General features: G+C 61.7%; 45 protein-coding genes and 10 pseudogenes. 24 read left to right on the top strand and 31 right to left on the bottom strand.

From position 1 onward, the window contains the following. Nucleotides 1-66: 66 nt before the first annotated feature. On the top strand, nt 67-519 hold the full coding sequence (locus tag X738_RS77620; RefSeq protein WP_023803583.1) for an Lrp/AsnC family transcriptional regulator: 453 nt from the start codon (nt 67-69) through the stop codon (nt 517-519). Between the two features lie 218 nt (nt 520-737). Here X738_RS77620 and X738_RS77615 read toward each other — a convergent pair whose 3' ends face one another. Both X738_RS77615 and X738_RS77610 read right to left on the bottom strand, forming a co-directional pair. Continuing rightward, nucleotides 738-1,940 carry a cytochrome-c peroxidase gene (locus tag X738_RS77615; protein WP_023803582.1) on the bottom strand — a complete coding sequence of 401 codons (1,203 nt, stop codon included), beginning with the start codon at nt 1,938-1,940 and terminating at the stop codon, nt 738-740. Between the two features lie 13 nt (nt 1,941-1,953). Next, nucleotides 1,954-2,403 carry a FixH family protein gene (locus tag X738_RS77610; protein WP_023803581.1) on the bottom strand — a complete coding sequence of 150 codons (450 nt, stop codon included), beginning with the start codon at nt 2,401-2,403 and terminating at the stop codon, nt 1,954-1,956. 210 nt (nt 2,404-2,613) lie between these two features. Here X738_RS77610 and X738_RS77605 point away from each other — a divergent pair. Beyond that, nucleotides 2,614-3,607, top strand: a pseudogene (locus X738_RS77605) (sugar kinase). A gap of 39 nt (nt 3,608-3,646) precedes the next feature. On the opposite strand, the gene X738_RS77600 reads toward X738_RS77605, so the two are convergent. Continuing rightward, nucleotides 3,647-4,681 (bottom strand): class I SAM-dependent methyltransferase, encoded by a 1,035-nt coding sequence (locus X738_RS77600; RefSeq protein WP_023803578.1) that lies wholly within the window; start codon nt 4,679-4,681, stop codon nt 3,647-3,649. Between the two features lie 286 nt (nt 4,682-4,967). Here X738_RS77600 and X738_RS77595 point away from each other — a divergent pair, with 286 nt between their 5' ends. Then, nucleotides 4,968-6,989 (top strand): putative bifunctional diguanylate cyclase/phosphodiesterase, encoded by a 2,022-nt coding sequence (locus tag X738_RS77595; protein ID WP_084833952.1) that lies wholly within the window; start codon nt 4,968-4,970, stop codon nt 6,987-6,989. A 136-nt stretch (nt 6,990-7,125) separates the two neighbouring features. Here the strand turns inward: X738_RS77595 and X738_RS87910 are convergent. Both X738_RS87910 and X738_RS77590 read right to left on the bottom strand, forming a co-directional pair. After that, nucleotides 7,126-7,288, bottom strand: a pseudogene (locus X738_RS87910) (DUF899 domain-containing protein); the annotation flags it as partial. A gap of 331 nt (nt 7,289-7,619) precedes the next feature. Beyond that, nucleotides 7,620-7,820: a cupin domain-containing protein gene (locus tag X738_RS77590; protein WP_023803576.1), complete on the bottom strand. Its 201-nt coding sequence runs from the start codon at nt 7,818-7,820 to the stop codon at nt 7,620-7,622. A 437-nt stretch (nt 7,821-8,257) separates the two neighbouring features. On the opposite strand from X738_RS77590, the gene X738_RS77580 reads away from it, so the two are divergent. From X738_RS77580 to X738_RS77555, 7 genes are all read left to right on the top strand, one after another. Continuing rightward, nucleotides 8,258-8,593, top strand: coding sequence for a hypothetical protein (locus tag X738_RS77580; RefSeq protein WP_023803574.1), 336 nt, complete (start codon nt 8,258-8,260; stop codon nt 8,591-8,593). Nucleotides 8,594-8,683: 90 nt separating this feature from the next. Further along, the gene (locus X738_RS77575; protein ID WP_023803573.1) at nt 8,684-10,165 is read left to right on the top strand and encodes a multicopper oxidase family protein; all 1,482 of its coding nucleotides are present in this window, start codon (nt 8,684-8,686) and stop codon (nt 10,163-10,165) included. A gap of 26 nt (nt 10,166-10,191) precedes the next feature. Beyond that, nucleotides 10,192-10,632 carry a DUF411 domain-containing protein gene (locus X738_RS77570; protein WP_023803572.1) on the top strand — a complete coding sequence of 147 codons (441 nt, stop codon included), beginning with the start codon at nt 10,192-10,194 and terminating at the stop codon, nt 10,630-10,632. A 35-nt stretch (nt 10,633-10,667) separates the two neighbouring features. Further along, entirely contained in the window at nt 10,668-10,802 is a 135-nt protein-coding gene (locus X738_RS88580) for a hypothetical protein (RefSeq protein ID WP_023803571.1), read from the top strand. Next, nucleotides 10,799-11,248, top strand: a complete 450-nt coding sequence (locus X738_RS77565; protein WP_023803570.1) for a c-type cytochrome — start codon at nt 10,799-10,801, stop codon at nt 11,246-11,248. The genes X738_RS88580 and X738_RS77565 overlap by 4 nt, the downstream gene beginning before the upstream one ends. Further along, entirely contained in the window at nt 11,245-11,790 is a 546-nt protein-coding gene (locus tag X738_RS77560; protein WP_023803569.1) for a TlpA family protein disulfide reductase, read from the top strand. Before X738_RS77565 ends, X738_RS77560 begins: the two co-directional genes overlap by 4 nt. Further along, a complete protein-coding gene (locus tag X738_RS77555) occupies nt 11,787-12,431 on the top strand; it encodes an SCO family protein (RefSeq protein ID WP_023803568.1) in 645 nt (214 codons plus the stop codon). Before X738_RS77560 ends, X738_RS77555 begins: the two co-directional genes overlap by 4 nt. Before the next feature lie 261 nt (nt 12,432-12,692). Here X738_RS77555 and X738_RS77550 read toward each other — a convergent pair whose 3' ends face one another. After that, nucleotides 12,693-13,481, bottom strand: coding sequence for a DUF899 domain-containing protein (locus X738_RS77550; protein ID WP_051407993.1), 789 nt, complete (start codon nt 13,479-13,481; stop codon nt 12,693-12,695). A gap of 440 nt (nt 13,482-13,921) precedes the next feature. On the opposite strand from X738_RS77550, the gene X738_RS77545 reads away from it, so the two are divergent. Genes X738_RS77545 through X738_RS77535 form a run of 3 tightly spaced genes read left to right on the top strand, consistent with a single transcriptional unit; the run spans nt 13,922 to nt 18,308 of the window. Continuing rightward, entirely contained in the window at nt 13,922-14,947 is a 1,026-nt protein-coding gene (locus tag X738_RS77545; protein ID WP_023803565.1) for an ABC transporter substrate-binding protein, read from the top strand. 2 nt (nt 14,948-14,949) lie between these two features. Continuing rightward, nucleotides 14,950-17,232: an ABC transporter permease gene (locus tag X738_RS77540; RefSeq protein ID WP_031256935.1), complete on the top strand. Its 2,283-nt coding sequence runs from the start codon at nt 14,950-14,952 to the stop codon at nt 17,230-17,232. Continuing rightward, the gene (locus X738_RS77535) at nt 17,232-18,308 is read left to right on the top strand and encodes an ABC transporter ATP-binding protein (RefSeq protein WP_023803563.1); all 1,077 of its coding nucleotides are present in this window, start codon (nt 17,232-17,234) and stop codon (nt 18,306-18,308) included. The genes X738_RS77540 and X738_RS77535 overlap by 1 nt, the downstream gene beginning before the upstream one ends. Here the strand turns inward: X738_RS77535 and X738_RS77530 are convergent. From X738_RS77530 to X738_RS77500, 8 genes and pseudogenes are all read right to left on the bottom strand, one after another. Next, nucleotides 18,298-19,068 carry an inositol monophosphatase family protein gene (locus tag X738_RS77530; protein WP_023803562.1) on the bottom strand — a complete coding sequence of 257 codons (771 nt, stop codon included), beginning with the start codon at nt 19,066-19,068 and terminating at the stop codon, nt 18,298-18,300. The two genes, X738_RS77535 and X738_RS77530, sit on opposite strands and share 11 nt — an antisense overlap. A gap of 109 nt (nt 19,069-19,177) precedes the next feature. Next, on the bottom strand, nt 19,178-19,750 hold the full coding sequence (locus tag X738_RS77525; RefSeq protein ID WP_023803561.1) for a histidine phosphatase family protein: 573 nt from the start codon (nt 19,748-19,750) through the stop codon (nt 19,178-19,180). Nucleotides 19,751-19,991: 241 nt separating this feature from the next. Next, nucleotides 19,992-20,150 (bottom strand): annotated as a pseudogene (locus X738_RS86460) (galactose-1-epimerase); the annotation flags it as partial. An 80-nt stretch (nt 20,151-20,230) separates the two neighbouring features. Then, a pseudogene (locus X738_RS77520) lies at nt 20,231-22,699 on the bottom strand (adenylate/guanylate cyclase domain-containing protein). Nucleotides 22,700-22,782: 83 nt separating this feature from the next. Then, nucleotides 22,783-23,883 (bottom strand): branched-chain amino acid ABC transporter substrate-binding protein, encoded by a 1,101-nt coding sequence (locus X738_RS77510; protein WP_031256933.1) that lies wholly within the window; start codon nt 23,881-23,883, stop codon nt 22,783-22,785. 190 nt (nt 23,884-24,073) lie between these two features. Continuing rightward, on the bottom strand, nt 24,074-25,105 hold the full coding sequence (locus tag X738_RS77505) for an aldose epimerase family protein (protein WP_023803556.1): 1,032 nt from the start codon (nt 25,103-25,105) through the stop codon (nt 24,074-24,076). An 83-nt stretch (nt 25,106-25,188) separates the two neighbouring features. Beyond that, nucleotides 25,189-25,774 (bottom strand): annotated as a pseudogene (locus X738_RS88905) (aldehyde dehydrogenase family protein); the annotation flags it as partial. Continuing rightward, nucleotides 25,773-27,023 (bottom strand): annotated as a pseudogene (locus X738_RS77500) (NAD-dependent succinate-semialdehyde dehydrogenase); the annotation flags it as partial. The pseudogenes X738_RS77500 and X738_RS88905, both read right to left, overlap by 2 nt. 330 nt (nt 27,024-27,353) lie before the next feature. Here X738_RS77500 and X738_RS88565 point away from each other — a divergent pair. After that, nucleotides 27,354-27,587, top strand: a complete 234-nt coding sequence (locus X738_RS88565; RefSeq protein WP_023803552.1) for a hypothetical protein — start codon at nt 27,354-27,356, stop codon at nt 27,585-27,587. Nucleotides 27,588-27,810: 223 nt separating this feature from the next. On the opposite strand, the gene X738_RS77490 is transcribed toward X738_RS88565, so the two are convergent. Further along, the gene (locus X738_RS77490; protein WP_023803550.1) at nt 27,811-29,190 is read right to left on the bottom strand and encodes an aminotransferase; all 1,380 of its coding nucleotides are present in this window, start codon (nt 29,188-29,190) and stop codon (nt 27,811-27,813) included. 99 nt (nt 29,191-29,289) lie between these two features. Between X738_RS77490 and X738_RS77485 the strand changes: the two genes are divergently transcribed. From X738_RS77485 to X738_RS77470, 4 genes are all read left to right on the top strand, one after another. Next, nucleotides 29,290-30,171, top strand: a complete 882-nt coding sequence (locus X738_RS77485; RefSeq protein ID WP_051407992.1) for a transketolase — start codon at nt 29,290-29,292, stop codon at nt 30,169-30,171. After that, nucleotides 30,168-31,145, top strand: coding sequence for a transketolase family protein (locus X738_RS77480; protein WP_023803548.1), 978 nt, complete (start codon nt 30,168-30,170; stop codon nt 31,143-31,145). Before X738_RS77485 ends, X738_RS77480 begins: the two co-directional genes overlap by 4 nt. Before the next feature lie 36 nt (nt 31,146-31,181). After that, nucleotides 31,182-32,495, top strand: a complete 1,314-nt coding sequence (locus X738_RS77475) for an aspartate aminotransferase family protein (RefSeq protein WP_023803547.1) — start codon at nt 31,182-31,184, stop codon at nt 32,493-32,495. 92 nt (nt 32,496-32,587) lie between these two features. Continuing rightward, the gene (locus tag X738_RS77470; protein ID WP_031256927.1) at nt 32,588-33,271 is read left to right on the top strand and encodes a GntR family transcriptional regulator; all 684 of its coding nucleotides are present in this window, start codon (nt 32,588-32,590) and stop codon (nt 33,269-33,271) included. A 42-nt stretch (nt 33,272-33,313) separates the two neighbouring features. Here the strand turns inward: X738_RS77470 and X738_RS77465 are convergent, their stop codons facing one another. The 6 genes from X738_RS77465 to torT form a co-directional block, all read right to left on the bottom strand. Further along, on the bottom strand, nt 33,314-35,107 hold the full coding sequence (locus X738_RS77465) for a hydantoinase B/oxoprolinase family protein (RefSeq protein ID WP_023803545.1): 1,794 nt from the start codon (nt 35,105-35,107) through the stop codon (nt 33,314-33,316). Between the two features lie 30 nt (nt 35,108-35,137). After that, the gene (locus tag X738_RS77460) at nt 35,138-37,198 is read right to left on the bottom strand and encodes a hydantoinase/oxoprolinase family protein (protein ID WP_023803544.1); all 2,061 of its coding nucleotides are present in this window, start codon (nt 37,196-37,198) and stop codon (nt 35,138-35,140) included. Nucleotides 37,199-37,214: 16 nt separating this feature from the next. Continuing rightward, the gene (locus X738_RS77455; RefSeq protein WP_023803543.1) at nt 37,215-38,204 is read right to left on the bottom strand and encodes an ABC transporter permease; all 990 of its coding nucleotides are present in this window, start codon (nt 38,202-38,204) and stop codon (nt 37,215-37,217) included. Continuing rightward, nucleotides 38,197-39,171 carry an ABC transporter permease gene (locus tag X738_RS77450; protein ID WP_023803542.1) on the bottom strand — a complete coding sequence of 325 codons (975 nt, stop codon included), beginning with the start codon at nt 39,169-39,171 and terminating at the stop codon, nt 38,197-38,199. Before X738_RS77450 ends, X738_RS77455 begins: the two co-directional genes overlap by 8 nt. Then, nucleotides 39,168-40,652: a sugar ABC transporter ATP-binding protein gene (locus X738_RS77445; protein WP_023803541.1), complete on the bottom strand. Its 1,485-nt coding sequence runs from the start codon at nt 40,650-40,652 to the stop codon at nt 39,168-39,170. Before X738_RS77445 ends, X738_RS77450 begins: the two co-directional genes overlap by 4 nt. 90 nt (nt 40,653-40,742) lie before the next feature. Next, on the bottom strand, nt 40,743-41,813 hold the full coding sequence (torT, locus tag X738_RS77440) for a TMAO reductase system periplasmic protein TorT (protein ID WP_023803540.1): 1,071 nt from the start codon (nt 41,811-41,813) through the stop codon (nt 40,743-40,745). Nucleotides 41,814-42,019: 206 nt separating this feature from the next. On the opposite strand from torT, the gene X738_RS86455 reads away from it, so the two are divergent. Continuing rightward, the gene (locus tag X738_RS86455; protein WP_023803539.1) at nt 42,020-42,310 is read left to right on the top strand and encodes a hypothetical protein; all 291 of its coding nucleotides are present in this window, start codon (nt 42,020-42,022) and stop codon (nt 42,308-42,310) included. 26 nt (nt 42,311-42,336) lie between these two features. On the opposite strand, the pseudogene X738_RS77430 reads toward X738_RS86455, so the two are convergent. After that, nucleotides 42,337-42,824: pseudogene (locus tag X738_RS77430) on the bottom strand (ISNCY family transposase); the annotation flags it as partial. Nucleotides 42,825-43,194: 370 nt separating this feature from the next. Here X738_RS77430 and X738_RS77425 point away from each other — a divergent pair. Further along, complete coding sequence (locus X738_RS77425; protein ID WP_031256924.1) at nt 43,195-43,947, top strand: SDR family NAD(P)-dependent oxidoreductase; 753 nt, start codon at nt 43,195-43,197, stop codon at nt 43,945-43,947. Between the two features lie 11 nt (nt 43,948-43,958). On the opposite strand, the gene X738_RS77420 is transcribed toward X738_RS77425, so the two are convergent. Continuing rightward, complete coding sequence (locus X738_RS77420; protein ID WP_023803536.1) at nt 43,959-44,636, bottom strand: GntR family transcriptional regulator; 678 nt, start codon at nt 44,634-44,636, stop codon at nt 43,959-43,961. 854 nt (nt 44,637-45,490) lie between these two features. Between X738_RS77420 and hemA the strand changes: the two genes are divergently transcribed. From hemA to X738_RS87895, 3 genes and pseudogenes are all read left to right on the top strand, one after another. Beyond that, nucleotides 45,491-46,702 carry a 5-aminolevulinate synthase gene (gene hemA, locus X738_RS77415; RefSeq protein WP_023803535.1) on the top strand — a complete coding sequence of 404 codons (1,212 nt, stop codon included), beginning with the start codon at nt 45,491-45,493 and terminating at the stop codon, nt 46,700-46,702. Nucleotides 46,703-47,360: 658 nt separating this feature from the next. After that, entirely contained in the window at nt 47,361-48,623 is a 1,263-nt protein-coding gene (locus X738_RS0144425; protein ID WP_031256921.1) for an ATP-grasp domain-containing protein, read from the top strand. Between the two features lie 108 nt (nt 48,624-48,731). Beyond that, a pseudogene (locus X738_RS87895) lies at nt 48,732-48,911 on the top strand (cytochrome P450); the annotation flags it as partial. A 24-nt stretch (nt 48,912-48,935) separates the two neighbouring features. Here X738_RS87895 and X738_RS87890 read toward each other — a convergent pair. The 8 genes and pseudogenes from X738_RS87890 to pdxR form a co-directional block, all read right to left on the bottom strand. Beyond that, nucleotides 48,936-49,535: pseudogene (locus X738_RS87890) on the bottom strand (substrate binding domain-containing protein). Beyond that, a pseudogene (locus tag X738_RS81410) lies at nt 49,499-49,870 on the bottom strand (PLP-dependent transferase). Before X738_RS81410 ends, X738_RS87890 begins: the two co-directional pseudogenes overlap by 37 nt. 183 nt (nt 49,871-50,053) lie before the next feature. Then, nucleotides 50,054-50,260: an EamA family transporter gene (locus tag X738_RS77400; RefSeq protein WP_023803528.1), complete on the bottom strand. Its 207-nt coding sequence runs from the start codon at nt 50,258-50,260 to the stop codon at nt 50,054-50,056. A 236-nt stretch (nt 50,261-50,496) separates the two neighbouring features. Further along, nucleotides 50,497-51,069 carry an ester cyclase gene (locus X738_RS0144415; RefSeq protein ID WP_245277857.1) on the bottom strand — a complete coding sequence of 191 codons (573 nt, stop codon included), beginning with the start codon at nt 51,067-51,069 and terminating at the stop codon, nt 50,497-50,499. 65 nt (nt 51,070-51,134) lie between these two features. Continuing rightward, the gene (locus X738_RS77395) at nt 51,135-53,531 is read right to left on the bottom strand and encodes a hypothetical protein (protein WP_023803526.1); all 2,397 of its coding nucleotides are present in this window, start codon (nt 53,529-53,531) and stop codon (nt 51,135-51,137) included. A gap of 50 nt (nt 53,532-53,581) precedes the next feature. Then, nucleotides 53,582-54,532 (bottom strand): PDR/VanB family oxidoreductase, encoded by a 951-nt coding sequence (locus X738_RS77390; protein ID WP_023803525.1) that lies wholly within the window; start codon nt 54,530-54,532, stop codon nt 53,582-53,584. 6 nt (nt 54,533-54,538) lie between these two features. Beyond that, on the bottom strand, nt 54,539-55,030 hold the full coding sequence (locus X738_RS77385) for an MOSC domain-containing protein (protein WP_031256917.1): 492 nt from the start codon (nt 55,028-55,030) through the stop codon (nt 54,539-54,541). Between the two features lie 158 nt (nt 55,031-55,188). Then, nucleotides 55,189-56,769 (bottom strand): MocR-like pyridoxine biosynthesis transcription factor PdxR, encoded by a 1,581-nt coding sequence (pdxR, locus tag X738_RS77380; protein WP_023803523.1) that lies wholly within the window; start codon nt 56,767-56,769, stop codon nt 55,189-55,191. 74 nt (nt 56,770-56,843) lie between these two features. On the opposite strand from pdxR, the gene X738_RS77375 reads away from it, so the two are divergent. Further along, a partial coding sequence (locus tag X738_RS77375) for a trans-sulfuration enzyme family protein (RefSeq protein ID WP_023803522.1) occupies nt 56,844-57,671 on the top strand: 828 nt, incomplete at its 3' end.

The raw sequence follows: 57,671 nt of genomic DNA, 5'->3' as shown, positions 1-57,671 counted from the left end.
AATCGACAGGAGAGGTCGATTGATCTATCATTTGGGCGGATTTCCTCCAATTTGACCAGATATTTGATGACAGAAGACCAATTGGACCGCATCGACAGGAACATCCTTTCGGCGCTGGGCAGCGACGGCCGGCTTTCGATGTCGGAACTCGCGGCAAAGGTCGGCCTGTCGAAGACGCCGGTGCAGGCGCGGGTCAAGCGGCTGGAAAAGGACGGCATCATCCGAGGCTACCAGGCGATCGTCGACCGTGAGCGGATGGGCGAAGGCCATGTCGCCTTCGTCCAGGTGAAACTGTCGGACACCCGCTCGGCCGCGCTCGACGCCTTCAACCGCGCCGTGCAAGCGGTGCCGGAGATCGAGCAATGCCACATGATGGCGTCGAGCTTCGACTATCTGCTGAAGGTCCGCACCACCGACATCGCCGCCTACCGCCGCGTGCTTGGCGAGCGCATCTCCGCTCTGCCCCACGTCGCCCAGACCTCGACCTTCGTGGCGATGGAGACGGTCAAGGACCGGTAGTAAAGCGCTGATGCATTGACGTCGGCGGGACAGCGCCCCCTCTGTCCTGCCGGACATCTCCCCACTTGGGGGAGATCGGCGGCTTCGGCGACAGTGCCCCTTTTCTTGAATGTTGAAAATTGGCGAAAGCCGAGGGGCAGCCAATCTCCCCACTCGTGGGGGAGATGTCCGGCAGGACAGAGGGGGGCGCGAAGGATCGCTACCGAGCAGCTGGTCCCTCACTCCGCCAGCGTCTTCAAGAACGCCACCAGTGCCGCGCGCTCGCGGTCCGAAAGCTGCAGCGGGTGGATCTCGGATACACCCTCGACACTAGCAGGCGCCTTCGAATAATGCGCCACAACCTCCTCGAGCGAGGAAAACTGCCCGGCATGCATGTAGGGCGCACGGGTGGCGGCGCCGCGCAGCGACGGCGTCTTGTAGGCGCGGACGAGTTCCGGCCCGGCCTTGACCATGAAGCGCAGCTCGCCGCAGGCGCTGGCGCCACCATCGCGAAACGCGCCGAAACAGTTGAACGGATCGGCCTCGACTTGGCGTACCGCGTCTATGCGGCCGCGATCCGGCGGCAGGTTCGGCACCGACGGCACGCCGGTGTTGTGAAAACCGCCGTCCGTAAAACGCGGCCCGTTATGGCAGGTCACGCAATTGGCCCTGCCGATGAACAGCTTTAGCCCGAGGATTTCTTCGGGCGACAAGGCATCGCCGCCTTGCGGCGCCTGTATACGGGTATCCAAAGCGGCGGCGAACCGGTCGAAGCGCGTCTGCGGTGGCGCGATCGATCGCTCGAAGGCGGCGATCGCCTTGCCGATATTGGCGAAGACGCGGTTGACGTCCTCGGCTTGCGCATCGGACATGGCATTCCAGGCAGCCTTCTCGGCATCGCCGCCGAGCGGACTGGCATTGGCCGGCACATTTGAAAGGTCTGGCAGCGGCCCGAAGATGCGCTCGTAGCGCTCGCCGAATCGCGCCTTGATATAATGCGCGTAGGCGGCGCGGTTGCCGGCCTGCTCCAGCGGATTTTCCAGCGGCGCCAGCGCCTGCGCCCAGAGACTGTCGCGCCGCCCGTCCCAGAAGAACCATGCGTCATGTACAACGCCGGCCAGCGGCATGGTGCGCCGGTTGGTGCGGCCGACACCGACCGCTCGCGGCAGATCGTCCTGGAACTGCCGGTCGATCTTGTGGCAGGTCGAGCAGGAAACCTTGCCGTCGCCGCTCATCCCGGGGTCGAAAAACAGCGTCGCGCCGAGCGCGGCGGCAGCCGGCACGTCGGCGAAGCGGTTGGTGGTGTCGGTTTTCAGCGGCGGCAGGGCTGACAGCGCCAGCGAGGCGATGGTCTTCTTTTCGGCATCGGAAAACTCAGGCTTGCCGCAGCCGGCAAGCACAGCCATCGCCAGCAGCGCGAAAAGTCGCGGAAAGCGGTTCATCTTGCTCCAGCGCTCAGAGCAACACATTGAAGACCACCGTGTCGGATCCGGCCGCCGCGGAAATGGCGAAATGCAGTTGCCACAATCCGCTCATTGTGAATTTCACCCCGCCGATGCGATAGCGGCCATCGCCCAGATAATCGGTCGCATGCGGGCTGGTTGGCAGACCGTGCCTGTGCTGCGGCATGCCGCCGGATATCGAGATCGCAGCGCCCTCCACCGGGGTGCCCGCATTTGTCTTCAGGGTCAGCAGCCAGGATTGCAGCTCGCCTTGACGGACAACGCCCCGCTCCGGCTCGAAACTGGCTACGAACAGGCCGTTCGCCGTCTCTTTCGAACGGGCAATCTCGGAGCCGGCGAGCCGAGGCGCTTGCGGCGCGGTCACATAGACGGCGGCGAGAATGCCGGCCAGCAAGGCAGCCAGACCAACACCTGCCAGAACGTTGCGCCATAACGATGCCAAACCGTTTCCTCTTCCGGATATAACGCCCGCTGGGTAGATTTGCGTCCCGCCGCTTAGTTGAGAAAACGCCGCTGGCGCAAAAATCCTCTGCCGCCAAGCATGGCGCTGCCGCTCGCAAAAAGCTACAGCACCGGGTCTTTGGTTTGTGCATGTCGTGATCCCAAAACCGCCGCGCAGGCTGTGGGCGACATGCACCAGGAGAGAGAGTACATGGCAGGAAACGGCGTCGCTTCGATCGGTGAATGCATGCTCGAGCTTTCAGGCCAAGCCGGGCCGAACTGGCGCATGGGCTTTGCCGGCGACACGTTCAATACGCTGTGGGCGCTGCATGCGCTGAGCGGTGACCGGCCAGCGACCTATGTGTCGGCGTTCGGCGACGACCCGTTCTCGCGCGACCAGAGCGATTTCTTCGCGCAAAACGGCATCGGCATCGGCGCCAGCCCGACTATACCAGGCGCCCGGCCTGGCCTCTATGCAATCACGCTGACCGGCGCCNATCGGCATCGGCGCCAGCCCGACTATACCAGGCGCCCGGCCTGGCCTCTATGCAATCACGCTGACCGGCGCCGAACGCTCCTTCACCTACTGGCGCGGCGACGCAGCCGCGAGACAGCTTGCATCCGACGCGGCCGCTTTGGCGAAAAATCTTGAAAATCAGGCGCTTGTTTACTTTTCCGGAATCACTTTGGCAATTCTGGACGACGCCGCGCGCAAGACACTTTTGGCGGCGGTGGCCAAGGCGCGCGCCGCCGGAACGGTTGTCGCCTTCGATCCCAATTATCGGCCGCGGCTGTGGCGCCGGCGCGAGGAAGCACAGACCGCGATCCTCGATGCGCTGGCAGTCTCTGACATCGCGCTGCCGACCTTTCCCGACGAGCAGATGCTGTTCGGCGACGCAGCGCCGCAGAAAACCGCGGAAAGGCTGCGAAAGCTGGTCGGCGAAGTCGTTGTCAAGAACGGCGAGGAGCCGGCGCTGATCGCCGCAGACGGCACCCTGCAACCGGTTCCGGCCGTGCATGTCGCCGCCCCCGTCGATACGACCGGCGCCGGCGATTCCTTCAATGGCGCCTATCTCGCCGCCCGGCTTGCCGGCGATGCCCCAACCGAGGCCGTGTTGCGCGCGCATCGCGTCGCCGCCGCCGTCGTCCAGGTGCGTGGCGCGCTGGCGCCATTCGAGACGTTAAGGGCAGCGTTCGGGGATTAGAACCGACAACCGCCGACAAGCTCGCAGCCCAGGCGCTCGCTATCCGCGCTTTTCGATGACGCCGTACAGGACGTTGCGGTTCTCGCCAAAGAACACCTGCGCCTCGACGGTGTTTCGATCGACGCTGGCATTGATGATGTTCCACATATCGGCCTCCGACCGCAGCAGCAACACCCAGTTCATGAACGTCTCCCAATACCCGGCGTCAGGGTTGCCTTCTGCGTAGTTCGCAAACAGGAAGGTCCCGTTCGGCTTCAACATCTGCAGGCAGGTTTTCGTGAGCTTCACGGCGACGTTGTGCGCAAGGTAGTCGTAAAGGCCGGAGGCGTAGATGAAGTCGAACTTGCCAAGCTTGTGGCCCCGCGTGAGCATGGTTCGCACCGAGCCGTCGATGGCCTCTACCGCAGTGCCCTGGAAGTCGCGCGTGATCAATCCAACGCTCTGAGGGTCCTGATCGAGTGCAACCCAGCGCTTGAGACGGCCCTCCTGTAATGCGGCCGAGCGATTGGCCTCCCTTAAATGGCCGGCCGCAATCGCCAGGACCTCGGTTTGCGGTCCATTCCTGGTCGCAATCTTATCGACATAGCGGGTCAGAAGATCACGCCGTTCCCGTGCCGCGATGGACGACGGCACATCCTTGGTATGCATGTAGAGCGCCTTGCCGATCTCCGAGGCGTTTGCCACGCTCTCCGCCACGTGCGGATCGCAATAGATGTAGTCGAGCAACTGCGCGTCGCCGGAATAACCTCTGGGCTTGTCATGGGACCACCGCGTGAGCGGATCCTCAAGAAAGTACTCCAGGACCGGGTGGTTCTGCACCACCGGTATCAATCCCTGCCAGACGTCGGGATGAACCTTGGAACGCGTCGCGCTGAGGTACGACGTCACACGACGAATGATCTCGGCGGGGTCCTTTCGTTGCTCGATTTGCTGGTGTGTGGTGTGGAGAATGAGCGCAAGCTCGACGCGAGCGGTTTCGAACGCTTCGCTATGAGGCTCGAGCTTTTTTTGAGGGAGACTGGCGGCGATCATCTCGGCAGTAATCAAACTTTTGCCATCGAGGATGGTTGCCACCGCAGAACTCCATAATCACATTTAACTAGATATCGTTACATATTGCGTAAAATTTTATCTTTGCCAAGACACATGTCAGGCATTTTAGCGGTGTCGTTAAATTCCCGCCAACCATGCTGGTTTTTTGGACGCCTTGCGGGTCGGATTCCAGATACGAGTTAACCCAAACCTATATGCGCGACTGCATATTGCTTGCGAGGCGCCGCAATTCGCTGTCGCGCCTGAGGAGTCGGCCGGCGTGGGGGTAGAAGCTAGAAATGAGTTCGGCATACAAAGCCCCGTTCAAATGGGGCTTAGGGTGACGAACGAATACGCGTCATCCGCATTGGCCGATATGGCCCATGCGGAACCGCTTGAGCGGCGCTACGAGCGACGGTCCGACGAACTCCGCAGCCTCTACTGGGAGGAAGGCCAGGCGAAGCGAAGGATGGACGCCAGGCCGGGGCTTTGGATCGCCGTCGCCATCTATCTCATGTTTTCGGCAACGGATCTGCTGCTGATTCCGGATGTGGCACTCTATACGATCACGGCGCGCTTCGCGGTCGGAGTGACTGCGCTGTTGACCCTGGAAGCACAACTTCGCCGGGGGGTCGGAACGGAATGGATTGACGTGACTTGCGCCGCAGCCATCATCTTTGGCTATGTTGGTTGGTTGTCCCCAGCGGTTATGGCCGCGGACAAGGAAAGCGTCTCTTATTATATGGTCTTCGGTACTATCTTCATGATGGGCGCCAATCTTTTCTTCACATTCAGGTTTAATCTATCCATCGTAACTTCTGCTATAATTTTGTGTGTACTATACACCGTGAACTATTTCGTACCTTCTACGCTAACATACAAAATAGTACTAGGAATTTTTTACATTTCGTGCTTCATATTCACGTCGTATGTAAACTGGAGGTTAAACGAGGAACGTTACAACGTCTTCCTGAACGCCTTGGAAGCTAAAATCCAGCACAAGGAGGCCACCGAGCGCGGACAGGCGCTCTTGAATCTGTCGAGAACCGATCCGCTTACCGGTCTGGAGAATCGGCGTGCGATCGACGAGAAGCTGCGCGACTACTGGAGCGACTGGCAAAGGCATGGCAGCGGTTTTGTGGCGATCCTCATCGACGTGGACTTCTTCAAAAGGTTCAACGACTACTACGGACATCAGGAAGGCGATCGCTGCCTGATACTTGTCGCCAATGCCCTTGCCGAAATGATCAAGCAGCACAATGGCTCAATCGGCCGCTACGGCGGGGAAGAATTCATTGTCCTGGCTCGCATGGAGAAAAGGGAACAGGTCGCAGGTCTTGCCGAAGCCATTCGAAGCACGGTGGAGAACCTCGCGCTTCCCCACCAGCAGCGCAGAGACGGCACCTCGGTGGTGACGGTGAGCGTCGGCGCTGCCTTCACCAGGGCGCAGACTGGCGCCAAGCTGGAGAAGATCGTCCACGAGGCCGATCGTGCGCTCTATCTGGCGAAAGCAGGCGGTCGCAATTGTACCTGGCTGTTCGATCCAAACGATCCCCAGAGCAGCGACGAGAGCGAGAACATTGCGGCTTTGCTGAAGATCGCGATCGGCCAGGATCTCGTTTCACTCGTCTACCAGCCGATCCAGAACGTGGCGTCTGGCCGGGTTGAAGCCGTCGAGGCTCTGATGCGCCTCAAAATGCTGGACGGTACATCGGTTCCGCCGAGCCTGTTCATTCCTGTTGCGGAACGAACCGGCGCGGTCCTGGAGCTCGGGCGCTGGGCCATAAGGACAGTGTGCACCGAGCTCTTGGCGGACGATCACGTCCGTGTCGTCAGCGTCAACGTCTCTCCAATTCAGCTCAAGACGCCCGGCTTCGCAGCTTCGGTTGCGACGATTTTGAGCGAGACCGGCGTCGCCGGCAGCAGGCTGGCCCTCGAAATCACCGAAGGGCTGGAGATGGAGATGCACTCCGACGTTCTGCGCTGCATCAGCGACCTGAAGCTGCTGGGGGTCAGGGTATGGCTTGACGACTTCGGGACGGGCTTCGCGGGCCTCTCATGGCTTCGTCTCATCGATTTCGATATGGTGAAGATCGACCGCTCGTTCCTGCATGACTGCGGCACCCCAAGGGGCAAGGCGATGCTGCAAGACATCATTGCCCTGGTGCGAAATCGCGGCCATAAAATCCTGGTCGAGGGGGTGGAAACCGACGAGCAACTGGCCCTTATCCGCGAATTCGACATCGATAAGATCCAGGGCTTTCACGTCGGCCGACCTGCTCCCGCCGCGAATTTCCGCACGAAACCGGCCACCTACAAACGCACATTGTCGATCGTCAAGTCGGCATGAATGGCGGCGAGCGGCTACCGCCAGCCGTCGTCGCCGCGCTTCCCTCAGCAATGGTCCAGCGGCAATGTCTCGGGCCCGGATATCCGGATAGCCGATCGACCGTCGCCGCCGTCTATCTCAGCGGATCAGGTCTGGCTCATTGCTTCGTGCTCGCCTCCCGGAACGCCGCCTCTCCGGCCTCCGACACCNGACACCTCGGCCCACTTCTTGTCGGCTGCCGGATCCGCGGCGTAGCTGTCGTGCCAGTTCCACCATTTGTAGGCCGGGGTCTGGGGATAGCCCTCGGGCGAGTCCTCCCAGGAGGCGATGGAGCCTGGCTTTCAGGCGGTCGTCGACTGCATGCTCGGGGCCGGCTTGACGCGGGGAGATCTGCTGTTCGCCGGCTGCGCCGCCGCCGCGAACTGGCCGAACAACTGGCGATCATCGCCATCGGTTCGCGCGGCGATACCAAGGAAATCAGAAAACAGATCAAGCAGCTGTCGAGGGACTAGGGTCAAAACTCAATCAGCCGGTGATCGACAATAACCGGGATGGAAGGCGGCCCGTCGTTGGACGTTCCCCACCACGACAGATACGCGCTCCGGCATCTCTTTAGGGCAGCCATAGCCGCACTTCCACCCATCGCTTACCTCATGCGGGCATCAAATCGATGACCCGCATGATCGCGACCGCAGTGCTCGTGTTCTGGGTGCCTTCTGTAGTAGCGCCTTTAGCGCAGGCCCAAACATCGCCCTTCTTGACTGTGAACTTTTCTTTGTTGTGAACGACCGAAAGTTCTCCCTCAGTCATGTGGCAGAGCATGTCGTTCGTCATCATGTTGTCCGGCGGCATTAAGCGGTTCCGAGTAGCCTAAGACGCGAAGTCCGCTAGTTATGATTCTAGAGTGGCCGGCCGGCGCGGATCATGGAGCGTGCAATTGCGAGCTGCGCCTCGACCTCGGCGTTTCCTTTTGCGGGAGCCGCGCCGCCTTCACTGAGTTGGAAGCGGCTGTGGAAGGGCCTCCAGCATGCCGGCGAGGCGCCCAACGAGATGAAGAAGCGGCCGACGATGCAGTGGGTTAAGCCGGGTTCACTAGCGCCGCGGTCCAGAAGCCAGCGCAATGGCACCAAAGGCGGTTATAATCTCACGCCAGACCATTTCCGGAACCTATTCAGACATTCCAAGCAGCCTGCAACAAATCGCCTCCCGTCGGCATCCGTTTGCGGCGGTCATGGTTCACCTGCGACCGAATCTGGACACGGCGCAGAGCCAGGACTACTGTCTACCCAATGAGCAGGTTCGTCCGCATCCTCGCAGTCGTCTTCCTCGCGGCCTTCGCCCTCGGCACGGCGGCGCATGCCGCGGCTTTGACGGACATGTCCCTGAAGATGTCGATGGCTGAGATGGACGGCGACATGCCCGACTGCCAGGACTGTCCCGGCGATGACGGTGAGACGTCGGCATGCGACCAGTTCTGCGTTACCTCGCTTGTCGCGATCTGCACGCCTGCCGCGGCCGAGCTGCCGCATTTCGCCGGTATCGTATCCTTGCCTCCCGGAGAACCGTCCGACGGCCGCACCGGTCCGCCTGAGCCCTATCCTCCCCGAACCACCTTCCTGAGCTGACACGGCCGCGGCATCCGCTCGCGACCGACCCGTCGACGCGCCCGGCTACGTCCGCGCGTCAAAAAAGCCTATTCCGGAATGGTTGATCCAATGCCCTATCCACGTGTGCCGGCGCTGACGCGTCGAACCTTCCTCGCATCGGCCGCCGCCGTTTCGGCGGGCGTGGTGCTTCCACCGCGATCCGACGCCGCAGGCCTTCGCGAGTTCCGGATCCGCGCCGGACCGGGACGCGCCCAGATCGCGCCAGAGCCGCATGGCGATACCCCCATCTGGTGCTATGACGGCAGCCTGCCCGGTCCGGAAATTCGCATCCGCCAGGGAGAACGCCTGCGGGTGGCGGTCGAGAACAAACTCAACGAAGAGACGACGGTGCACTGGCACGGTTTGCGAGTCCCGAACGCGATGGACGGCGTGCCGCACCTCACGCAGGCGCCGATCTGGCCCGGCGAGACCTTTGCCTACGAGTTCGATGCCGTCGACGCAGGCACCTTCTGGTACCATCCGCACCATCGCAGTTTCGAGCAGGTCGGCAGAGGCCTCTACGGCCCGCTGATCGTGGAGGAAGCCGATCCCATCCGGGTCGACCGCGAAGTCACATGGGTGCTGTCCGACTGGCGGCTGACCAAAACCGCCGAGATGCGGGAAGACTTCGGCAACCGCCATGACATGATGCACAACGGCCGGGTCGGAAACACGGTCACGATCAATGGCCGCGTGCCGGATGTCTTTCAGGTGCGAAAGGGAGAACGCATCCGGCTGCGGCTGATCAACGCCGCCAACGCCCGCATTTTCGGCCTCGACTTCGGGAACCATCAGCCTGCCGTCATTGCGCTGGACGGGCAGCCAGTGGAGCCGCATGCGCCGGAAGGCGGGCTGGTCGTGCTCGGGCCCGCGATGCGCGCCGACCTCATCCTCGACATGACGGCTGACGCCGGAAGCCGGGTTTCCGTGATCGACCGCTTCTACGAGGGCCTCGAATACCGCCTGGTCGACCTAGCCTATGCCGGTAATCCGCTCAGGCAGGCGGCTCCCGACTGGCCTGTCGCCCTCCCGCCCAACCCGCTGCCGGAGCCGGACCTTGCATCGGCCGTCCGGCACGAGGTCACCTTCAACGGCGGCATGATGGGAGCCATGGTCATGCAGGAGATGGGCGGCAGCATGGGCGACACGCGCAAGCATTCCCCCGGCGCCGTTGGCGGCATGATGGGCAGCATGGGCGGCATGATGAACATGATGCACTCCGGCGGCATCTGGTTCATCAACGGCATCGCGGCGGAAGGGCACGTCATGGACCCGATGCTGACGCTTGCGCGGGACAAGAGCCATGCCATCGCGATGACCAACGCGACGGCCTGGCATCATCCGATCCACCTGCACGGCCATTCCTTCCGGGTGATCTCCCGGAACGGCAAGCCTAGCAAGCACCGCGAGTGGCAGGACACGGTGCTCATGTCTCCGCGCGAGCGGGTGGAGATCGCCCTCGTTGCCGACAATCCGGGCGACTGGATGCTCCATTGCCACATACTCGAACACCAGGCCGCCGGGATGATGGGCGTCTTCCGCGTCGCCTGACCAATCCCTCAAAAGGAGAACCGAAAATGCGTACTATCCTGAATGCCGTCGCCCTCGCTTCCTTCGTCTGGGCTGCCGTCCCGGCGCTCGCGGGCGAGAAGGACGTCACCCTCTACAAGAACCCGCAGTGCGGCTGCTGCGAAGGCTATGCCGAGTACCTGCGGGAGAACGGCTTCACCGTCACCAGCAAGGCCACCCACGACCTCGCCGAGATGAGCCGCGAGGCAGGCATCGCGGACGAATTCCAGGGCTGCCACCTGTCATTCGTGGACGGCTACGTCGTCAGCGGCCACGTCCCCGTCGGCACGGTCAAGAAGCTGCTCACGGAGCGGCCCGACATCAAGGGCGTGACGCTGCCCGGCATGCCAATGGGCTCGCCGGGAATGAGCGGCACCAAGGAAGCGCCGTTCGAGATGCTGGAGATCACCAAGTCTGGCAGCGTGGGCGGCGTATACGCGCGGGAATAGGCCTGCAACGAGACGCGGAAAAGGAGCCGACAACGATGGACGGCGGAATGATGGAAGGCATGGGCGGCATGATGCTGGGCATGGGTGTGGGCTGGCTCCTGCTCGCAGTTGCGCTCGTTCTCGCGGTCGCGACCTTGGTGAAGTACCTGTTCTTCAGCGGCCGCAAATGAGCAGGCAGGCTGTTATCCTCGGCTTCGCGGCGCTTTTGGGAGTTGCCGCCCTCGCCTTGATCTGGTCGTTCGGAGCAAGCGAGGCCGCGGCAATTGCGCGGGGACGGCAGCTCTATTCCGCGAACTGCGCCTCCTGCCACGGGGCCAGCCTCGAAGGCCAGCCTGACTGGAAGAGGCAGCTTCCCTCGGGACGCATGCCCGCCCCGCCGCACGATGCGTCCGGGCACACCTGGCACCACCCGGACGGGGTGCTGTTCCGGATCACCAAAGAGGGTCCAGCCGCCGTGGTGGGCAACGGGTACGCTAGCGACATGCCGGGATTCGAGGACATTTTGAGCGACGAGGAGATCCGCGCCGTTCTCGCCTTCATCAAGAGCACATGGCCGGAGCGGGAGCGCGCCTACCAGTCGGAGATGAGCCGCCGCGAGCAGGAGAAGACGCAGTGAAGACGATCCTGTCGGCGCTGATACTTGCCGTCCTTGTGGCCGTGGGCAACGCGCACGCGCAGGAACCGACAGTGATGCCGCTGCACGAGGAGCCGCAGCCCTTGCCCGAGCTCATCCTCGCCGACGAGGCGGCAGAGCCGCAATCTCTCGAAGATTGGCGCGGCAAGATGGTGCTGCTCAACGTCTGGGCGACCTGGTGTGCGCCCTGCCGGGCCGAAATGCCCACGCTCAACCGCCTTCAGGGGCGGCTCGGCGGCGAGGGATTCGATGTCGTCGCCCTTTCGGTGGACCGAGCGGGAGCCGGCGCAGTCCGGAAGTTCTTCGACGAGATCGGGGTCAAACTCCCCGTCTTCATCGACCAGGACGGGACTGCGATCCGCGCGTTGGGACTGTTCGGCCTGCCAGCCACGCTTCTGATCGGCCCGGACGGAAACGAGCTCGCGCGACTCGCCGGACCCGCCGAATGGGACACCCCCGAGATGGTTTCCTTCTTCGAAGGGATCATCGTACGAGAACTCGACCAAACCGGAGAACGGAGATGAACAGAAGAACACTTCTCGCCGCGATGGCCGTCACGTCTGTCCTCGCGCTTCCCGCATTTGCCCATCATCCGGGCGCCGATCTCGACAGGCTTATGGGCAGCGAGGAGAAATATTTCCAGGCGATCGACGCTCCCGCAGCGCCGGGATTCGATCTGGCCGACGACGAAGGCAATCCGGTCCGCCTCTCGGATTTCGCCGACAAGGTCGTTGTACTCAATTTCGTGTTCGCGAGTTGCACCGACGTCTGCCCGCTGCACTCCGACCTGATCGCCCGCGTCCAGGCGATGGTCAACGAAACGCCCATGAAGGACGTGGTGCAGTTCCTGACGGTGACGACAGACCCGAAGTCAGACACGCCCGAGGTCATGAAGGGATACGGCGAAGCGCACGGGCTGGACCCGCGCAACTGGACCTTCCTGACCACCCGCGAAGGGCAGGCGGAGGACGCGACGCGCAAGCTGTCCGAGGAATACAACGTCCGTTTCGATCCACTCGAAGGCGGCCAGCAGATGCATGGCTTGGTGACGCACGTGATCGACCGCGGCGGGCGCTTCGCGGCCAAGTTCCACGGCCTCAGGTTCGATCCGCTGAACCTGGTCATGTACGTCAATGGGCTGACGAACAGCGTGAATCGGCCGTGATCAATTGACTTGATCCAGCACTACCGCCGGACGCCCTCCGAGGTTGTCCGGTTGGGGGAACAACACGGCAACAGCGCAGAGATCGCTCATGAGCCGCCGCGCCAGCGCCGCTGGGAACAGGATTCCTGCATTTCGACGCCGCCGCCGTCGATCTCAGCGGATCAGGTCTGGCTCATTGCTTCGTGCTCGCCTCCCGGAACGCCGCCTCTCCGGCCTCCGACACCTCGGCCCACTTCTTNATCTCAGCGGATCAGGTCTGGCTCATTGCTTCGTGCTCGCCTCCCGGAACGCCGCCTCTCCGGCCTCCGACACCTCGGCCCACTTCTTGTCGGCTGCCGGATCCGCGGCGTAGCTGTCGTGCCAGTTCCACCATTTGTAGGCTGGGGTCTGGGGATAGCCTTCGGGCGAGTCCTCCCAGACCTCCTGCCGGCCCAGCGGCGTGATGTCGAGATAGTTCCAGGTGCCGCCCATCTGCTCGTCGCCGCGGTTGTTGATGAAGTAGGTGCGGAACACGCGGTCGCCGTCGCGGATGAACACGTTGTGGCCGTGCCACTCGTCGACGCCGAAATCGGCGTCGAAGCTGTCGGTGAGGGTGAACCATGGTATCTCCCAGCCCATCCGCGCCTTCAACCGCGCGATATCCGCCTGCGGCGCACGCGAGACGAAGACGAGGGTGGTGTCACGGGCGTTCAGATGGGCGAGGTGGGCAACCTGGTCGGCCACCATGGAGCAGCCGCGGCAGGCATGGTCGGGCCAGCCGAACACTCCCGGCTCGAAGAAGGCGCGGTAGACGATCAGCTGACGCCGGCCGTCGAACAGGTCGAGCAGGCTCACCTTGCCGTCGGGCCCCTCGAACGCATAATTCTTCTCCACCGCCATCCACGGCATCCGCCGCCGCTCGGCGGCCAGCGCGTCACGGGCGCGGGTCTGGGCCTTTTCCTTCACGAGCAGCTGCTCGTGGGCCGCTTCCCACTCCTGCGGCGACACCACCGGTGGCGTGCGCATGGCAGTCTGTCCGCTTTTCCGTTCGCTCTCGGCTACTGAAGTCATGGCTTCCTCCTGATCTGGGCGCGCGCCTCGTCGCTGAAGCGCGGCTCATTCGCTGCTCATCGCTGGTTGTTGGGCCTAAAATAGTTTGGCACCGGAAAACGACCAGTGGGAGTAACAAGTGTGACGCTATTCCGGGCGCCGCCGTTTGCGACTCTCGCCGACAAGGCGCGCCGTTCCCATGCTTCGGTGACTGCTGCCATCTTTCCGCTCATGCCTTCATCGGCCGGCCTTTCGGCAAGATGAAGCGGTTGGTCGTGTTGGAGGGGAACGGAACTGCCGCAACTTGCCTGATCGGTTTCCCCCTTCGCCACGCGTAGGATCCGCTGTTCCAGCCGCCGCCGACTCGATTTGCAAATCGGCGCAAAAGCTCCCAATCTGGTCGCCGCCGCAGCAATGCTTGATACTTGTTAGACGGCGAAACAATGGGAGGAAATTCGCACATGAAAAAGACCTGTGTCCGCCTGGCGGCAACGGCAGTAATGCTGGTCTCTGCTGCCAGTTCGGCTTACGCCGACAGCCTCACCCTCTATTGCTCCGCCGACGAGGCCTGGTGCCAGCAAATCAAGACTAGCTTCGAGGAAAAGACCGGCATCACTGTCGATATGACCCGCAAGAGTTCAGGCGAGACATACGCCCAGGTGCGCGCCGAGGCCGGAAACCCAAAGGGCGACGTTTGGTGGGGCGGCACCGGCGATCCTCATCTCCAGGCCGCAGAGGAAGGACTGACCGAGGAATATATGCCCCCGATGCGCGGCGAACTGCACGACTGGGCGATCAAGCAGGCGGAAGCCGCCAACAACAAGACGATCGGCGTCTACTCCGGTGCGCTCGGCTTCGGCTACAACAAGGATCTGTTGGCCAAGGGCAACCTGCCGGAGCCGAAATGCTGGGCCGATCTGACCAAGCCGGAATACAAGGGCCACATCCAGATGGCCAACCCGAACTCATCGGGCACCGCCTATACAATGCTCGCGACGATGGTTCAGCTGATGGGCGAGGACAAGGGTTTTGAGTACCTGAAGGCGCTCCACGCTAACATCAACCAGTACACCAAGTCCGGCTCCGCTCCGATTAAGGCCGCGGGTCTCGGCGAAACCACCATCGGCATCGTTTTCATGCATGATGCGGTGGCGCAGACGGCAGCCGGCTTCCCGATCGTCACGGTGGCGCCTTGCGAAGGCACCGGCTATGAGATCGGCTCGATGTCGCTGATCAAGGGCGCCCGCAACCCGGAAGCGGCGAAGCAGTTCTACGACTGGGCGCTGACCGCCGAGATGCAGTCGAAGGCCAAGGACGTGAAGTCGTTCCAGTTGCCGTCGAACAAGAACGCCACCGCGTCCGAATTGTCGCCCGACCTGTCGACCATCAAGCTCATCGACTATGATTTCAAGAAGTATGGATCGAGCGCCGAGCGCAAGCGCCTGCTGCAGAAGTGGGATACGGAGGTCTCGACCCTGCCGCAGTGATCATGCGCGTCCGCACTGCCACGAGCGCGCTTCACCCGACCGTCGTCCTGTGGACGGCGGTCGGCTTGCTCGGCTATGCGCTGCTGCCTTGGTACGGGTTGGACAGCAATCTCTTCACCCTGTCCTGGCTGCTGGACGGCTATCCGCTTGACGATGACGTAGCGCCGGCGCTTTTCCTTGTGCTGCAAGGCGACAAACTCTGGCTCGCCCCTATCGGCCCGCTGCTTCTCGCGCCGCTCCTGCTATGGCGGCGGCGCAAGTCCGATCCCTTCTTTGGCTATTTGCTGATCGCCGTCGGCGCGACCGGCGTCGCCTACTTCCTGCTTCAAGGATTCGGCATTGGTCTGCGCGGCTTCCAGTGGCAATGGCTGACCTTGCTCTTTGGCGAGCTTGACGACCGCCAGTTTGGCATGGGCTGGGGAGCACTGCTGGTAAGCGGCGCGTTCCTGTTCCTGTTCACCCTGGGGCTTGCGGCGCGCGGCGCGGTGGCCGGCGACGAATTCGTCGTCGGCTCGATCGGCTTCGTCGTCTCCATGGTCGCCATCTTTATCTTCATGCCGATCGGTCAAATGCTGGGGAGCGCGCTGCTCACACAGGAGGGCGACTATTCGCTTCCCGTCTTTCTCGCGAAACTCTCCAGCGACCGGCTCTGGAGCCTCGGCTGCCTCACCGGTGGCCCGCGCTGCGGCGTCGCCTGGAATTCGCTCCTTCTCGCCGTGCTCGTCGGCGTAACGACCACCGCGCTCGGCCTTGTCTTTGCCCTGGTGGTGACCCGTACCGGCTTTCGTTACGGTGCGCTGTTGCGCGCGCTGACCGTGCTGCCGATCATCACACCACCCTTCGTCATCGGCCTCGCCATCATCCTTCTGTTCGGCCTCTCGGGCGCCATCAATCTGGGTTTCGCCGAGCTGATCGGCGTCCAACCGACGCGATGGGTCTACGGCCTGCCTGGCCTGCTGATCGCCCAGGTGCTCGCTTTCACGCCGATCGCTTTTCTGGTGATGATCGGTGTGGTCGAGGGTGTCAGCCCATCCATGGAGGAGGCCGCGCAGACCCTGCGCGCCAATCGCTGGCAGACATTCATCACCGTCTCCCTGCCGTTGATGCGACCGGGTCTGGCCAATGCCTTTCTGCTCGGCTTTATCGAGAGCATGGCTGATTTCGGCAATCCGCTGGTGCTCGGCGGCAATTTCGATGTGCTGTCCACCGAGATCTTCTTCGCCATCGTCGGCGCGCAATACGACCAGGCGCAGGCGGCGATCCTCGCCCTCGTGCTCCTGTTCTTCACGCTCGGGGCATTCTACGCCCAGCGATTCTGGCTTGGGAAGAAGTCTTACACGACCGTCTCCGGCAAAGGCGACGCCGGCGTTCACTCGCATCTGCCGGCAAAATTGCGCAACGTCGTCTTCGCGGTCGCCGCCGTCTGGACGCTGTTTACCTTACTGATTTACGTGACGATCTTCTACGGCAGCTTCGTCAAGCTGTGGGGGGTGGATTTCTCTCTGACTTTTGAACACTACGTGACGGCGTTCTCCATCGGCTGGAACAAGTTCGGCATCCACTGGCGCGGCTCGGCCTGGAGTTCTTTTTGGACGACCATGGAAATAGCGATGATCTCCGCGCCGCTGACTGCGGCCATCGGACTCTTGACCGCCTATTTGCTGGTCCGCCAGAATTTTGCCGGCAAGGACACCTTCGAATTCGCGACGATGCTGTCCTTCGCCATTCCCGGCACCGTGATCGGCGTCTCCTACGTGATTGCGTTCAATGTGCCGCCGATCGAGCTCACCGGCACGGGCATTATCCTGGTGCTCTCCTTCATCTTCCGCAACATGCCGGTTGGGGTCCGCGCCGGTGTCGCGTCGATGTCGCAGATCGACCGCAGCCTCGACGAGTCGTCCCTCACTCTGGGAGCCAACTCCTGGCAGACCTTCCGCAAAGTGGTCCTGCCGCTGCTGCGGCCGGCCATCCTTGCCGCGCTGGTCTATTCCTTCGTTCGCGCCATGACCGCCATCAGCGCCATCATCTTCTTGGTCAGCGCCCAGTATGACATGTCGACCAGCTATATCGTCGGCCGCGTCGAGAATAACGAATATGGCGTCGCCATCGCTTATTCCGCCGTCCTTATCGGCGTCATGCTGGCGGTGATCGGTCTGATGCAGCTTGCCGTTGGCAGCCGCATGATCGGCCGGCGCGGTCTCGACGGCGATCTGGCGCAGTCGCGCACCAATGTCAGCCAGGCGGTCGTGGCGCGTCCACAGCCGGCGATCTCGGGAGGCGGATGATGGCCGAAATTCGCGGCAATGCCGCCTCAGTCGAATTCAGGAATGTCACCAAGATCTACGGCAAGAGCAAGGCGCCCGCCGTCAACGACATCTCGCTGTTCATCGAGGCCGGGAAGCTGGTCACCCTGCTTGGACCGTCGGGCTGCGGCAAGACGACCACCTTGCGCATGATAGCCGGACTGGAAATGGTAACGAGCGGCCAGATCCTGATCGGGGGCGCCGACGTCACCCGGCTGCCGGCCACTGATCGTGATGTCTCCATGGTGTTTCAATCCTACGCGCTTTTCCCGCACATGACCGTGACCCAGAACGTCGAATACGGCCTGGGCTTTTCCGGATTCGGCAGGAAGGAGACGGCCGAGAGGGCCAGAGCCGGGCTTGAACTGGTCGGCCTCTCCAATTTCGGCGACCGCCTGCCGAGCCAGCTTTCGGGCGGACAGCAACAGCGTGTCGCGGTGGCGCGGGCGCTGGTCCTGGAGCCGCAGGTGCTGCTCTTCGACGAGCCTTTGTCGAACCTGGATGCGAAGCTCCGCCGGCGCGTGCGCGAGGAAATCCGCGAGATTCAGCAGAAACTCGGCCTGACGGTCGTCTATGTCACCCACGACCAGGAGGAAGCGCTCGCCGTCTCCGATCGCATCATTGTCATGAACAATGCGGTGATTGCCCAAGACGGCACGCCACGCGACCTCTACGAGCAGCCCGCGAATGCTTTCGTGGCCGACTTCATCGGCGAAGCCAACATGTTCCAATGCGAGGTCGTGTCGGTCGAGGGCGACAGCGCCACCGTGCATCTGGGACCTGCCGTCCTGAAGCTGCCGGCTCGCGGCCGCAAACTGGGGCCGGCCATGCTGGCGGCGCGACCGAGCCGCCTCGAGATTGGCGAGCCGAATGCGCCTGGCGCCTTGCCCGGGACGCTTGAAAAAGTGACCTATGTCGGCAGCCACCTCGAGTTCGTAATTGCCACGCAATTCGGCGAAGTCTTCGTGGTCTCGCCGGATGTCGATACCGCGTTTCGAGCGGGGCAGCCGGTGAGCATCGGCTTCCCCGAACGCGGACCCGTGCTGATCACAGACTGAACGCCTCTTTGCAGAGCGCGTGGACCTTGTCGAACACGCCCTTGCCGCCCGCGATGACCAGTGTTCCTTCCTCGAGAACCGTTTTCGGGTCGGGCGTGACGACCGACCCGCCGGCCTCTTCGACCAGAAGCATGCCGGCGAGGCAGTCCCAAGCATTCATATGCTCCTCGACATAGGCGAGCAGCCTGCCCGAGGCGACGTAGGCAAGCATAAGCGCACCGGATGCATTGCGGAAAAACACGCCGCCCTCCTGAAGCAGGAGATCGATCAGCTTGGCGACGGTGCGCGCTTCACGACGATTGGAGAAGCCGGTTCCGACCGAGCCTTGCGTCAGGCTCGTCGTCGGGCTTGTCTTGATGGGCCGGCCGTTGAGGAAAGCGCCACCGCCGCGGCGTCCATAAAATGTCTCGCCGGTAGAGGGTTCATGGATAACGCCCACGACCGCCACACCCTCCTTGACGCAGGCGATGACGACGGTCCAGGCCGGGATGCCGCGCAGAAAGTTGGCAGTGCCGTCGATTGGATCTATCACCCATGTGTAACCCGATCCGCCGGCGAGTGCGGCGTGTTCCTCTCCGATAACACCGTCTTCAGGATATTGCGCCGCAAGCTCCCGGCGGATGAACGTCTCGACATTCCGGTCGGCCTCGGAGACCAGGTCCTGATGACCCTTGCTCTCGATTGTGAGTGTCTCCAGTTGTCGGAAATATTGCAGGCCGAGTTCGCCGCCGCGCCGCGCCAGCGCAGTCGCAAACAGCATCCGATCGTTATCGTCACCATTCACGCAGTCAATTCCGTCATTGTTTCTGCTTCCATTCGTTCCCCGGCTCTTTGTACTCAAGGCCCAATTCTGCAGGGAAAAGTTGAGGTTAACGCTCGGCGATAGGCTGCCATTCGTGGATGATCTTGCAACCTGGCAAGCAGAAAGCGAAGAAATGACCTTGGAACGGTTGATCCCGACTGCGCGAAACCGGCGCATTCAGCAGCTTGCAAAGCAGCAGCGTGCCAACGCCGCCATGCGAGACGAAAGCAATGTCGCCGTCGTGATGGGTCGCAAGAATGCGAAACACGGCCCGCGCGACGCGATCCTGGGCATCGAGCGCGCGCTCCCATCCGCAAACGCTCTCATGTGGATTGGCGAAGAAGGCGTCAGCAACTCGTTCGAAATCGACGGGTGGAAGGAAACCGGTCGCGGAGCGGTCGTTCTCGCCAAGTTGCTCATCCACTTGGACGGGCAAACCAAATCCCGCCGCCAGCAGGCCAGCCGCTTCAATAGCCTTGGCCTCGGAGCTCGACCAGATGGACGTCAGGCCGGACAGCACCGCACAGCCCGCGAAAGCCCTCATCCGGGTGACGCCGCGGTCCGAAAGCCGCCAAGCTGGAACTGGCGTGGCGGGATCAACGGAAACTTCCGGATGAGTGATAAAGAAGGCCGTCGGCATGCCGTTGCGCTCCGATAAAATCCTTCCGACGCCTAACAGAGCTGATCAAGCGCAGGAAGTATCAACACACACCAACCACGTCATTGCACGGGCACTTTTCACAGCCTCAATGGATATCAGAAACAGGAACGTCTGTATCGCGCTGCCATGAGCGGACCTCCGGCCATCAAAACCGCTACATTGTCTCCAAACTCGTCGCAGTTCATTCCGCGCACCGGTCTGCGATTGGCGTAGCGCCCGATCAAGGCGCCGAAATAGGGGGCAAGGATTCGTAGTCGGCGAGTTCCTTGAAGCCGAGCACGACGTTGTCGAGCTTGCCCCAGCGGTCGGGCACATTGATCGCCGTGATTATACCGCCATAGGCGATGAACTTGATGGACGCGCCTCTGTCGTTGATGAGCGTGTAGAGATCGACGGCTTTGCCGTCCTGCGTGTTTCAGAATGGGGACTTGTCCACAGAGCCGATGCCGACGATCCCTACTACCCGGGCTTGTGACAAAGTCGATCGAGCACGTCTCGAAGCGCAGTTGCGGCTTGGTCACGCTCGTCAGCAGACATCAGCTCAGGCTCAGCTTCCAGTCTGAGATGCGGCAGTTCGGTTCGAACGGCGCGACGGGCAGCGACAAGATTGGCCTTCAAATCGATGACGCGATAAGTGGCGACCGGATAGGCGATCCCTTTGACGTGGATGCGCCCCAGTTCGTCGCAGTCAATCGTGTCCTTCACTTGCGCAAACGTCTCATAAGAAATGAGCACGGTCCCTGGCTGCGCCTCCTGCTCAAGACGTGAGGCGAGATTCACGGCGCCGCCGATTATCGTGTAGTCCATCCGGTCCTCGCTGCCGAAGTTGCCGACAGTGCAGTAGTCGGTGTGGATGCCGATGCGGCAGCGCAGTGGTGTTTCAATTCCAATGTCGCGCCAGACTTCGGCAAGTTCGCTCATCCGCTTCTGCATGGCGAGAGCCATCTGCACGCCGGCGAGCGCGTCCTCCTTGACGCCGCGAGTTTCCGGATCGCCGAAAAACATCAGAATCGCGTCGCCGACATACTTGTCGATCGTCGCGCCATGATCCGAAGCAATTTTCGACATTTCCGTCAGATAGTGATTGAGGATCTGGGTGAGGTCCTCCGACTCCATCTTGTCGGTGGTCTCGGTAAAGCCGGCGATATCCGAGAAGCATATTGTCAGCTTCTTCCGCTGGCTGGCGATCCTGACCTCTTGACGGCCGGTGAATATCGAGTTGTACACCTGGGGCGCCAGGTATTTCGCCAGCTTGCTGGAAAGCGCCTCGAGAGCCGCGGATTTCTCGGCGAGGTTCTCCTCCCGTAGCTTCAGCTCGGTGATGTCCGAGTAGACCGCGACTGTGCCGCCGCCGGTGATCCGCCGCTCGCTTATCATGATCCATCTTCCGTCGCCTCGCCGCTGCTCCCACGGTTCGCCAGGGTTGCGGTGCCGGGCGAGCCGCTCGGCGACCCATTCCTCGAATCGTCCCTCGGCATCCCTGATGTAGCCGCGCTCAGCGGATCGGCGGATGATGTGCTCGAATGTCGTACCGGGCGTCAGTTCGATCGCAAGGTCGCTGTAGAGCAGTTCGCGGTAGCGGCTATTGCTAAGCATGAGCCGGTCCTCGCCGTCGTAGAGAGCGAATCCCTCAGAGATGCTCTCAATGGCATCGATGAGCCGCTGGCGCGCTTCGGCGACCTCGCGCAGGTTCTTTTCCTCGACCTCGACTGCAGTGTCCCGGAAGAGCCTGAGCGCCTCGGCCATGCGGCCGATTTCGTCGTGGCCCGCGGCAGGCAATGGCGCACGAAGATTGCCGCCGGCGATTGCGAGCATGCTTTGGCTCACCCCTCCCAGGCGGGCGAGGAGGCTGCGGTCGACATAGAGCCAAACAACCAGAACGGAACTCAAGAGGCTGAGAAAGGCGGAGCCAAGGACAACTCCGGTCCCGTAGCGCTGGACGACCGCGGCTTCGAGACCAGATGCGGTGATCTCGCGGTCTGCCGCAGCGACCAGGCGATCGACGGCAGCGGTAAGACTGCGCGACAGCTGATTGTTTTCGGCCAGAAGCTCTTCGCCCTGCGCCAGGACGGCGAACTCGTCCTGCCGCGCCTTCGGGATGCTGTTTCCGCCGTCGATCAGTGCCTTGAACTCGTTGACCCGCTGCTGGAAACGGGTTCGCAGCCTATCGTCGATCTCGTTGGAAATCGTGTCCAGAACGGCGAGTGACCGGCGCAGCGGAAACAGGATCAACGCCAGATCGCCTGGCGTCGGCGCGTCCGCCGTGTTGACCAGCGCGTCATTGACCGCCGAGATCTCCTGCTGCGCCTTCTGCTGCGGGATGTAGGCCGCTATCGACTGGACCAGGTCGGCCGTCGCCTCCGCGCCTCGATCGGACGCGAGCGCCGTGTCGGCCGTGACCGCCCGCCATTGCTGGAGTTTGGAATTCATCACGAGCATGCCGGGCGCCACAAGGCGCTGGCTTGCATTTGTCGTAGCCGACAGGCGACGTAACAGTTCCTCTTTGCGCGCCACCACGGTGAGGCGGGCGGCGACAAGGTCGTCGAGGGCGTTGAGATTGCGCCGCAGACCAAGCACCGCAGCCTCGATCTCAGCCACTACCGCCGTGCTAGGCTTGGCGCCTTTGAGAGCGGCAAGCAGTTCCTCGAGGCGCGTCATCTCTGCCGCGATCGCAGTCGAGACCTCGTTATGCTGAGCCTTGCTGGTCGAAGCAAGTGCGGCGGGCGCAGTGGCGGCGACCCGCTCGGCCTAGCGCGACAGCTGGAGGGACGCGAGCGCCGACGGCACACGCTCCTTGGTGATGTGGTCGACGACCTCCCCCACCTCGAGGAAGGCATAAAGAGCGGCTGTTGTCGCGAGTACCGCGAAGGTGCTGATACCGAAAAAAGCGAGCAACAGACGGCCGCGTATGCCGAGACGCTTAAGCATCGCGGCGACGCATTGATTCAGCTGGCGCGGCCGATAGGGTCTGCACAGATTGGCTCAAGGCGATTCGCCGGATCGGTGGTCCATTACTCCAACGGCACGTATTCGCCACCCTTCCAGACATACCATACCCAACTCTGAACAGTGAGGTCGCCCTTATTATCAAAGTCCATACGGCCCAACACAGTGTCAAATTGATTGCCGCGCAGTGATGCAATCACGGCTTGGAGTTCTAGTGAGCCTGCCTTCTCGACCGCCTGCGCCCAGGTCTGGGCGGCGCCGTAACTGTGCAGCGTCCAGGAATCGGGTTCGAAGTTCTCGGCCCGGAATCGTTCGACGACTTTGGCCGCTTCGGCATTTCGACGCGGGTCGGGGACAAAGGTGAAGAGCGTGCCCTCGGCGGCAGGGCCGGCAATTAGCCCGAATGCCTCGGTCGCCGTATCATCGCCCGAGATCAGCTGAACCGGGTAGCCCCGGTCGCGCGCCGCACGGACCATAAGCGCAGCCTCGGTATGATACCCGCCCATGTACAGCACGGCGATATCCGCCCCCTGTAACGTGCTGATCTCGGCCGAGTAGTCGTCTTTCCCGGGAGTGTAGCCTTCATAGATTGATTCGGTCACGCCCCGCTTGTTCAACTGCTTTCTTGTCTCATCGGCGAGACCCTTCCCATAGGTCGTATTGTCGTGAAGGATCGCGATCTTCTTGTCGCTCCAATGATCGGCCAAGTAGTTGCCGGCCTCGAAGCCCTGCGCATCGTCGCGACTGCAGACGCGGAAAACGTTGGCGCGGCCTTGCTCGGTCAACATCGGATTGGTCGAGGACGGCGAAATCTGCAGAATTCCCGCCGCCTCGTACACCTCCGATGCCGGAATCGAGGCTCCAGAGCAGTAGTGCCCGACGACGAACACTACACCGTCAGCCACCAGCTTTTGGGCAGCAGCCACCGCTTGCTTGGGATCGCAGAAGTCGTCGACCGTGATGAGCCGCACCGGCTCGCCGAGGACGCCGCCCGCCGTATTGATGTCGGCCACAGCCACCTCTGCGCCGCGCTTCAATTGCGTGCCAGTCCATTCGAGCTTTCCGGTCATCGGGCCTGCGACCCCGATCAGCACCTCCGCCCGCGCAGGACAGCTAAGCGCCGCGGCCGCGAGCGCGACAATAGCTACGGTGGTGATACGGTGCATGGATGCACCCCAAAGGCCGTAGCTTACGCCAATCCCGTCAGCGCCGACAGTCCTTTTCCGCGAGCGTGGATTGGGTTCCGATCCGAGAGCGTCGCGCGTCCAATGGAAGCGCAAAGGACGCTCTTTGAACTTTGCGCATGATCCTTTCCGGACCGAAGGCCAGCGCAGCAAAGGCCGGTACCTCCGGGCGTCAGGCGCCAGGCAGCCTGAACCGGTATTCCGTCACATGATGGTAGATCTGGCCCGGCCATAGCGTGGCCTGCGGGAAATACGGCCGGTTCGGCGCATCCGGCCAGACCTGCGGCTCCAGGCAGAAGCCCGAATAAGCCTTGTAATGAACTCCCCCGAGCCCCGGCGAAGCTGGCGCCAGATACTGGCCGGTATAGAGCTGGACGCCCGGTTCCGTGGTCCACAGCTCCATCTCGACGCCGGAATTCGCGCCTTGCGCCCATGATGCCAGCTTGAGCGACCCGCGCGTCGAGGCAAGGCAGAAATTCTGGTCGTAGGGGAGCTGCTTGCCCTCGCTCTCCATGCGCAGCGGCCGCGCCTGACGGAAGTCGAACGGCGTGCCGTCGACCGGCTTCACGACGCCGGTCGGGATCAGGTCGCCATCGACCGGAAGATAGGCGCCGGCGTTCAGCATCAGCCGGTGATCGAGGACATCGCCGGCGCCGCCGTCATCCAGGTTGAAATAGGAATGCTGGGTAAGGTTGCACAGCGTCGGCTCCTCGCAGGTGGCGGTCAGCTCGACGCTGAGCGTGCCGGGGATCTTCAGCCTGTAGGTGCAGGTCACGTCGAGCGCGCCGGGAAAGCCCATCGTGCCGTCGGGATCATGCAGCGTCAGGGTGACAAAATCCCTGCCATGCAGCGAAACCTCCCATGGCCGGTGCGAAAAACCTTGCGAGCCGCCATGCAGCGTGTGCTTGTCGAGGAAGTTGCGCTCGGTCTGGTAGCGCTGGCCGGCGATGGTGAAGCGGCCATCGCGGATACGGTTGGCATAGCGTCCGGCGACGGCGCCGAAGAAGGCCGTATCCGTTTCATAGGGCTTGAAACTGCTATAGCCGAGCACAAGCGGCGCATCGTGGCCGGCCAGGCGCAGATCCTGGATGATGGCGCCAAGCCCAATGATGTTGGCGGTGAGGCCGCCGCCGCGGATGCTGAAGCGGCGGATGGCCTCGCCCGCCTGCGTCGTGCCGAAAACCTCGCCGTCCTTCATCGCCATGCCCGAAACGCCAGTTGGTTGATCGATCCCGGCTCGCCGCGTGGGCCGGCTTGGTCTGTTGACGTTCGACAGGCCCTGCCCGATCAGAGGCCGAGGCCGCCGATGCAGACATATTTGGTGTCGAGATAATCCTCGATGCCCTGATGTCCGCCTTCCTTGCCGAGGCCCGATTCCTTGACGCCGCCGAACGGCGCCTCGGGCGTGGTGATCAGCCCTTCATTGACGCCGACCATGCCGTATTTCAGCCCTTCCATGACCCGGAAGGCGCGGCCGAGATCGCCGGTGTAGAAATAGCAGGCGAGGCCGAACTCGGTGTCGTTGGCGAGTGCGATCGCCTCCTCTTCGGTTTCGAACTTGAACACGGGNATAGCAGGCGAGGCCGAACTCGGTGTCGTTGGCGAGTGCGATCGCCTCCTCTTCGGTTTCGAACTTGAACACGGGTGCTACCGGGCCAAAGATCTCTTCCTTCATGAAGCGCATCTTCGGCGTGGCGTCGGCGATCACCGTCGGCTGGAAGAACGAACCGCCGAGCGCATGGCGCTTGCCGCCAGCGACGACCTTGCCGCCCTTGGCGGTGGCGTCGGCGATCAGTTCCTCGACCTTCTCGACTGCCTTCTCGTCGATCAGCGGCCCCTGCTGCACGCCGTCATCGCGGCCGGAACCCACNATAGCAGGCGAGGCCGAACTCGGTGTCGTTGGCGAGTGCGATCGCCTCCTCTTCGGTTTCGAACTTGAACACGGGCGCTACCGGGCCAAAGATCTCTTCCTTCATGAAGCGCATCTTCGGTGTCGCGTCGGCGATCACCGTCGGCTGGAAGAACGAGCCGCCGAGCGCATGGCGCTTGCCGCCGGCGACGATCTTGCCGCCCTTGGCGGTGGCGTCGGCGATCAGTTCCTCGACCTTCTCGACTGCCTTCTCGTCGATCAGCGGCCCCTGCTGCACGCCGTCATCGAGGCCGGAACCGACCTTCAGCCCGTCGCTGGCGGCGGCGAGCTTTTCGACGAACTTGTCGTAGACACCAGCCTGGACCAGGAAGCGATTGGTGCAGACGCAGGTCTGGCCGGAATTGCGGTATTTGGCGGTGATCGCGCCGGCGACGGCGCGCTCGATATCGGCGTCGTCGAAGACCAGGAATGGCGCGTTGCCACCAAGTTCCATCGACACCTTCTTGACGGTGACGGACGACTTCTGGATCAGGATCTTGCCGACTTCGGTCGAGCCGGTGAAGGTGATCTTCTTGACCAGAGGGTTGGCGCAGATCTCGTCGCCGATCTCGCCGGCAGCGCCGGTCAGGATGTTGATGACGCCTTTGGGGAAGCCGACCTCCTCGGCGAGCGCGCCCCAGGCGAGGCCGGAATAAGGCGTCTGCGACGCCGGTTTGACCACCGCCGTGCAGCCGGCGGCAAGTGCTGGACCGAGCTTGCGGGCCAGCATCGAGGACGGGAAATTCCACGGCGTGATGGCGGCGATGACGCCGACCGGCTCCTTGGTCACCAGGATGCGGCGGTCCGCCCAGGGCGACGGCACGACATCGCCATAGGTGCGGCGGCCCTCTTCGGCGAACCACAGGATGTAGGACGCGGCCGAACCGATCTCGCCCTTCGATTCGAACAGCGACTTGCCCTGCTCGATGGTCAGCAGTTCGGCCAGCACATCCTGGTTGTCCATCATCGCGTCATGCAGCTTGCGCAACAGCTTCGAACGCTCGAGCGCGGTGGTTTTGCGCCATGTCTTGAAGGCGGCGTCGGCGGCTTCGATGGCGCGGCGCGTCTCGACCTTGCCGGACTTCGGCACGGTGCCGATCTTGAGGCCGGTGGCCGGATTGTTGACGTCGACCGTCTGGCCGCTGTCGGCCTGCACCCACTCGCCATTGATGAGATTGGCCTGGCGCATGAAATGGCTGGTTTTCTGAAGCATGGTCTAGCCTCCGTTCGGCTTGTAGTGATCAGGATCGGCTCGAGCTTTGCCGAAGCGCCCTTGTCGCGCGGCAGGACGACACCGTCGGCCGGACTCCAGCCGATCTGCAACCTCTAGCGAGCCGGGTATTCCGCGTCCTGACGGTTTGAACCCTTGGCCACGAGTAACATCCCGCACGGCAAGGATAGGTGCAGGCGGACGTGGTCGCCGAGATAGACAACTCGGACACTCATGCGGAGATAACATTGTCGCCGTCTGCCCGCGGACCCAGACAGACATGTTCGGGGCGTATCGAGATCGTGACCTCTTCCCGTCCCGCCATTCACGCTCATGGCCGCAGCGGGCGACAATCGTGGCACCGCCATCGATCTCCAACTGACACTCGTCGTTGTGCCGGCGCAACATGACGCCAAACAAGCGGTTGTTCTCGCCTATGAACCCCGCGACGAAACCGGTTCGCAGCTGCTCGATGCGCCCCGCACTAAAGACGCCGATGCGATCCGACATGGTCAGCGCTTCGGTCTGGTCGTGTGTTACATAGACAACGGTCATGCAGGCGCTTGATCTCGAACTGCAGGTGCTTGCGCAGGTTCTTGTCGAGAGCGCCGAGTGGCTCGTCTATCAGCACCAGATCCGGCTTGAACCGCCTTGAGGCGGAGATTGACGGCCCTTATGCGGGCGATCGCGGCTTCGACCAACTCGGTTGAGCTGACCTGGCCCGCCCGCATCAGATTGGTTTGCTCCATCATATCCATTGAAGTGGAGCAATCGGTCCTAAAGCTGGAACTCATGCCACCCGACCGACCCTGGAATTCTCAGCAGCGGCGCCGTCGAGTGCAGAACGAATGCCGTCGACCAAGGCATCGATCTCGTTGGGGGTAATAATGTAGGGAGGGCAAATCGCCAGCACGTCCCCCATGTTGCGGATCATGACGCCGTGATCGCGGCACCGCCGCTCAACATCGGTGCCAATTCGCAGCTCCGGCGCAAAGGCGCGACGGGTGGCACGATCCTCGACGATCTGAATCCCCGCGATGAAGCCGCGGCCGCGGACCTCACCGACGAGCGGATGGTCGCCAAGTGCTTCGGCGAGCGCTCTGTGCAGGTAATCGCCGAGACGACGCGCCTGGTTCACGAGATCGACCTCGCGATAAATCCTGATCGCCTCGGCGGCGACGGCGGCTGTCACTGGATGACCGGAATAGGTGAAACCGTGGCCGAACACGCCGACCTTGTGGGCCTCGTCAGCGACGCACTGGTAGATCTTGTCGGAAATAATGACGCCGCCAATGGGCAGGTGACCGGATGAAAGCCCCTTGGCGATCGAGAGCATGTCCGGTTCCATGCCAAATGTCTGGCTACCAAACCAGTTCCCGGTGCGTCCGAAGCCGCAGACCACTTCGTCGGATAGCATAAGGATGTCGTATTTGCGCAGCACCGCCTGGATCTTTGGAAAATAATCCTCCGGTGGCACCAGCACGCCGCCAGCGCCCATTACCGGCTCGGCGATCATCGCGGCGACGGTCTCGGGCCCCTCCGCTAGAATCAGGGCTTCGAGTTCTTGGGCCAAGCGCGTGGCGTAGTCACGCTCCGCCTCGGCCGGCAGACCATCAAGATATTGGAACGGCCGCGCCGCGAATATGACGGGAAGCGGCGGCAGATTGAAGGACCTATGCATGTGCGGCAGCCCACTCAGCGCCGCGCCCATAATCGTACTGCCATGGAAGGCCCCAAACCTGCTGATAATCTTGCGTTTGTCGGGACGCCCCCGCGCGGCTTGGTAATACCAGGCGAGCTTGACCATCGTGTCATTGGCTTCCGAACCGGAGCCGACCAGAAAAACGCGCGCGTCGTCGAATGGCGCCAACGCGGCGAGCTGTTCGACGAGTTCGACGGTAGGCTCGTTCGAACGGTGGTTGAAGGTGTGGTAGACGGCCAGTTTGCGCATCTGGCGGTCAGCCGCGTCAGCCAGCCGGCTGTCGCTGAAGCCGAGCGAGGCACACCAGAGTCCGCCCATCCCCTCGATATAGCGGTTACCGGCGTCATCGATGATGGTCGCGCCCTCGCCGGCCATGATCGTCAACGGACCATGATCCTCATGCAGGCGCGGATCCGTTTGGGAATGAAAGTGCCTGGCCATGTCCAGCACGCGCGATTCGTTCTTCATCAAAATTCTCCTTCGCGACCAGATGGGCGATTGCGAAAGCGATAAATATCTTATAACTTATAAGTTGTCGAGTAAAAAGGATCCTGGGAGTCACGCTCTATGCCCAACCCCCCCACCCCGTCAGATATCGCCTTACGACCCGACGACGAGCAGATCGCCCTCTTGCGGGACAAGGCCGAGTTCGTACGGCTCGAGACGCTGCGCCTCATCCAGATCGCCAAGGTTGGCCACTATTCGTCGGTGTTTTCCTGCGCGGAGATATTCGCCACGCTCTACTACGATGCGATGCGGCTCAAGCGCGGCGAGCCGCAATGGCCGGATCGCGACCGCTTCCTTATGGGCAAGGGACACGCCGCGGTAGGCCTCTATCCACTGCTGGTCGACTGGGGTTTCTTCTCCAAGGACGTTCTCGATGGCTATACCCGGCTGGGTAACCCGCTTGGTGATCATCCCGATATGCGTAAGGTGCCCGGCGTCGATTTCAGCTCCGGGTCGATCGGCCATGCCTTGTCCGGCGGTCTCGGTATGGTGCTTGGCGGCCGTGCGGTCGACCGGCGCTTCGATGTCTATGTCCTGCTTGGCGACGGCGAGATGCAGGAGGGCCAAGTCTGGGAAGCGGCGCTGTCTGCCGCCCATCACAAGGCCGGCAATCTGATCGCCATCGTCGACCGCAACGGATACCAGCTGGACGGTCAGGTCGACGACATCATCGGCATTGAGCCGTTGGCCGACAAATGGACGGCATTCGGTTGGCGGGTGCACGAGGTCGACGGGCACGACGTCGTCGCGCTCGCGACGCTGCTGCGACGGTTGAAGGCCGAGACATCACGCGCCCAGCCCGTCTGCGTCATAGCCAAGACCTCCAAAGGCAAGGGCGTTGGTTACATGGAAACCGAACCCGGCTGGCATCTGGGCTATCTGGCGCCGTCGGACGAGGCCTTGGCTGCCGAAGAAATCAAGCGTGGAGGCAAAGCGCAATGAACGGCCCGATCGATCCCAACTCCTGGCAATACCGCCAGATCAACGCACGCGCACCTGGCCTAAGCTACCTGGCTAACGCACTCATTAATCTGGTTGAAGAGGGTCATCCCATCTTGGTGGGCACGGCCGACCTGCAATATTCGAACGGGCTGGTTCGGTTCGCGCAACGCTTTCCGGAACGCTTTACGCAATTCGGCATTTCCGAGCAGAACATGGTTTCGGCTGCTGCCGGCATGGCCACCACCGGCGCGATGCCGTTCGTCGCTACATTCGCTTCTTTCCTCGCGTTGCTGTGCTGCGAACAGATCCGGACCGACGTCGCCTATTCGGCCCTGCCGGTGCGGCTGATCGGTCATCATGCCGGCATTTCACTCGGCTTCTACGGCACCTCCCACCATGCGACGGAAGATCTTGCCATCATGCGAAGCATTGCCGACCTGACGGTCGTCGCGCCGGCCGACGGTCCACAACTGGCGGCTGCCGTCAAGGCTTCGGTCAACCATGCCCAGCCTATTTACTTCCGCATTGGCCGCGGCCAGGAACCGGTGGTCTATGAAGACGGCGTCGACTTCCAGTTCGGCAAGGCAATCGTCCACGGCGAAGGGTCGGACCTGACCATCATCGCCTGCGGCTCGATGGTCCATCCCTCACGGGAGGCCTACCGCGCGTTGCGCGCGGCGGGCAAATCCGTGGGACTGATCGACATGCATACGATCAAGCCGCTGGATACCAAGGCTGTGCTGGCAGCAGCGGCCCACTCCCGCTTCATTCTGACGATCGAGGAACACAACATCCTAGGCGGTCTGGGCGGTGCGGTGGCGGAGATCCTGGCGGATGCAGGCAGCCCGGCGCGGCTGATACGCCATGGCATCCGTGACGAATACAGCCTGATCGCGCCGCCGACGCATCTGTACAAGCACTACCGGTTGGACCCGGCGGGAATCGAGGCCACCGCCCTCGAAGCACTCGGCTGAGCTGACGGACTATCACAGCCAAGCACGGACATTCAGATGATCGATCAGAATAACACCACCTCACTCATCGAGCGCGCCAGTGCGGTGATGCCGGGCGGACTGCTCAGCCCGAGCCGCAGGCTGGGCGCGCCGCATGTCTTCGCCCGGGCGCAGGGTGCGTTTCTCTACGACGTCGATGGACACCAGTATACCGACTACCATTGCGGCTTCGGCGCCAACGTGCTTGGCCACTGTCATCCGGCGGTGCGCGAACGCATCGCGGCGGTCTCCCAGGACATCGATCTCGTCGGAGCGGGAACGATGCGGCTGGAGATCGAGGTGGCGGAGGTGCTGGTCGACTGCATTCCTTGCGCGGATCTCGTCGCCTTCTGCAATTCGGGATCGGAGGCGACCTATCACGCCCTGCGCCTTGCCCGTGCCGCCACCGGTCGCAAGCGGATCATCAAGTTCCAAGGCGGCTATCATGGCTGGCACGACTATGTCGCCATGAACGTACAGTCGCACGCGCAGGCGATCGGTAAGTACGACCCCATCAGCGCAGGCATCCTCGATGACGCCGCTCGTCACACCATCGTGCTGCCTTACAACAATGCCCAAGCCGTCGAGGATTATCTCAACGCCAATCCAGGCGAGATCGCGGCGATCATCATCGAGCCAATCGCTCACAACATGGGGTCGGTGATCGCGACGGATGTTTTCCTGCGCGACCTGCGTCGCCTGACCAGCGATCATGGCGTCGTGCTGATCTTCGATGAGGTCATCACCGGCTTTCGCCACGCGCTTGGCGGCTATCAGTCGATTGCCGACGTCACACCTGATCTCGCGACCTTCGGCAAGGCGGCCTCGTCGGGCTATCCCGTCGGCCTGGTGGCCGGTCGTCGCGATCTCATGGAGCTCGTCGGCCGGACCGGGGAGGGATCCGTATTCATGGGCGGTACTTTCAACGGCACGCCGTCGACGCTCGCCGCTATGCAGGCGACGATCGAGGAGCTGTCGAAACCAGGCTTCTACGACCGCCTCTTTGCCCTCGGCGCGTTCATGCGGGCGGAGCTGGAGGGAATTATCGATCGCCTCGGCCTGCCCGCGCAGAGCGCCGGGTTTGGCTCGGTCTGGCTGATCTATTTCCTCAGCGGTCCTTACCGCGACTACCAGGACTTGCTGCGCAACGACGATGTCTTCGATCTCGCATTCCGCAAGGAGATGGTGGCGAACCGGCTGATCGGTCAGCCGCTTCCGCTCAAGCGTCTCTACCTGTCAGGGAGCCATGACCGGGCGACGGTTGAGAAGTCACTGGATGTCATCGAGACAATCCTGCGCAAGCTCTCCGCTGGGAAACCCGCCAGCTCTTAGCTATGTTTCGCAACCTGACTTATAGGATATAAGAGATTCTCATACCCCTATCCGTTGCCGATTCGGTGCGGCCAACATTGCAGCGGTGATCCATGAGCACGATGCAGCCAATCGAGCAAGGCAGTCTGTCGGCGAGAACCTATATCTCGCTGCGGGAAGCCCTGATCGCGGGCAATTTCCGGCCGGGCGAAAGGCTCTTGATGCAGGATCTGGCGCAACGGCTGGGCACCAGCGTCACGCCTGTACGCGAGGCCTGTTTCAGGCTCGTCAGCGAGCAGGCGCTGGAACTGCGTTCGGGGCGGTTCGTCACCGTTCCAGAGCTGACCCGGTCGCGTTACTGGCAGGTCAGGCTCATTCGTATCGCGCTCGAGGGACTAGCGGCCGAGCTCGCCGTCGAGCATGTTTCGGACGCGGACATCGAAAGGCTTGTGGAGATCCATCGTGATTTCGTGGCCGGCGAAACGTCCGGCGATGCCGAACGCGCCCGTCGCGCCAATCGTGAATTCCACTTCGGCGTCTACCGCCTGTCAAAGATGGATATGCTGATCGCCCAGATCGAAAGCCTGTGGGTATCGATGGGGCCGATCCTGAACGTGTATTATCAGCAGGCCGAGAACGATTACATCGGCGCGGAGGAGCACGAGACGCTGATCGAAGCGTTCCGGACCCGCAACAAGAAGGTGGCGCGTAAGGCAATCGAACGCGACATCGTGCGCGGTGGCATGAACCTGTTGCGGTATTTCGACGAGCAGGATGCGGCCGCCAAGCGGGCGTGATCGAAGCCGCCGGTCATTCGCCGGCGACCCCTTCGCACTGGCTTAGGCAGCCCGGAGGCGGGCGGTGGCATCCTGGTCGACGACCCAGACGCCCTGCTCGGCGTCCAACACCAAGGCCACTTTGTAGGATTCGCGAGCCGCTTTGCTTGTTAGCCAGCCGCGGCCAACGCTGGCCGCGACACGACGGACGTCACGTTTGGTCGGGTCGCCATAGCCGCCGCCACCGCAGGCGACGAACTCGATGCGCTCGCCGGCGCGACACGCCTCCTCATGGAACGCAGGCAGTTCCACCAGCTTGCCGTCCGCCCCGCGCTTGGCACTGCGACTGGCCTTGGCGTCACCGCCGCCGAGCACGCCGCGCGGCGGAAAGGTTGTGCCGTCGGCCGAGTAGACCAATGTCATCTCGTGGTCGACGGGATAGAAGACACCCCCTACGGCAGGAGCGCCTTCGAACTCGCCAATGCCTTGCGTGTCCGCCACCACGCCGCGCGATTCAATGATGATGGGATACATGGATTCGTCCACCTCCACGGAATCCAGCGCGATCAGGCCGCCATTCGCCGGCCCGCAATATGTCAACCAGCCATCATAACCGTGACGCGCTCCGCCGCCGGCGTAGCCAATGAAGACCTGGTTGACGTAGGGCTGCCTATCCTTGAACGGGTCCTTGCCTGAAATCACGCCGATCCCTGCTGGCAGGTGCGAGCCGCTCTCGGCCTGGCCATAGGGTTCTCCCATGGTCGAGAACACGCAATTGCCGGCGATGATCAAGCGGTCATTGACATTGGTGGTCGCCACCGACGTGCCAACGGGGTAGCGGGGTTTGCCGACCACGCTTCCCTCCCGCATCAACACCTTGATCCGGCTCTTGGCGCCCTCGTTGTGCGGGATGCCGTCGTCGAGATTGTTGAAGACGCCAATACGGCACGAGCCCGTGCAGGTGTTTTCCGAGAGGTTGAGCCCGCCCGGGACATTATCCATGTTGTCACGCACATCGACCGTGATCTCGCCGGCTTCGGGGTCGACATCGATGGTGATCCTGACCGGGATGCCCCCCTCCGCCACGCCGGGGACAGGGTCATGGCGGACCTCGTAGGAGAACTTGCCCTTCGGCAATTTGGCGATCTCGGCGATTGCGCGCCGCGCACCGTAGTCGAACCAGTCCTCGACAAAAGCCACGAGTGTGTCGCGACCGTATTTTTCGAGCAGTTCCAGCAGACGGCGTCGACCGGTCCTGCAGGCGCCGATCTGGGCGCGGACGTCGCCGAGCCAGATGTCTGGAACCCGATTGCGCATCATGCCGATACGCAGGATGTCCTGCTTCTCCCTGTGCTGTTCGACCACACGCACGCAGGGGAAGTGGATTCCTTCCTCATAAATGTTTTTGGCGAATGGCAGATAGGTCGAAGGTGTCGGCGCGCCGGTGTCGGCGTGATGGGAGAGCGCCACGGCCCAGAACAGCGGCTTGCCATCGAAAAAGATCGGCATCGCCATGATTAGGTCGGCATGATGGGTACCGCCCGTGTATGGGCAGTTGTTGAGGAAAATGTCGCCGTCGGCGATATCGTCGAACAGCTCCGTTATCGGACGCGTCGCCAAATCCATCGACATGACGTGGATAGGCAGCGCGTCCTCGGTGGAAACGAGGCGGTGATCATAGGTAAGGATCGCGCAGCTCAGGTCGCGGGCGTTCTTGATCACCGCCGAGCGGCTGGCTCGCATCACCACCAGCGTCATCTCCCGGACGACGGCCTCGAAGCGGCTCTTGAGAACCGACATCAGGAAGGGATCGACGCGGCGCGTTGGCGTCTCCGGGCGAATGACAGGTGAATCCATTTGATTAAGCCTTGCTCGTGAAGGGTTGAGTCAATCGACGGTCACGACGATGTTGCCTTGCGGGTCGACGCGCCCGCGATGCTTGTCCTTGAGGAAAGCGGTGAACGTCGTCGCCTCCACCAGACAGGGGCCGTTAAGCGCGGCTCCCGCGCCCAGCTGATCCAAGTCGTAGACCGGCAATTGGCTGGTCCGACGCGCTTCATGCAGAAAAACTGGCCGATGGCCTTTGGCGACCGGCGCCATCGCCTGGTTGGCCAGCCTAAAGTCCTTCCAGGCGTCCTGATTAACGCGCTTGCCCACCGCGCGCAGCTTCCAGTTGGTGAATTCGACGACGTCGCGATCGGATCTGATTGAATAGATGCGTTCGTGCATCTGATGGAACGCTTCGACAAGTCCCGGCAGTTTCGCCGTGTCGAGGCGCGCCTCATCGGCCTCGAAATGGACCTCAATCTCCCAGGACTGGTATTCGTAACGACCAAGAAAGGAGAATTCGAATCGCCGCAGGTCAGGCTCAACGCCGGCCTGTTCGAGGAATGCCTCGCCCGACACCTTCAACCGCGCCAGGATATCGGAGACGCCGGCGGCGTCGAAGCGCCGTGTCGAGGTCAGGAAAACCGCGCTTTCCTCGCGCGAGATATCCGAGATCAACCCGCCGAACGCGCTCAATCCGGCCATGAAGCGGGGAATCATGTAGCGTTTCAACCCCAATATGTCGGCCATCTCGGCGATGTGAATGGCGGTCGCGCCGCCACCGCAGACAAAGAAACTGTCGCGCGGGTTGATGCCTTCGCGAATGGTGATTTCCTCGATGGCACCGACCATGTTGTGGTTGCTGGTGGTCTGGATGGCGTAAGCCGCGTCGAGCAGCGAGATGCCGAGCCGCGTGGCGATTCCCGCGACCGCTTTCTCGGCCAGTTCGCGGCTTATCTTGATCCGCCCACCAAGAAAATAGTCCGGGTCAATGATGCCGAGCACGACATTGGCATCGGTAACAGTCGGCTCGGTACCCCCCGCCCCGTAGCATGCCGGCCCCGGCCGCGCGCCAGCGCTTTGGGGACCGACCCGCAGCAGGCCGCCATCGTCGACCCAAGCTATGGACCCGCCGCCGGCGCCAACCGATCTAACATCGACTTTCGCGATGCCCAGCGAATCGTCGTGGATCATGCTGTCCGGGGTCACGATGATCTGGTGGTCACGCAGAGCCGAGACGTCGAAGGTGGTGCCGCCCATGTCGCCGACGATGACATTGGCCTCGTCGCTGAGCGCCAGCGCGGCCATTGGCGCCAGCGTCGGCCCCGACATGACGCTGTAGATCGGCCGCCGCAGCATCTCGGCGGGAGGCATCATTCCGCCAACACAGTTGGCCAGCAGCAGCTCGCCCTGAAAACCCGCCCGCGAAAGCGCTTGCCGCAATTCCTCGATATAGGTGCGCACGATGGGATTGATCGATGCGTCGATGGCGGCCGCGATGATGCGCTTGTACTCGCGCGACATCGGATTGACTTCATGGCTGAGGGTGACCGGAATCTCCGGCCATGCCTGCGCGATAATATCGTGCACCATCATTTCATGGATGGGATTGACGACCGACCAGAGCAAACCGACTGCTATCGCCTCGACGCCATAGCGCCGGAAGTCGGCGATCGCCGACTCGACATCGGATTTCGACAAAGGCGTGAGCTCCCGCCCGCGCGCATCGACGCGGCCCCGCGCCGTCTTCGTCAGGTGGCGCGGAACGTAAGGCTCGGGATAGTCGAGCCGCCACTGGAAGGCACCCTTGCGCGGCCCCTCGCGCAGGACAAGGATGTCTTGGTGTCCTTCGTTGAGGATCAGCCCTACCTTGACAGTTTTGCGCTCGACGAGCGCGTTGGTCGAAACGGTCGAGCCGTGCACGATCAGGTCGATCTCGGCCATGAACGTCGCGGGATCGAGCGCATACCCGGCGGCCGCGACGTGCAGCACATTGATGAATCCTTTCTCGAATTCGCCGGGCGTGGTCGGCGATTTGAAGATCGAGATCTTCCCACCGGGCTCGGAAACCAGGCAATCGGTGAAGGTGCCGCCGATATCGATGCAGACTTGATATGCCATTTAAGGTCCGGAGCTGTTAGCGTTTCTTGTGATCGCGGCCGAGTATCAGGCTTGCCAGAATGATCAGGCCCAAAAGAACCTGCTGCAAATAGCCGTCGACCTGCATGAGATTCATGGCGTTGGAAATGACCGTGATGAACAGGGCGCCGAGCAGAGCCGCCGTGACGCCTCCTTGGCCGCCGGTGAGGCGCACGCCACCGACCACGGCCGCCGCTATCGATTCCAGTGTCAGGTTGCCGCCGAGATTGGGCTCTCCCGATCCCGTGCGCGCGGTGAGCAGCATGGCGCCGATCGCGGCCAGCAGCGAGCAGACCACATAGTCGATCGCAACCACGCGTCCGGTCCGAACGCCCGCCGCCGTCGCCGCGCGAGGGTTAGCGCCGATCAGGTACAGGCCGCGGCCGAACACAGTGAAGCGCAGGACCAGGAACAGCAGCGCGAAACACAGCGCGGCGAACACGATGGGCACCGGAACGCCGATCAGCCGTCCTTCCGCCAAGGCGTCCGTGAAGGCCTCGGGAATGCCCGGCACGGGAAAGCCGCCGCTGACGGTCGATGCCAGCGCCATGACAATGTTGGCCATGCCGAGCGTCGTCACCAGTGGATTGATGCCGATACCAGCGATCAGGAATCCGTTCAGCCCGCCGATCACCAGGCCGACGCCGAGGCCGGCCGCTATTCCCCACAGGATCGGCATATCCCCGGTTCCGGTCATCACCATGGCCGACATGACGCTGACGAGCGAGACGGTAACACCGAGCGACAGGTCGAAGCCCCGCGTCAGCAGCACCATGGTCTGCGCCATAGCAAAGAGTGCGAGATAACTGGTCTGGATCGCGATGTTCCAAAGATTCCCGCTCGAAAGGATGCGCGGGTCGATCAAACCGAGAACCAGTAGGGCCAGGAATATAAGCCCCGGCAGCCTGGCCTGCGCCGCAAGCTGTCGGATATCCGGGCGAGCGCGGTCAAGCACGACCGGAGCCGCGATGTCTGGTCGATCAGACATTGGCCCGCCTCCCCTGAACGATACGGTCGAAAGCCAGCGCGCCGATGAGCACGGTACCCAGTACCAGCGTCTGGAACTTGCTGTCGATCTGCGTGAGATTCATCGCGTTGGCGATAATCGCCAGACAAAGCGCCGCCATGGCGACATTTTCGGCGCGGCCTGAACCGCCCCGCAGTGAAACGCCGCCGATCACCGCCGCCGCGATGGTCTCAAGTCCCAGCGTACCGCCGATCGTGGACTGGCCGGAGCCGATGCGGGCGGTGATCAGGACGCCGGTGAGCGCCGCCAGGATGCCGGACAACGCATAGGCGGTTATCAGCACACGGTGTGTGCGCACTCCCGACAGCCGGGCGGCGACGGCGTTGCCGCCGACGGCGTAGAAATGGCGTCCAAGCGCGATCCGACGCTGCAGAATGATGGCGATGGCGATCACCGCTAATGCGAGCAGCAAGACGGGCGGCAGGCCAAGAACCTGCCCGCGTCCAATGGCGTCGACGAAGACGTCGGAAACGCCGTAAATCGGGATGCCCTGCGTGTAGTAGAGTGTAATCCCGGCGACGATCGACAACGATGCCAATGTGACCATGAAAGGGGACAGGGCAAGGTGCGCCACCAGCGTGCCGTTTACCAGGCCAACACAGGCGCCACTGGCCAGAGCCAGCGCCACTGGTAGGAGCAGTTGGATTCCTTGGGCCTCGGGCATCGCGGCCATCGCCGCGGCCGTGACCACGGACGCCAACGCCATGGTGGCTCCGACTGACAGATCAAAGCCGCCAGTGGTCATGACGATCATCTGGCCGATCGCCGGAACCGCCAGGAAGGCAAAATTGCGCAGGACGTTGAGGATGTTTAGGCGATTCAGAAAACGCGGTTCGATGATCGCGGCCGCCGCCGCGACCGCGATCAGAAGCAGGATGACGATCCCGCCGGTTTCCAGAAAACGTCGCCGAAGCGCATCGGTGCTCATGCCGCCTCCGTGGCATCGGTTTCGGCGTCGAAATAATGGCGCAACACGGTGGCCTCGCTGATGCCGTCGGCTTCGAGTTCGGCGACTATGCGCCCTTCGCGCATGACGTACACTCGGTTGGCCAGGTGAACGAGCTCAGGCAGTTCAGACGATGACAGCAGGATCGCTGCGCCATTCTCCACCAGGCTTTTCATAAGCCGGTAGACCTCGCTTTTGGCGCCGACATCGATGCCGACTGTGGGTTCATCGAAGATGTGAACCGAGACCGGTCTCATCAGCCCCCGCGCCAGCACGAGTTTCTGCTGGTTACCGCCGGAAAAGGACGACGCCGCGCGTTCGGGCGCCATCGGTCGCAGACCCAGTGTTTTCAACGGAGCGGCTATCGCCCGGCGCTCGCGCCAGGACTTGAGCAGTCCGCCCTGGGACAGTCTCGGATCATCCAAGGCGGCCATGGTCACGTTCTCGCGACCCGGGCGGCTAAGGGCAAGTCCTTCGGCGCCCCGATCAGCCGGATAGTAACATAGTCCGGCACGCAGCATGCTGTGCGGCGCGGGTGCTCGCACTACTGCGCCGTGAAGTTCGATCTCACCGGACGTCACCCGCTCCAGGCCGAACACGGCCCGACAAAGTTCGCTGCGGCCGCAGCCAACCAGACCGGCCAGGCCGACGATTTCTCCAGCCCTGACCGTAATGGAGGCATCGGATAAGGTGCCGGAGACACGCAGCCCCCTGGTCGCCAGCACGACATCGGAGGGGCGCTGGCTGATTGACGGGTACAGTCTTTCGACCGGCTGGCCTACCATCATCTCGATGAGCGTCGCGTCGGATGCCGCAGCGATGGCCAAGGTGTCGATCTTGCGCCCTCCTCGCAGCACCGTGACGCGATCCGCGAGCCGGCGGATCTCTGCCATGCGGTGCGACACATAGATGATACCGACGCCCCGCGCCTTGAGGCCAGCGATGGCGGCGAAGAGTTTTTCCGCTTCGCCGTCGGTAAGCGACGCGGTCGGTTCGTCGAGGATGAGTATCTTGGCGTCCGAGAGCATGCCCTTGGCAATCTCGACCATTTGCTTTTGCGCACGGGTCAGCGATTCAATCTGGCTGTCCAGCTGTACGTTAAACCCTATTTCACGGAAGCGCTCCTCCGCGCGGGCGCGCATTTCGCGCCGGTTCAGGAAAAGCCTTCCTTTCAACTCGCGTCCGAGAAACAGGTTCTCCTCCACCGTGAGGTCGGGAACGAGACTGAATTCCTGGAACACCGCCGCGACCCCGGCATCGCGGGATTTTTGAGGTGTGAGCGCGGAAACGGTTTCCCCGGCGATACGGCACGAGCCTTCGCTCCAGCCGTATGATCCCGCTATCAGATTGATGAGCGTCGACTTGCCGGCGCCGTTTTCGCCGAGAAGGGCATGGACCTCACCGCTCAGCAGCGTGAAATCGACGTCATCAAGCGCGACCACCCCCCCGAAACGCTTGGTCATACCCGTAAGTTCAAGCATCGTTGATACCACCGACATCGAAGCAAAAGGGCGGCGGCCGAGGCTGAGGCCCGCCGCCCATTGAAGATGCGACTATTGCACCGAAAATTCAGGCTTCCACCCATCGGGCGCGAAAATCTGTGTCGGGTCGATCTTGTCGATGTTGTCCTTGGTCACAATGCCCGGCGCGACCAGCAGAACCTTCTCATGGTCCTTCTTTTCCAAGGCACGCACCGCGAGGTCGACACTGATGCGCCCCATCATAACCGGATATTCGGCGGCGAAGCCAAGCACCTTGGCTTCCTTCACCAGCTTCATCATCGTCTGGTTCTCGTAGGACGACATGATGACGACGTCGTCACGGCCGGCGTCGGCGACGGCGCTGACGGCGGCTTCCGCCGCCGCGGCCCCGCCCCAGATGACATTGAGGTCGGGATAGGTCTGCAGGGCGTCCTCGACAAGGCGTAGGCTCTGCGGAACCCCAGGCTCACCATAGAGCTCGGCCGCGAGCTTGATATTGCCGGTTTTGGTGCTGTCGCGGAAGCCCGCCATGTAGCTCTCCGCCCAACCCGAACCCTGCGGGCCTGGCAGGCCGATCGCGGTCGTCTTTTTATCGCCGAGGTACTTCTTGAGGTACTCACCTTCCTGAAAACCCTTCTGGTAGGTGTCGGGGGTGATGCGCGCGGTGATCGGGGTCTCGAGAATTGGGTTGGCGACCGCGATCTGGACCAGCCCCTTGGAGTTGCCTTCCTTCAGCTTGGCTGCAAGGCCGGCTTCCGAGATCGCGGCGACGAGGATGCCCTGGGCGCCGGATGCGACGCAATCATCATACTGCGACAGCTGCTTTGGCAGCGCGTCATAGCCGCCGGCCTGCAGCACAGTCACCTTGACACCCAGACGCTTTGCTTCCTCCACGATGCCATAGTCGACGGAGACCCAGTAGCTGTCCTTGAGGTGCGGAAACAAGACGCATAGGCGCCAGGGCTTCTCGGCCTTCTCCAGCGGCACGTAATCGAGTGCCTCGACTTTTTTCAGATCGACGCCTTTGGCCGCGTTGATCTTGAAGGGCCACCAATCCTTGGCTTGGGCGGCGTTGGGCAGGACGGCCACGCTGGTGACGAAAGCCGCCGCCAGGATGGATTGGAAAGCGTGATTCTTGGTCATGTGATTCCCCATTTTCGTGTGTTCCCGGGTCGGAGCCGGCGATTTCGCCGGCTCCGCGGTCTGCCTTGGGAGCAGAGAGACTTGCTGGTGCGATCGTAGTCACCGTCTAGGCGAGTGCGCCTTCAGGGCCGTCCGCGCCGTTGTTTCATTCACAGCGCCACCGTACTACTTATAAGTTATAAGTCAATAGCGTTTTTCATTAGCCGATGCTCAGCCGGGCCGGTGTCTTCAATCGCGGTATCGCCGCCTCGACCGGCATCACGATCCAGTTGACGAAAGACGAGGCCAGAGACAGCAGCCATGCAACTGGCCTCGGCGACGTCCTCCGGGCTTCCTCACGACCGACCGGTATGCGGCTTTCGATCGAGCTCGCTGATCTCAAGCGCCAGCGAATATGTCAGATCGTCAGCGCGGCCTTCGAGGCCGAATACAGAGTTATTGGTCAGCAACCCCACTTTGCTATCCACCAAATTGTCATAGGATCTTCAGGCAGGTGATGTGCCCAGTGCATTCGCGTGCTGCACAGCCGCACCATCACCCGCACAGCAGCGTCCCATAACAGGCTGCTGTCGGATGATTGTTGAAGTGACGGTGCTGTCCACGCGCACCACCTTGCCTTTCCAACTTCTCTCGCCTGGCGCTTGCCAGCAGTACCTTGTTGATTTCTTCCCAGGTCGGCGCCCGGATTGCGCTTGTTGTCTTGCGACTTTTTTGTGGTCCATCCCCCGGCAACCGGGCAAAGGCCCGCAACGAGACGGAGGCTTCCAAATGGAACGCCGGTTCCTGATGCTTAGTCGGCGGTGCTGCTTGAGCAGGGGCAGGGCAGCACAGCCTCCGGCGGCAAGCCCTCGCGGCCGGTTCCCTTGAGAGCGTGCCGGCGCAAGTCCCGCGTCACCAGGCTCGCAGCTCGCGATGCACGTCCAGCCATTGCGACATGGTTTGCAACTCACAGCCGATCCCGTGTCCGGCGAACAGTTCGAACACTGATTGGTCGGTTCGTTCTTGGCGCATTGTGCAGCACTGCTGGCATTACTGGCTTTGCGGGGGATGACGAGTCGATCTATGCGGCAGTATGATGTCCCTATCGGAATAGCCGGTCCGCCTTATCGGTCGTCACACCCGCATATCGCTCCGCTTCTACGGAACATCCCATCACGCGAGGAAATACATGACCACCGTGCGCAGTATCGCCAATCTAGCCGTTGTGTCGACGGCGCGGCGCTTGAGCCAGTCCACCGGCTGTAACCTGCGTCACAACTTGATCCACAGATCCTAGGCGATGACCACGTTGTTCGTCATCATTTGATGGGGGCGGGGCATTGGCCCAAAAGCGAGCCGCCGCAAACTGTGCGGTTGCCAATACGTAATGGAGTGAATTGGAATGATCATCGTAACAGGCGCCACGCACGGGATTGGGCGGGCCTGCGTGGAGAAACTTGCGTCTGCCGGTTCCAGAGTGGTGGCGACCGGCCGAGATGCAGAAGCGGGCGCGGCGCTCGAACGCGCCAATCACGGCGTCACGTTCGTTGCCGGTGACGTCATCCGTGAAGACGATTGCCGCCGTGTCGTCGACCGTGCGCTTGAACTTGGCGACGGCCGGCTCGCGGGGCTCGTGAACAATGCCGGCACGTCGAAGCGCATTGCCTTCGCCACCGCCACCCAGGACGATTGGGATGAGGTCCTTGCGGTTAATGCACGCAGCGCCTTTTTCTTCATCCGTCATGCGCTGGAAGGCTTGCGGCACGGGAGGGGTTCAGTCGTCAACATGGCCAGCATCGCCGGAAAGACGGGCGAAGAAGGGCTCGCCGCCTACTGCGCCTCGAAGGCCGCGGTCATCGGCCTGACGCAGGCGCTCGCGCTGGAATTCGGCGAGGAGATCCGCTTCAACGCTGTCTGCCCCGGCCAGATCGAAACGCGCATGATGGGCAAGATCATAAGCGATGCACTACGCAAGAAGCAGCTCGAACTGCGGATCCCTGCCAACCGCTTCGGTGCCCCTGAAGAGATCGCGGATGTCGTCGCTTGGTTACTTTCGGATCAATCGACCTATGTCAACGGCACGGTTGTGACTGTAGACGGCGGGGAAACGGCCGGCCTGCGCACACCGCGCGTCGCGCAGGTCGATGGTGCTTAGAGGGCATCAGCTCAGCCGGAGCCGCGCTCGTCGAAATAGCGCAGAAAACTAGGCAAGCCTCGCTGGATGTCGTTCTCGATCGCGTCACGGGCCTTCTTCCTGTTGCCAGCCCTCAAGGCCTCGATGAGATGGTCATGTTCTTCCGCGCCGGTATAACCGCGCGGAATTTCCTGATAGTAAACGTTAAGGATTGGACCCATCGAGGCCCACATGCTTTCGATCTGTCCGATCAGCATCGGCATACGCGATAGGCGGTAGACGCCGAAGTGGAAAGCGCGATTGGAGGATCGCGCTTCCTTGATATTACTGGCCTTTTCGCTCATTACGAATGAGGCGCGGAAGGTCTCAAGCTGTTCGAGATCGGCGGGGGTAACATGGTCGGCAGCGTGTTCTGTCGCAAGCCCTTCAAGCGCCACGCGGATCAGCTTGATCTGAATGTAGCGGGCGCGGCTGAGGTCTGGCACCGTGACGAACCTGCCGGAGCGCAATTCGAGTGCCTGCTCGCTGACGAGCCGCAGACAAGCTTCGCGCACCGGCGTAATGCTGGTTCCGAGCTGCTCAGCAAGATCCTGCATGAGGAGACGATCGCCCGGCGCGAAATTGCCGATGATCAGGCCTTCCCGCACCTTGTTGTAAATCCGCCCGGACAGGCTGCCCATCTCATCGGGCTGCATCTTCATAGCGCCCATGGGAATTCTCCTCGTCTCTGTTGCAGCTCTACGGAAATGTCCAATAGACGTTTTACAAGATATAACATGCCAACTATATTTCCTGATTGAGTGGTAGACAAGTACATATAATGTTAATCATTTGCAACAAACAAATAAACTTTCATAATTATCTATGAACGGATTATTTCAGACATATGAAAATCAAGTAACCCCTTTCCGATTCTGATCCTGACAATGGAATTGGACAACAGAAGCAGGCGCGATCTCATCTGCGTGGCATGAGATGATGGGCGAGAGATGATGACACTGAAGGAGCCGGGGGAGCTTACGGTGTCAATTTCTATGTCTGCGCCTATGTCTGATGACAGAAGTTTCCATATTCTTGAGGCGGCTCCGAACCGGCTGGACCGACGATGACGTCGGCACCGTCGACACTGAACCGGCAGACCGGCAAGTCCAAGAGCTGCATATGGCGTTGGCAGAGCGCTTCGCCGCCGAAGGCTTCAACGGCTGTTGCGCGACAAGACGCGGCCCTCGCGTATTGCGGCTTTCGGGCCCGAAGCCCGCCGAGCGCGATACTGATAACGCCGTGAGAGGAATCGGACGACGGGCCAGAATTATGAAATACATTGCGGCATTATATAATTTTAGACATTTCAGTAACAAATAGAGTTAACATTCTCTTCACTTGAATTTGGGGCTTGTTATTCAATTAATTAGGACGGTCGAAACCCCGGCAAGATCAAGCGGGGTAGTCGAAATCCAATTTTGCTGGTGCTTGTTGAGGGATGCAACGGGCGTTGGCGGCGTGCACGTGCACTGTGAAGCAGCACTCAGCGCGCCGAAAAACGGCTTCCCAACAGGAGATTGATTTGGACTATGTGCAATATTTCGCCGAAAGAATCGAGCAACTCAAAGGCCGCGGCGACTATCGTGAATTTGCCGATCTGGAGCGTCAGTCTGGCAACTTCCCAAAGGCCTGGCTCAATGGGCCCGACGGCCGAAAAGAGATAACCATTTGGTGCACTAATGATTATCTCGGCATGGGGCAGCACCCCAAAGTGTTATCGGCAATGAAGCGCGCCATCGATGCAAACGGCGCAGGATCGGGAGGATCCCGCAACATTGGTGGCACCAACCATTATCATGTCTTGCTGGAGCGGGAGCTTGCAGATTTTCACAATAAGGAAGCAGGATTGATTTTTGTTTCCGGCTTCAGCTCAAACGATTCATCATTGAGTACATTAGCATCGTTGATGCCGAACACAGTTATATTTTCTGACGCGCACAACCATGCTTCGATTATCAGTGGATGCCGCAACAGCCGGGCGGAAAAGCGCGTCTTCCGGCATAACGATGTTGCGCATTTGCGGGAACTTCTGGGCAGTGTAAATCCTGCAAGACCCAAGATCGTTGTTTTTGAATCGGTATATTCAATGGACGGTGACATTTCACCGATCAAAGATATCTGTGACATGGCGGACGAATTTGGCGCAATGACGTTTCTGGATGAAGTTCATGCATCGGGAATGTACGGTCCGAAAGGCGCCGGCATTGCCGCGGAACTTGGCATCATGAATCGTCCAACCATCATCGAAGGGACGCTGGGTAAAGCGTTCGGCTCGATGGGGGGTTATGTGACCGGACCGGCTTCCATTGTTGACAGCATACGAAGCTTCTCGAGCGGTTTCATTTTCACCACGGCGCTTGCGCCAGCGGTGGCGGCTGGTGCGCTGGCTGCGCTCCGCCATCTTCGCGATTCAGATTCAGAACGAATTGCTCTGCGCCGGCAAACGAACCTTTTAATTGGATTGCTGAAAGAGGCGGGCATCCCGGTCATGCCGACTGAAAGCCACATCATTCCTGTGCTTATTGGTGATCCATTCCGTTGCAAGGAAGCGTCCCGTCAGCTTTTAGATCAGCATGGGATATACGTTCAGCCAATTCTGGCGCCGAGTGTTCCAGCGGGAACCGAGCGGTTCAGGGTGACGGTTACGCCCGCCCATAGCACGACAGATATTCGGACGTTCGTCGATGCGCTCAGGCAGGTTCTGCTGCGGGACAATCTTGGCAAGGCTGCCTAAGGCAAAATGCTGGGAATGACAGGGCGGCGCAGCCTCAGACCTGATTGTGTCAGCCGGGCAGACCGCAAGGGTTGAGCCATTTTTCAATAATAAACCCGGGAGCGCACCCACCATGCTACGGCGATGCCGGCGTCCATCCCGTCGAGGAGATGCAGGATGTCGTATGCCATTAAAGAGCTGATATCCGCTAGTACCTCTGCACTGAGGATTTGACGGGTTGGGTGGGTTGAAGAGTGGGCAGGCTGTTGATGGTCGACAAGCAGTTCGATGCTGCAGGCGAGGCCCGGCTGCCTGCCGCTTCGTGGAAATGAGTGGAGACAGCGCTCAGCGAAGAGCCGCGCTCCGGCGCGGAGCGCAAACTCACGGCAAGGAAGAAGCCTTTAGGCGCTAGCAGACTTTGATTGCCACGAGATCACACACCAATCACCTAACCTCGCTTGAACGGGGCAAGCCTCCGACGTTCGTTGAGACGCTCTGTACGACACCGCCGGTAATCAAAACGCTGCAACAAATCCTTCAAATCAATTTACAAGATCTTTACGACCGCCAGTCGTGATAATGGTACGTTCACCGGAAGTCTGACGTCCGGCACGGCCAACAAAAGTGATGCCGACTACCCTCGTACCGCCGCACAGCACGCAACATCGGGTTAACAGCAATGGTAAGAAGAGCGCTCATCTTGGTTGAAGGTCATAGGGGTACTGGTCTTCTATACGTCCAAGCGGCTCAGTGTCTTGGTCTTCATCCAATTACTCTGGCGGCTGATCCAGCTCGGTACGACTATCTTGCGGCGGAAAACGTTGAGGCAATCCGTGTCGATACTGACAATCTCGATGCGTTGATCCGCGAATGTTCCCGGCTGCGTGCGACCCACGACATTGCTGGCATTACTGGCTTTGCGGGGGACCACGAGTCGGTCTATGCGACAGTTTGCAAGCTTTGCCGGCATTTCGATCTACCGGGACCGAACCCTGAATCGATTGAACGAAGCTGCGATAAATTCAATCAACGCCAGCTCCTCGCGCAGGCCGGCGTCCCAATACCTGCTTATCGGTTGGCAACGAATGCGGCGGAGGTAGAAAGCTCGGCTGCGGAGATCGGCCTGCCCGTGATTCTTAAGCCAGCAGTAGGCAGCGGCAGCATCGGTGTCCGATTGTGCTGCAGCGTCGAAGACGTAGCCGAACATACGACTTATCTGTTGGGCGGAAAGCACATATGGCGGTCTGCGCCGAAAATACTCGTCGAAGAATTCGCACAGGGCCCGTTCTATAGTACCAATATTATGGGAAACGAGGTCGTTGCGATTTGCGCCAATGACTTTGGTCCCCTCCCGCATTTCGTTATTCGTGAGGTGACCTATCCGGCCCTGCTGACTGAAGAGGAGCGTGAGCGCATCGCCGATGTTTCGCTGAGCTGTTTGCGAGCTCTCGGCCTTGGCTGGGGGCCAACGAACATTGAACTCCGGTGCACGAAACGCGGTCCAGTCGTCATTGAAGTCAATCCGCGTCTTAGTGGCGCGCCCGACCCTCAACTGGTCCAGTTGGCTTACGGTATCGATCTCGTCACCGAGCACATCAAGCTTGTCATTGGCGAGGAATGGAATCTGCGCAAAAAGCATTCGCACACTGCGGCCGCGCGGTTCCTGCTTCCTGATCAAGATGGCACCCTCGACTGGATCGGTGGCGAAACTCAGGCAGCTGCTATACCAGGTGTCGCCGAGGTCAAATTGAATGTTGAACCCAAGACGCCGATCGTCAGGAAGGGCGATTTCCGAGACTGGATTGGACATGTCATTGCCACTTCACCCGGCCTTGCTGAAACCGAGGCCACCCTTCAGCGCGCCGTCGACTTGATCGATTGGTCGATCACCCCTTTTCCGGCCGTTGGCGAACAGGCACAATCTGCATGCGGCGACAAATAAGAGGTGATCGAGAGGATGAGGTTTTGTGGGGCGTTCGGGCGGCCCACCGGTTCTGTTCGGTTCGTGATTGTCGTTCGGCTACCATCGCTTAGAGAGTGAAGTGCCACTATGTCCGAACAACAATTGCTGACGCTGCCGATGTGGCGCGTCGATCACATCGAGCCCCTCGCCCGAGATGTTGGCGCTACGCGCGCCAACGATCCGATCCACCGCGTGCGCTTCCCGGGCGGGCGTGCGGCTGGCGTTGTCGCTGGGCGCTCGCCCGAACTCGGGAGGCTGCACGATAGCTGGGACAAACGATCCTGGCAGGATTCAACGCCCGAAAATCTCAGTCAAGTAGTCGATGAACACTCGCATCTTCTGCGGTGTATGGCGTGGTTGTGCATAAAAGGCGTAGATTGGTTGCTCCACGGGTTCGTAGTCTGGCAGCAGATGCACCAGACGGTTTTCCGCAATGTCCTCTGCAACCAAAAAATCCCCTGGCAATGAATAGCCATATCCGGTCAGGCAAGCATTTTTCACTGCCCGCGCGGAGTTCATCGTAAAGTGTTGCAAAACTTCGAAATTGATGATTTCACCTAAATATCTAAACTGGTGTGTTCGTCCCCATTCTCCGCTGACTTGCGCGACCGATGGGTAGTTTCTGGTTTCGTCGAGTCATTTGGGCACCCCAGACCTTCGGCAAAAGCCGGGAGAGGCGACAAATACTATTTTTTGCGTAAATATCTTCTGTGCGATCATAGTTGAATCGCTTAATGGACCGACTCGAATCGCAACATCGTAATGCTCTTCGATAAGATCAACCAAGCGGTTGCCGACATCAAGTGAGATGTCTAGCTGGTGAAATCTTCGCAAAAACTCCGGCAAGGCTGGTGCTAGGCATTCGTTGCCAAAAGCCGTAACGCACGACACCGCAATTGCCCGCGCGGGGTGTCGTGGCGCTCCCGAACCACGCTCCGCATGTTATCAAGCTCCAGCGGGTTCGAGGGGGTCTCGATCCACACGAGGCCCGTGGGGGCGGCACCCACGGCCGTGCGCAGCGCGTCCAGGTCGCGCATGTCGACGGCGACGAAATCGAACCGGCTTCCGATATCGGTTTCGTCAATCAGCGATCGGATGCCGAAATACATGTCGTCCGGCACGACAATGCGATTGCCCTTGCGGGGGTGCGCCTAGAACACCGCCGTAATGGCGCCCATGCCAGACGAGAAGGCGACAGCGGCGTGACCTCCTTCAAGCGCGGCCATCGCCGTTTCGAAGGCGTTCCGCGTCGGGTTGGCATCCCTGGTCATAGCCCGACGGGTAGCCACCGTCCGCACTCCGTTCGAAGGTCGTACTGGGATGGAAGGGGGTCGTGACGGCGCCGGTGAAAGGATCGACACCCCGACCCGCATGTATCGCTTTGGTTTCGAGTTGCATGGAGCACCTCCTTAGGTGGATCTGAGAGGGAAGACGGCAGGAATGGCCAAAAGCAGACCGATTCCCTGTGTCACTGAAGGCCGCTCGCGCAGAACCTTAATGGCCAGCACGATCGTCGCGACCGGATAGAGCGAGGCGACGGCCGCGGTTTCGGCCAATCCTCGGTGGCGAAAGACCATCAGCAACAGGTTTGCAATTCCATCGAGAAGGCTGGCCACGGCGGCAATGCTGAGGCCGCACGGGCAAGACGCGTGGCTTCGGCACCCCGGGCGGCACCGCCAAGAAAGTCGCCCGCACCGAATGCGACGGCAGCGAGACCTGCAGCCATCACTCTCATGCGTGGAACACCGCAGGATGCGTGGGGCAAATCGCGGATGCGTGTCCACCCGCCCCATTGCGGGCCGTGGTTCCTGCTGAACGGCAATTGCTCCACAGACGATGAGCCGGCGCATCTTCATCGATCCCTGGGACTACGTGATGACGCGGTTGAAGGGTCCGCCCCGGTCGACGCCGCGCGGAACTCCGGTTGCTCGTACGCGATGCCGTCGATCCGGCTAATCAGCCCGTGAATGTCGCCCAGCACCCAGAGGTCTCTCACCTTGCCGTCCTCGAATGTGAAGATCGGCATGCCGTACCACCACACGTGCCGACCGGTGGGGGCGCGACCGAACAGCGGACGGCGATGGATTCCGTGGAAGCGGAGCTTCGCTGCGACCCGATTTCCCTCCCCGACCATTTCCAGGATGTCGGATGTGTAGTGATCGAGAGAGCTTGTCACCCATCTGACATAGTCAGCGAACGCACTGTGCCCCACGAGAACCGGGCCGAGCGACCCGCGGAAAGTGAACCCCTCATGAAAGATTGCCGGGATCAAGTCGACGGCCGCGTGATCCCACATGTCCTTGTAGAACACCCGGACGATCTCTTTCTGCGGGCTGAGCTCGATGTCGTCGAACGTCATCACCTTCTCATGCTCATCGGGCGCGATACTCATGAATGCCTCCTTTTGCCGCTTGATATCGAGCATTCGAACCGGAACGCCCGTGGAACCAGCCGATCCGTACCGGCCACGGACCATCCGGTAGGTCATGGTCAGGGCAGCGCCTTCCGGTAGCGAATAGCCGGTCCCGCACTGACCGCCTGTGCCGCATGTACGATGGCGTTGGTGTCTAGGCCGTGGTGACGGTAGAGGTCCGCAATCGTGCCGGTCTGACCAAAGTGCTCGACCCCAAGCGCCTTGACGCGATGCCCGTTCACGCCGCCGATCCACGCAAGCGTCGCCGGGTGACCATCAATTGCGGTAACGATCCCGCAATCTCGCGACAGCGGCGCCAGCATCCGCTCGACGTGGCTAAGGGCGCCGGTCGTTCCGCGCTGGCGGGCACGCTCCGCTGCCTGCCAGCCCGCGTTCAGCCGGTCGGCTGACGTGATTGCCATCAGCCCGACGTCGCGCCGGTCCTCTGCCAGAAGCCCCGTCGCTGCAATCGCCTCCGGCGCGACAACGCCTTGATAAGCGATCACCACGCTGGCGTTCGGCCCAGGCGGTCGCAGCCAGTAGGCGCCATTGACGATATCCCGTGCCAGGTCCGGCCTCATGTCGCGCAGCGGCTGCTCGAGCGGCCGGGTGGACAAGCGCAGATAGACCGACCCTCCGGTCTGATCACGCAGCCATGTCGTCTCGTCCGGATCTCCTTCGCCGTTGCGCTGCATGTAATCGAACGCGAAGCGCATGATCACGGACAGCTCGTCGACGAAGGCCGGTTCGAAGGCGCAAAGCCCATCCTGCGCCATGCCGATCAGCGGGGTGCCTATCGATTGGTGCGCCCCGCCCTCCGGCGCCAGCGTCACGCCGGAGGGCGTGGCGACCAGCATGAAACGCGCGTCCTGGTAGCAGGCATAATTCAGTTGATCGGCGGAACGATAGATGAACGGGTCGTAGACCGTCCCGATCGGCAGCAGACGGACGCCGTTGATCGAATGCGATAGTCCGAGCGCCCCGAGCATGATCATCAGGTTCGACTCGGCGATCCCGAGCTCGAGGTGCTGCCCCTTCGGTCCGAACTCCCAACTGTAGGTGGAGGGGATGCGTTCGGCCTTGAAGGTGTCCGCCATGGTCTCCCGGGCGAAAAGGCCGCGCCGGTTGACCCAGCCACCGAGATTGGTCGAGACCGTCACATCGGGCGAGGTGGTGACAATGCGGTCGGCAAGCAGACTGCGCTCGCGTGCGATGTCGTTCAGGATCTGGCCGAAGCCCATCTGGGTCGAGAGCGGCTTGCCGGGCTGCCCCGGTGACGGAAGGGTTTCGGGCACCGGCACCGACGGCGCCGACAGCCTCCTACGCCCCTCACTGAAAAACGGCGCCTTTGCGAAGAAGGCGTCAAGTTCCGCTTCCGGCAAGGTGGCGGCCGCCCATTTGTCCCACTCCTCACCCCGCTTGACGCCCATCTGCAGGCGGTAGTCTTCCATCTGCGTGGGCGTCATCTGCCCCGCGTGGTTGTCCTTGTGTCCGGCAAGCGGCAGACCGTAGCCCTTGATGGTGTAACAGATGAAGCAGACGGGACGGTCATGCCTGGACGCCGCCTCGAAGGCTCCGAGGAGGCTCGGCATGTCATGCCCGCCAAGGTTCGTCATCAACGCCTGCAACTCGTCGTCGGAGCGGCGTTCGATCAGAGTGGTGACCGGCCCTTGGTCTCCGATCTCGTCGAGCAGCCGCTTGCGCCAGGCAGCACCCCCTTGAAAGGTCAGCGCCGAATAGAGCTGGTTCGGACAGCGCTCTATCCACTCGCGCAGCTTCTCGCCCCCCGGCTCGGCAAAGGCAGCCTCTTGCAGAGCGCCGTGGCGCAGGACCATCACATCCCAGCCGAAGTTGCGAAAAATCTGCTCGAACCGCTGCCAGAGGCCCTCCCGGATCACGGCGTCGAGCGACTGGCGATTGTAGTCGACCACCCACCAGCAGTTCCTGAGCCCGTGCTTCCAGCCTTCGATCAGGGCCTCGTAGATGTTGCCCTCATCCATCTCGGCGTCGCCGATCAGGCTGACCATTCGGCCCTCGGCACGCTCCTTCATCCAGCCGTGACCCGAGACGTAGTCCTGCACCAGCGACGAGAACAGCGTCTGAGCAACGCCGAGACCCACCGACCCGGTCGAGAAGTCGACATCGTCGACATCCTTCGTCCGCGAAGGGTAGCTCTGCGCGCCCTTGTAGCCGCGGAAGTTCATGAGCTTTTCGTGGGTCTGGTTGCCCGCCAGATACTGAAGTGCGTGGAAGATCGGCGCCGCATGGGGTTTGACCGCCACCCGATCCTGCGGGCGCAGGACCGAACCGTAGAGCGCGGTCATGATGGTGCTCAGCGACGCGGACGAGGCCTGATGCCCCCCGACCTTGATCTCATCGCCCTCGCGGACGTGGTTGGCGTGGTGGATCGTCCAGGCTGCGAGCCAGGAGACGCAGCGCTCGATCTCGTTCAGATATTCCAGTTTCCTCGTCATTCAGTTTCCCGCAAATCAGCTGCCGGTCTCACGGGACCCCGCCCAAATGGTCAAAGATCGAGTTTCAACACACCCGTCGCGCGTGACACGCAGGGGATGAAGCGGTGGCCGCGTGCGTCCTTGGATAGGACGGAATCCCGATGGATCGGCTGTCCCGCCAGCATTGCGCATTCGCAGGTCCCGCACACCCCGTTCTCACACGAGGCCAACAACGGCACCCCGGCCGCACGCAGGGCGGCGAGCGCCGTGGTCTCCGCCGAAACCTCAACCACCCTGCCCGCACGGAGTTCTATGATGAATGGTTCCGGTGGCGCGCCATCAAACTCGGGAGGCTGGAAAGTTTCGAAATGAACTGTGCCCTCGGGCCAGTGTTCAGCCGCGCGCCCCACAGCCGCCATGAACCCAGGCGGCCCGCAATAGTAAGCCTGCGCCTCGGCCGAATGGTTCGCCAACAGGGCGGCGATGTCCTGCCGGGTCGCCGTCTCGTCGTCGAAATGAAGCCGAACATTGCCGCCAGGAAGATCGCCCTCGATCACCGGCAAGAGTGGCGTGAGCGCCCGGCTGCGGGTGAAATAGTGCAACTCGAAGGGCTTGGCCTGCCGGGTGAGCGCGCGCGCCATGGCCAGAACCGGGGTGATCCCGATCCCCCCTGCCAGCAGCAAAGTCGGCCCCTCGCCTGGCGTGAGCGCAAAATGGTTGCGTGGCGCGGAGACAGGCAGTGTGGAGCCGACGGCAATGGTTTCGTGGATCCACGCCGAGCCGCCACGGCCGTCATTCTCGCGCTTCACCGCGATGGTGTAGCGGCTGAGCTCGGTCGGGTCGCCGCAAAGAGAATACTGACGCACCTTCCCTTCAGGCAGATGGACATCGACGTGAGAACCCGCCTCGAACGGCGGCAGCACAGGTTTGCGCGGGTGTTTCAGGTCGATGACCAGCACGTCGCCCGGCTCCTTGCGGACGGCGGTCACGGTCAGCTTCATGATGATGCGGGGTGAGGCCATGGCGTTTCACTCGTCGATGGGCAAGATCAGATCACCGGGGCGGATCACGCCCCCGACCTCGATCGCGCAGTTCAGGCCGGAGCGGTTCAGAAGCCCCTCGTAAAGGCCCGGCAGCCCCAGCAATTCCTCGATATACTTGCACGGGAAATTCATCCGGGCGGCCCTCAGGACAGTTTCTCCGACCCGGAAGCGTTTGCCGACAAGATGGCCTAGCGGAGCGCCTCGTGTCGTCAGATTGCGCCGGTGATCTTCGGGCGTGAGCTTGGCCTTGAAGCCCGGTATCTTGGGTTCGCCCTGCGCGATGGCGTCCAGAACTTCGGCTTCGATCAGTGTCACCTCGCGAACGTCGGGACGCGCGGAATAGGTCCCCGTTCCCAGGTAGTAGCGGTCGCCGACAATCCCGCGCCCGGCAACGAGCTGCGCCTCCGCCAGCTCCTCCATTTCGTAGGAGGCAGCCGGCGCGATATGGATGTGAATTAGCTTTCCTCGCCAGGTCATCATCGCTCTCGGAAATTCGTCTCGTGGAAATCTGCTGCAAAACTGGCCTGATCAACAGCGCCAGTTGCATGGCGTTTTCCCGGTCCAGTTGGCTGTTGCAAAGAAATACGGGGGGCCTTCGGACCGTTTTCAGCGCCAGCTTTCGACGTCCCCCTGTCTCAGTTATCCCGCCCCGGCATCGCGTCTTGCACCTGCTTGACAACCTCTCGCAGGACCTCAACGCCCTTCCCGATCTGCCTAATGCTCAAGGCGGCATAGCCCATGACAAGACCGACGCGATCGGTGCGGCCTTCGTCCGATAGCGGTTCGTAGAGCGGCGAGATCAGGTGTAGCCCCAGGCCAGCGTCTCGGGCGGATTCGACCAAGGCCGTTTCCCGCGATCGTGGCAGGTCATTGAACCAAACGGCGACGTGCAGTCCCGCATCTGCTCCCTGGACAGTGATGCGATCGCCGAAGCTGCGCTGTAAGGCGCACAACAACGTTTCCCGACGCTCGCCGTTCAGCCTGCGCACACGGCGCACATGGCTTTCGTAGCCGCCGCTCTCGATCAAAGATGCCAGAGCTTCCTGTTCAGCCACCGGCGAATGCCGGTCCGCGAATTGTTTGGCGGTTGCGAAGACCTCCTGCAATTCGGGCGGGACGACGAGGTAGCCGATGCGCAGCATTGGCGAGAGCGTCTTGGAGATCGTGCCGAGATAGATGACAGCCCCGTGGTCCTCGAGACTGTGCAGCGGTGGAACCGGATTGATGTCGTAGCGATATTCGCTGTCGTAGTCGTCCTCGATCACATAGGCGTTGTTGTGCCGCGCCCATTCCAAGAGTTGGTGGCGGCGCGCAATCGGCATGACGCCGCCCAGCGGAAACTGATGCGATGGCGTGACATAAGCCAGTCGTGCCCCGATCCCCGCCAGCAACTCGGTCTTCATCCCGTCTTCGTCGACGATGACCGGGATGGGCGAGGCGCCTGTGCTGGCAAAGACCTGACGCGCCATCCTGTAGCACGGATCCTCTATGACGAAGCTGTCGGCGGGATCGAGAAGCAGGCGCGCGCACAGGTCGAGGCCCTGCTGCGAACCGTTGACGATGATGATCTGCTCGAGGTCGCAGCTCACGGTTCGGGCGCGCCAGAGATAGCCCTGCAACGCTTGGCGCAGCCGGCGCGAGCCGCGAGGATCGTCATAGGCAAGACGCAACGGGCGCTGCGCCATCGCCTCGTTCATCGCGCGTTTCCAGATCAATGCAGGGAAATCCGACGGCGCCAGGTCACCATAGCGGAAATCGACCTTTAGCGCGTTCGGCAGATAATCTGGCCAGGGCGGTGTGGCGCGCAGTCGTCCCCCATAGGCGGACAGAAGAACCTGGCCGACCCGTTTCGCGGAAATGCGGCTTGTCTCAGGGCCGATCAACGAAGACACAACGCGAGGTCGTGCGCCTTGACGGACTTCGATGAAACCTTCCGCAGCCAGTTGCTCATAGGCGACCGTCACCGTCGTTCGCGAAACCCCAAGGTCATTTGCGAGGCCTCGGGAGGACGGCAGCTGACTGCCGGTTTCGTAGACACTTCCGAGGATCTGCTCGCGAAGAGCCTCGTAGATCTGGCGTGCACCCATCGCNTGACTGCCGGTTTCGTAGACACTTCCGAGGATCTGCTCGCGAAGAGCCTCGTAGATCTGGCGTGCACCCATCGCTTGCGTGCGACCTGCAGAACCGGCACTTGAAGACTGGACCATCTCTTTCATCGCCAACTGGATATTTCACATCGGCCAGTTTGCCGTCAATCTTTTCGGAACCCAAGAAAGATCTCAGAGGCCGAATGACCCACAAATATCAATCCGAAACCGATGCTCCCGCACGGTCGCTCAACAAGACCGGTCTCGGCTTCGCCACCCGGGCGATCCATCATGGCTACGATCCGGCCGGCTTTTCCAATGCCGTTCAGCCGCCAGTCTTCTTGACCTCGACCTATGGATTCGAAAGCGTGGCAGCGAACGAGGCCGCCGCCGCGCTTGGCGGAAGGCTCTATGCGCGCGAATACAATCCGACGACGGAGATCCTCGAGCAACGGCTCGCCAATCTGGAAGGAGCCGAGGCGGGGCTGGTTGTTGCCTCGGGGATGGCGGCTTTCGGCACACTGATCCTGTCGCTCCTGTCCCAAGGCGATGAACTCATCGTCCACAAGACACTTTATGCGAACACGCTTGCCATGGTCGAACAGGCGGCCCCCCGCTTCGGCATCAAGGTCGTCGCGGTCGACCTGTCCGATCCTCACAATCTCGACGCCGCGATCACCGAGCGGACCCGGCTGGTTTTCTTCGAGACGCCGGTGAATCCGCTGAGCCGCATCCTCGACATCGCTGCCATTGCCGAGCGCGCCCATGCGCGCGGTGTAAAGGTTGCAGTGGACAGCACATTCGCCTCGCCCGCGCTCCAGCGCCCGCTCGAACATGGGGCCGACATCGTGCTCCACTCGCTGACCAAGTACATCAACGGTCATGGCGATGCCCTTGGCGGGGCGCTTCTCGGCGACGCGCAAACGCTCCGCACGCTGCACGAAACAGGCCTGCGCTACATCACCGGCGCAGCGCTCTCGCCCATGTCAGCCTTCCTGATACTGCGCGGTCTGAAGACGCTCACGCTGCGC

This window comes from Mesorhizobium sp. L48C026A00 (genome assembly GCF_000502375.1).
Lineage (GTDB): Bacteria > Pseudomonadota > Alphaproteobacteria > Rhizobiales > Rhizobiaceae > Mesorhizobium > Mesorhizobium muleiense.
Note: the sequence above shows the minus strand (reverse complement) of the source record. Positions and strands in the feature narration are given on the sequence as shown.

Excerpts from the sequence above, each read along its gene's own strand:
- X738_RS77620 (WP_023803583.1), top strand. The coding sequence starts at position 67 with ATGACAGAAGACCAATTGGACCGCATCGACAGGAACATCCTTTCGGCG.
- X738_RS77615 (WP_023803582.1), bottom strand. The coding sequence starts at position 1,940 with ATGAACCGCTTTCCGCGACTTTTCGCGCTGCTGGCGATGGCTGTGCTT.
- X738_RS77595 (WP_084833952.1), top strand. The coding sequence starts at position 4,968 with ATGGGGCTTAGGGTGACGAACGAATACGCGTCATCCGCATTGGCCGAT.
- X738_RS77590 (WP_023803576.1), bottom strand. The coding sequence starts at position 7,820 with ATGCCGCCGGACAACATGATGACGAACGACATGCTCTGCCACATGACT.
- X738_RS77580 (WP_023803574.1), top strand. The coding sequence starts at position 8,258 with ATGAGCAGGTTCGTCCGCATCCTCGCAGTCGTCTTCCTCGCGGCCTTC.
- X738_RS77575 (WP_023803573.1), top strand. The coding sequence starts at position 8,684 with ATGCCCTATCCACGTGTGCCGGCGCTGACGCGTCGAACCTTCCTCGCA.
- X738_RS77570 (WP_023803572.1), top strand. The coding sequence starts at position 10,192 with ATGCGTACTATCCTGAATGCCGTCGCCCTCGCTTCCTTCGTCTGGGCT.
- X738_RS88580 (WP_023803571.1), top strand. The coding sequence starts at position 10,668 with ATGGACGGCGGAATGATGGAAGGCATGGGCGGCATGATGCTGGGCATG.
- X738_RS77565 (WP_023803570.1), top strand. The coding sequence starts at position 10,799 with ATGAGCAGGCAGGCTGTTATCCTCGGCTTCGCGGCGCTTTTGGGAGTT.
- X738_RS77555 (WP_023803568.1), top strand. The coding sequence starts at position 11,787 with ATGAACAGAAGAACACTTCTCGCCGCGATGGCCGTCACGTCTGTCCTC.
- X738_RS77550 (WP_051407993.1), bottom strand. The coding sequence starts at position 13,481 with ATGACTTCAGTAGCCGAGAGCGAACGGAAAAGCGGACAGACTGCCATG.
- X738_RS77545 (WP_023803565.1), top strand. The coding sequence starts at position 13,922 with ATGAAAAAGACCTGTGTCCGCCTGGCGGCAACGGCAGTAATGCTGGTC.
- X738_RS77540 (WP_031256935.1), top strand. The coding sequence starts at position 14,950 with ATGCGCGTCCGCACTGCCACGAGCGCGCTTCACCCGACCGTCGTCCTG.
- X738_RS77535 (WP_023803563.1), top strand. The coding sequence starts at position 17,232 with ATGGCCGAAATTCGCGGCAATGCCGCCTCAGTCGAATTCAGGAATGTC.
- X738_RS77530 (WP_023803562.1), bottom strand. The coding sequence starts at position 19,068 with ATGCTGTTTGCGACTGCGCTGGCGCGGCGCGGCGGCGAACTCGGCCTG.
- X738_RS77525 (WP_023803561.1), bottom strand. The coding sequence starts at position 19,750 with ATGCCGACGGCCTTCTTTATCACTCATCCGGAAGTTTCCGTTGATCCC.
- X738_RS77510 (WP_031256933.1), bottom strand. The coding sequence starts at position 23,883 with ATGCACCGTATCACCACCGTAGCTATTGTCGCGCTCGCGGCCGCGGCG.
- X738_RS77505 (WP_023803556.1), bottom strand. The coding sequence starts at position 25,105 with ATGGCGATGAAGGACGGCGAGGTTTTCGGCACGACGCAGGCGGGCGAG.
- X738_RS88565 (WP_023803552.1), top strand. The coding sequence starts at position 27,354 with ATGGCCGCAGCGGGCGACAATCGTGGCACCGCCATCGATCTCCAACTG.
- X738_RS77490 (WP_023803550.1), bottom strand. The coding sequence starts at position 29,190 with ATGAAGAACGAATCGCGCGTGCTGGACATGGCCAGGCACTTTCATTCC.
- X738_RS77485 (WP_051407992.1), top strand. The coding sequence starts at position 29,290 with ATGCCCAACCCCCCCACCCCGTCAGATATCGCCTTACGACCCGACGAC.
- X738_RS77480 (WP_023803548.1), top strand. The coding sequence starts at position 30,168 with ATGAACGGCCCGATCGATCCCAACTCCTGGCAATACCGCCAGATCAAC.
- X738_RS77475 (WP_023803547.1), top strand. The coding sequence starts at position 31,182 with ATGATCGATCAGAATAACACCACCTCACTCATCGAGCGCGCCAGTGCG.
- X738_RS77470 (WP_031256927.1), top strand. The coding sequence starts at position 32,588 with ATGAGCACGATGCAGCCAATCGAGCAAGGCAGTCTGTCGGCGAGAACC.
- X738_RS77465 (WP_023803545.1), bottom strand. The coding sequence starts at position 35,107 with ATGGATTCACCTGTCATTCGCCCGGAGACGCCAACGCGCCGCGTCGAT.
- X738_RS77460 (WP_023803544.1), bottom strand. The coding sequence starts at position 37,198 with ATGGCATATCAAGTCTGCATCGATATCGGCGGCACCTTCACCGATTGC.
- X738_RS77455 (WP_023803543.1), bottom strand. The coding sequence starts at position 38,204 with ATGTCTGATCGACCAGACATCGCGGCTCCGGTCGTGCTTGACCGCGCT.
- X738_RS77450 (WP_023803542.1), bottom strand. The coding sequence starts at position 39,171 with ATGAGCACCGATGCGCTTCGGCGACGTTTTCTGGAAACCGGCGGGATC.
- X738_RS77445 (WP_023803541.1), bottom strand. The coding sequence starts at position 40,652 with ATGACCAAGCGTTTCGGGGGGGTGGTCGCGCTTGATGACGTCGATTTC.
- torT (WP_023803540.1), bottom strand. The coding sequence starts at position 41,813 with ATGACCAAGAATCACGCTTTCCAATCCATCCTGGCGGCGGCTTTCGTC.
- X738_RS86455 (WP_023803539.1), top strand. The coding sequence starts at position 42,020 with ATGCTCAGCCGGGCCGGTGTCTTCAATCGCGGTATCGCCGCCTCGACC.
- X738_RS77425 (WP_031256924.1), top strand. The coding sequence starts at position 43,195 with ATGATCATCGTAACAGGCGCCACGCACGGGATTGGGCGGGCCTGCGTG.
- X738_RS77420 (WP_023803536.1), bottom strand. The coding sequence starts at position 44,636 with ATGGGCGCTATGAAGATGCAGCCCGATGAGATGGGCAGCCTGTCCGGG.
- X738_RS0144425 (WP_031256921.1), top strand. The coding sequence starts at position 47,361 with ATGGTAAGAAGAGCGCTCATCTTGGTTGAAGGTCATAGGGGTACTGGT.
- X738_RS0144415 (WP_245277857.1), bottom strand. The coding sequence starts at position 51,069 with ATGCTCGATATCAAGCGGCAAAAGGAGGCATTCATGAGTATCGCGCCC.
- X738_RS77395 (WP_023803526.1), bottom strand. The coding sequence starts at position 53,531 with ATGACGAGGAAACTGGAATATCTGAACGAGATCGAGCGCTGCGTCTCC.
- X738_RS77390 (WP_023803525.1), bottom strand. The coding sequence starts at position 54,532 with ATGGCCTCACCCCGCATCATCATGAAGCTGACCGTGACCGCCGTCCGC.
- X738_RS77385 (WP_031256917.1), bottom strand. The coding sequence starts at position 55,030 with ATGACCTGGCGAGGAAAGCTAATTCACATCCATATCGCGCCGGCTGCC.